The organism is Pseudomonas fulva NBRC 16637 = DSM 17717 (assembly GCF_000730565.1).
Taxonomy (GTDB): domain Bacteria; phylum Pseudomonadota; class Gammaproteobacteria; order Pseudomonadales; family Pseudomonadaceae; genus Aquipseudomonas; species Aquipseudomonas fulva.
The window spans coordinates 1-55,008 of the sequence record NZ_BBIQ01000020.1 but is presented as its reverse complement, the minus strand read 5'-3'; the positions used below and the strand labels follow the sequence as shown (position 1 = coordinate 55,008).

The 55,008-nt window shown below is 63.1% G+C and carries 55 protein-coding genes and 1 pseudogene (1 of these 56 only partly in view); 27 read left to right on the top strand and 29 right to left on the bottom strand.

What is annotated here, in order from left to right:
• The 3 genes from PFU01S_RS17995 to PFU01S_RS17985 form a co-directional block, all read right to left on the bottom strand.
• On the bottom strand, window positions 1-370 hold the beginning of the coding sequence (locus PFU01S_RS17995; protein WP_027914393.1) for a nucleobase:cation symporter-2 family protein. 1,148 nt of this gene lie to the left of the window's left edge; only the first 370 of its 1,518 coding nucleotides appear in the window; its start codon is at window positions 368-370; the stop codon falls past the left edge of the window.
• Between the two features lie 262 nt (window positions 371-632).
• Window positions 633-998 (bottom strand): PilZ domain-containing protein, encoded by a 366-nt coding sequence (locus PFU01S_RS17990; RefSeq protein ID WP_027914394.1) that lies wholly within the window; start codon window positions 996-998, stop codon window positions 633-635.
• Between the two features lie 62 nt (window positions 999-1,060).
• Entirely contained in the window at window positions 1,061-1,795 is a 735-nt protein-coding gene (locus PFU01S_RS17985; RefSeq protein ID WP_050438001.1) for a lytic polysaccharide monooxygenase auxiliary activity family 9 protein, read from the bottom strand.
• Window positions 1,796-2,008: 213 nt separating this feature from the next.
• On the opposite strand from PFU01S_RS17985, the gene PFU01S_RS17980 reads away from it, so the two are divergent.
• From PFU01S_RS17980 to yjiA, 3 genes are all read left to right on the top strand, one after another.
• Complete coding sequence (locus PFU01S_RS17980) at window positions 2,009-4,075, top strand: carbon starvation CstA family protein (protein WP_023534399.1); 2,067 nt, start codon at window positions 2,009-2,011, stop codon at window positions 4,073-4,075.
• A gap of 13 nt (window positions 4,076-4,088) precedes the next feature.
• Window positions 4,089-4,286 carry a YbdD/YjiX family protein gene (locus PFU01S_RS17975; RefSeq protein ID WP_023534469.1) on the top strand — a complete coding sequence of 66 codons (198 nt, stop codon included), beginning with the start codon at window positions 4,089-4,091 and terminating at the stop codon, window positions 4,284-4,286.
• A 144-nt stretch (window positions 4,287-4,430) separates the two neighbouring features.
• Window positions 4,431-5,408 carry a GTPase gene (gene yjiA, locus PFU01S_RS17970; protein WP_028687618.1) on the top strand — a complete coding sequence of 326 codons (978 nt, stop codon included), beginning with the start codon at window positions 4,431-4,433 and terminating at the stop codon, window positions 5,406-5,408.
• Here the strand turns inward: yjiA and PFU01S_RS17965 are convergent.
• Window positions 5,368-6,852, bottom strand: coding sequence for a methylenetetrahydrofolate reductase C-terminal domain-containing protein (locus PFU01S_RS17965; RefSeq protein WP_028687619.1), 1,485 nt, complete (start codon window positions 6,850-6,852; stop codon window positions 5,368-5,370). The two genes, yjiA and PFU01S_RS17965, sit on opposite strands and share 41 nt — an antisense overlap.
• Window positions 6,853-7,080: 228 nt before the next feature.
• Between PFU01S_RS17965 and PFU01S_RS17960 the strand changes: the two genes are divergently transcribed.
• A complete protein-coding gene (locus tag PFU01S_RS17960) occupies window positions 7,081-7,953 on the top strand; it encodes a 5-methyltetrahydropteroyltriglutamate--homocysteine methyltransferase (RefSeq protein WP_042139756.1) in 873 nt (290 codons plus the stop codon).
• A gap of 68 nt (window positions 7,954-8,021) precedes the next feature.
• On the opposite strand, the gene PFU01S_RS17955 is transcribed toward PFU01S_RS17960, so the two are convergent.
• Entirely contained in the window at window positions 8,022-9,200 is a 1,179-nt protein-coding gene (locus PFU01S_RS17955) for an acetyl-CoA C-acetyltransferase (RefSeq protein WP_028687620.1), read from the bottom strand.
• 287 nt (window positions 9,201-9,487) lie between these two features.
• Between PFU01S_RS17955 and fabV the strand changes: the two genes are divergently transcribed.
• Window positions 9,488-10,699, top strand: a complete 1,212-nt coding sequence (gene fabV, locus PFU01S_RS17950) for an enoyl-ACP reductase FabV (protein ID WP_027914399.1) — start codon at window positions 9,488-9,490, stop codon at window positions 10,697-10,699.
• 102 nt (window positions 10,700-10,801) lie between these two features.
• Here the strand turns inward: fabV and PFU01S_RS17945 are convergent, their stop codons facing one another.
• The 6 genes from PFU01S_RS17945 to PFU01S_RS17920 all read right to left on the bottom strand — a co-directional run bounded on the left by PFU01S_RS17945 (window position 10,802) and on the right by PFU01S_RS17920 (window position 14,050).
• Complete coding sequence (locus PFU01S_RS17945) at window positions 10,802-11,143, bottom strand: HopJ type III effector protein (RefSeq protein WP_028687621.1); 342 nt, start codon at window positions 11,141-11,143, stop codon at window positions 10,802-10,804.
• Window positions 11,136-11,432 carry a DUF1244 domain-containing protein gene (locus PFU01S_RS17940; RefSeq protein WP_027914401.1) on the bottom strand — a complete coding sequence of 99 codons (297 nt, stop codon included), beginning with the start codon at window positions 11,430-11,432 and terminating at the stop codon, window positions 11,136-11,138. The genes PFU01S_RS17945 and PFU01S_RS17940 overlap by 8 nt, the downstream gene beginning before the upstream one ends.
• 9 nt (window positions 11,433-11,441) lie before the next feature.
• Window positions 11,442-12,179 carry a dihydromonapterin reductase gene (folM, locus tag PFU01S_RS17935; RefSeq protein WP_027914402.1) on the bottom strand — a complete coding sequence of 246 codons (738 nt, stop codon included), beginning with the start codon at window positions 12,177-12,179 and terminating at the stop codon, window positions 11,442-11,444.
• 33 nt (window positions 12,180-12,212) lie between these two features.
• On the bottom strand, window positions 12,213-12,773 hold the full coding sequence (locus tag PFU01S_RS17930; RefSeq protein ID WP_028687622.1) for an antibiotic biosynthesis monooxygenase: 561 nt from the start codon (window positions 12,771-12,773) through the stop codon (window positions 12,213-12,215).
• A 172-nt stretch (window positions 12,774-12,945) separates the two neighbouring features.
• Window positions 12,946-13,563, bottom strand: coding sequence for a hypothetical protein (locus tag PFU01S_RS17925; RefSeq protein ID WP_023534363.1), 618 nt, complete (start codon window positions 13,561-13,563; stop codon window positions 12,946-12,948).
• 58 nt (window positions 13,564-13,621) lie between these two features.
• Complete coding sequence (locus tag PFU01S_RS17920; RefSeq protein WP_028687623.1) at window positions 13,622-14,050, bottom strand: PAS domain S-box protein; 429 nt, start codon at window positions 14,048-14,050, stop codon at window positions 13,622-13,624.
• A 111-nt stretch (window positions 14,051-14,161) separates the two neighbouring features.
• Between PFU01S_RS17920 and PFU01S_RS17915 the strand changes: the two genes are divergently transcribed.
• Window positions 14,162-14,617 (top strand): flavodoxin, encoded by a 456-nt coding sequence (locus PFU01S_RS17915; protein WP_028687624.1) that lies wholly within the window; start codon window positions 14,162-14,164, stop codon window positions 14,615-14,617.
• Between the two features lie 224 nt (window positions 14,618-14,841).
• A complete protein-coding gene (locus tag PFU01S_RS17910; RefSeq protein WP_028687625.1) occupies window positions 14,842-15,744 on the top strand; it encodes an alpha/beta fold hydrolase in 903 nt (300 codons plus the stop codon).
• Between the two features lie 250 nt (window positions 15,745-15,994).
• Here the strand turns inward: PFU01S_RS17910 and PFU01S_RS17905 are convergent, their stop codons facing one another.
• A complete protein-coding gene (locus tag PFU01S_RS17905) occupies window positions 15,995-16,777 on the bottom strand; it encodes an IclR family transcriptional regulator (protein WP_027914407.1) in 783 nt (260 codons plus the stop codon).
• A gap of 169 nt (window positions 16,778-16,946) precedes the next feature.
• Between PFU01S_RS17905 and hmgA the strand changes: the two genes are divergently transcribed.
• Genes hmgA through maiA form a run of 3 tightly spaced genes read left to right on the top strand, consistent with a single transcriptional unit; the run spans window position 16,947 to window position 20,185 of the window.
• Window positions 16,947-18,248 (top strand): homogentisate 1,2-dioxygenase, encoded by a 1,302-nt coding sequence (gene hmgA / locus PFU01S_RS17900; protein WP_027914408.1) that lies wholly within the window; start codon window positions 16,947-16,949, stop codon window positions 18,246-18,248.
• Window positions 18,249-18,251: 3 nt separating this feature from the next.
• Window positions 18,252-19,544, top strand: a complete 1,293-nt coding sequence (gene fahA, locus PFU01S_RS17895) for a fumarylacetoacetase (RefSeq protein WP_028687626.1) — start codon at window positions 18,252-18,254, stop codon at window positions 19,542-19,544.
• Between the two features lie 11 nt (window positions 19,545-19,555).
• Entirely contained in the window at window positions 19,556-20,185 is a 630-nt protein-coding gene (gene maiA, locus PFU01S_RS17890; RefSeq protein ID WP_028687627.1) for a maleylacetoacetate isomerase, read from the top strand.
• 18 nt (window positions 20,186-20,203) lie between these two features.
• Here maiA and PFU01S_RS17885 read toward each other — a convergent pair whose 3' ends face one another.
• Window positions 20,204-21,010, bottom strand: coding sequence for a SirB1 family protein (locus PFU01S_RS17885; RefSeq protein ID WP_028687628.1), 807 nt, complete (start codon window positions 21,008-21,010; stop codon window positions 20,204-20,206).
• A gap of 123 nt (window positions 21,011-21,133) precedes the next feature.
• Between PFU01S_RS17885 and PFU01S_RS17880 the strand changes: the two genes are divergently transcribed.
• A complete protein-coding gene (locus tag PFU01S_RS17880) occupies window positions 21,134-22,153 on the top strand; it encodes a Glu/Leu/Phe/Val dehydrogenase family protein (protein WP_028687629.1) in 1,020 nt (339 codons plus the stop codon).
• Between the two features lie 37 nt (window positions 22,154-22,190).
• Here PFU01S_RS17880 and PFU01S_RS17875 read toward each other — a convergent pair whose 3' ends face one another.
• Window positions 22,191-22,454 (bottom strand): YebG family protein, encoded by a 264-nt coding sequence (locus PFU01S_RS17875; protein WP_027914414.1) that lies wholly within the window; start codon window positions 22,452-22,454, stop codon window positions 22,191-22,193.
• A 218-nt stretch (window positions 22,455-22,672) separates the two neighbouring features.
• On the opposite strand from PFU01S_RS17875, the gene PFU01S_RS17870 reads away from it, so the two are divergent.
• Complete coding sequence (locus tag PFU01S_RS17870; protein WP_027914415.1) at window positions 22,673-23,143, top strand: phosphate-starvation-inducible protein PsiE; 471 nt, start codon at window positions 22,673-22,675, stop codon at window positions 23,141-23,143.
• 3 nt (window positions 23,144-23,146) lie between these two features.
• Here PFU01S_RS17870 and PFU01S_RS17865 read toward each other — a convergent pair whose 3' ends face one another.
• Window positions 23,147-23,437: a DUF3509 domain-containing protein gene (locus tag PFU01S_RS17865; protein ID WP_027914416.1), complete on the bottom strand. Its 291-nt coding sequence runs from the start codon at window positions 23,435-23,437 to the stop codon at window positions 23,147-23,149.
• A gap of 158 nt (window positions 23,438-23,595) precedes the next feature.
• Window positions 23,596-23,943, bottom strand: coding sequence for an HPF/RaiA family ribosome-associated protein (locus tag PFU01S_RS17860; protein ID WP_027914417.1), 348 nt, complete (start codon window positions 23,941-23,943; stop codon window positions 23,596-23,598).
• Between the two features lie 239 nt (window positions 23,944-24,182).
• Here PFU01S_RS17860 and PFU01S_RS17855 point away from each other — a divergent pair, with 239 nt between their 5' ends.
• From PFU01S_RS17855 to PFU01S_RS17830, 6 genes are all read left to right on the top strand, one after another.
• Window positions 24,183-24,488, top strand: coding sequence for a DUF3649 domain-containing protein (locus PFU01S_RS17855; RefSeq protein WP_028687630.1), 306 nt, complete (start codon window positions 24,183-24,185; stop codon window positions 24,486-24,488).
• Window positions 24,485-26,062, top strand: coding sequence for a PepSY-associated TM helix domain-containing protein (locus PFU01S_RS17850; RefSeq protein ID WP_027914419.1), 1,578 nt, complete (start codon window positions 24,485-24,487; stop codon window positions 26,060-26,062). Before PFU01S_RS17855 ends, PFU01S_RS17850 begins: the two co-directional genes overlap by 4 nt.
• Complete coding sequence (locus PFU01S_RS17845) at window positions 26,062-26,388, top strand: DUF3325 domain-containing protein (protein WP_027914420.1); 327 nt, start codon at window positions 26,062-26,064, stop codon at window positions 26,386-26,388. Before PFU01S_RS17850 ends, PFU01S_RS17845 begins: the two co-directional genes overlap by 1 nt.
• Before the next feature lie 4 nt (window positions 26,389-26,392).
• Complete coding sequence (locus PFU01S_RS17840) at window positions 26,393-26,962, top strand: RNA polymerase sigma factor (protein WP_028687631.1); 570 nt, start codon at window positions 26,393-26,395, stop codon at window positions 26,960-26,962.
• Window positions 26,959-27,945, top strand: a complete 987-nt coding sequence (locus tag PFU01S_RS17835) for a FecR family protein (RefSeq protein WP_028687632.1) — start codon at window positions 26,959-26,961, stop codon at window positions 27,943-27,945. Before PFU01S_RS17840 ends, PFU01S_RS17835 begins: the two co-directional genes overlap by 4 nt.
• 137 nt (window positions 27,946-28,082) lie before the next feature.
• Window positions 28,083-30,473, top strand: a complete 2,391-nt coding sequence (locus PFU01S_RS17830; protein ID WP_028687633.1) for a TonB-dependent siderophore receptor — start codon at window positions 28,083-28,085, stop codon at window positions 30,471-30,473.
• Here PFU01S_RS17830 and PFU01S_RS17825 read toward each other — a convergent pair.
• Window positions 30,470-31,357: a helix-turn-helix domain-containing protein gene (locus PFU01S_RS17825; RefSeq protein ID WP_028687634.1), complete on the bottom strand. Its 888-nt coding sequence runs from the start codon at window positions 31,355-31,357 to the stop codon at window positions 30,470-30,472. The genes PFU01S_RS17830 and PFU01S_RS17825 overlap by 4 nt on opposite strands.
• Window positions 31,358-31,538: 181 nt before the next feature.
• On the opposite strand from PFU01S_RS17825, the gene PFU01S_RS17820 reads away from it, so the two are divergent.
• Window positions 31,539-32,441 (top strand): DMT family transporter, encoded by a 903-nt coding sequence (locus PFU01S_RS17820; protein WP_027914425.1) that lies wholly within the window; start codon window positions 31,539-31,541, stop codon window positions 32,439-32,441.
• 59 nt (window positions 32,442-32,500) lie between these two features.
• Here the strand turns inward: PFU01S_RS17820 and PFU01S_RS17815 are convergent, their stop codons facing one another.
• Window positions 32,501-33,475, bottom strand: coding sequence for a 2-hydroxyacid dehydrogenase (locus PFU01S_RS17815; protein WP_028687635.1), 975 nt, complete (start codon window positions 33,473-33,475; stop codon window positions 32,501-32,503).
• A gap of 71 nt (window positions 33,476-33,546) precedes the next feature.
• Complete coding sequence (locus PFU01S_RS17810; protein WP_027914427.1) at window positions 33,547-34,476, bottom strand: LysR family transcriptional regulator; 930 nt, start codon at window positions 34,474-34,476, stop codon at window positions 33,547-33,549.
• 191 nt (window positions 34,477-34,667) lie between these two features.
• Here PFU01S_RS17810 and PFU01S_RS17805 point away from each other — a divergent pair, with 191 nt between their 5' ends.
• Genes PFU01S_RS17805 through PFU01S_RS17790 form a run of 4 tightly spaced genes read left to right on the top strand, consistent with a single transcriptional unit; the run spans window position 34,668 to window position 39,426 of the window.
• Entirely contained in the window at window positions 34,668-36,197 is a 1,530-nt protein-coding gene (locus PFU01S_RS17805; RefSeq protein WP_027914428.1) for an efflux transporter outer membrane subunit, read from the top strand.
• Entirely contained in the window at window positions 36,194-38,371 is a 2,178-nt protein-coding gene (locus PFU01S_RS17800; RefSeq protein WP_027914429.1) for an FUSC family protein, read from the top strand. Before PFU01S_RS17805 ends, PFU01S_RS17800 begins: the two co-directional genes overlap by 4 nt.
• The gene (locus PFU01S_RS17795; protein ID WP_027914430.1) at window positions 38,361-38,561 is read left to right on the top strand and encodes a DUF1656 domain-containing protein; all 201 of its coding nucleotides are present in this window, start codon (window positions 38,361-38,363) and stop codon (window positions 38,559-38,561) included. The genes PFU01S_RS17800 and PFU01S_RS17795 overlap by 11 nt, the downstream gene beginning before the upstream one ends.
• Before the next feature lie 10 nt (window positions 38,562-38,571).
• Window positions 38,572-39,426: an efflux RND transporter periplasmic adaptor subunit gene (locus tag PFU01S_RS17790; protein ID WP_027914431.1), complete on the top strand. Its 855-nt coding sequence runs from the start codon at window positions 38,572-38,574 to the stop codon at window positions 39,424-39,426.
• Window positions 39,427-39,511: 85 nt separating this feature from the next.
• Here PFU01S_RS17790 and PFU01S_RS17785 read toward each other — a convergent pair whose 3' ends face one another.
• Window positions 39,512-39,970 (bottom strand): universal stress protein, encoded by a 459-nt coding sequence (locus PFU01S_RS17785; RefSeq protein WP_028687636.1) that lies wholly within the window; start codon window positions 39,968-39,970, stop codon window positions 39,512-39,514.
• Between the two features lie 179 nt (window positions 39,971-40,149).
• Here PFU01S_RS17785 and PFU01S_RS17780 point away from each other — a divergent pair, with 179 nt between their 5' ends.
• From PFU01S_RS17780 to PFU01S_RS17765, 4 genes are all read left to right on the top strand, one after another.
• Window positions 40,150-41,055, top strand: coding sequence for a LysR family transcriptional regulator (locus tag PFU01S_RS17780; RefSeq protein WP_023534365.1), 906 nt, complete (start codon window positions 40,150-40,152; stop codon window positions 41,053-41,055).
• A gap of 115 nt (window positions 41,056-41,170) precedes the next feature.
• Complete coding sequence (locus tag PFU01S_RS17775; RefSeq protein ID WP_028687637.1) at window positions 41,171-42,712, top strand: MFS transporter; 1,542 nt, start codon at window positions 41,171-41,173, stop codon at window positions 42,710-42,712.
• 27 nt (window positions 42,713-42,739) lie between these two features.
• Window positions 42,740-43,813: an HlyD family secretion protein gene (locus tag PFU01S_RS17770; protein ID WP_028687638.1), complete on the top strand. Its 1,074-nt coding sequence runs from the start codon at window positions 42,740-42,742 to the stop codon at window positions 43,811-43,813.
• Window positions 43,810-45,318, top strand: coding sequence for an efflux transporter outer membrane subunit (locus PFU01S_RS17765; protein ID WP_081783964.1), 1,509 nt, complete (start codon window positions 43,810-43,812; stop codon window positions 45,316-45,318). Before PFU01S_RS17770 ends, PFU01S_RS17765 begins: the two co-directional genes overlap by 4 nt.
• Before the next feature lie 21 nt (window positions 45,319-45,339).
• Here the strand turns inward: PFU01S_RS17765 and PFU01S_RS17760 are convergent, their stop codons facing one another.
• The 9 genes and pseudogenes from PFU01S_RS17760 to PFU01S_RS17720 form a co-directional block, all read right to left on the bottom strand.
• Entirely contained in the window at window positions 45,340-46,152 is an 813-nt protein-coding gene (locus PFU01S_RS17760) for an SDR family oxidoreductase (protein ID WP_028687640.1), read from the bottom strand.
• Window positions 46,153-46,237: 85 nt separating this feature from the next.
• Window positions 46,238-46,702, bottom strand: coding sequence for a hypothetical protein (locus PFU01S_RS17755; protein ID WP_027914437.1), 465 nt, complete (start codon window positions 46,700-46,702; stop codon window positions 46,238-46,240).
• 112 nt (window positions 46,703-46,814) lie between these two features.
• Window positions 46,815-48,324: pseudogene (locus PFU01S_RS17750) on the bottom strand (mannose-1-phosphate guanylyltransferase/mannose-6-phosphate isomerase).
• A 34-nt stretch (window positions 48,325-48,358) separates the two neighbouring features.
• Complete coding sequence (locus tag PFU01S_RS17745) at window positions 48,359-49,006, bottom strand: alginate O-acetyltransferase AlgF (protein WP_028687642.1); 648 nt, start codon at window positions 49,004-49,006, stop codon at window positions 48,359-48,361.
• An 18-nt stretch (window positions 49,007-49,024) separates the two neighbouring features.
• On the bottom strand, window positions 49,025-50,182 hold the full coding sequence (locus tag PFU01S_RS17740; protein WP_027914440.1) for an alginate O-acetyltransferase: 1,158 nt from the start codon (window positions 50,180-50,182) through the stop codon (window positions 49,025-49,027).
• A gap of 10 nt (window positions 50,183-50,192) precedes the next feature.
• Window positions 50,193-51,662: an MBOAT family O-acyltransferase gene (locus PFU01S_RS17735; protein ID WP_028687643.1), complete on the bottom strand. Its 1,470-nt coding sequence runs from the start codon at window positions 51,660-51,662 to the stop codon at window positions 50,193-50,195.
• A gap of 132 nt (window positions 51,663-51,794) precedes the next feature.
• Window positions 51,795-52,898, bottom strand: a complete 1,104-nt coding sequence (locus tag PFU01S_RS17730; protein ID WP_028687644.1) for a mannuronate-specific alginate lyase — start codon at window positions 52,896-52,898, stop codon at window positions 51,795-51,797.
• A gap of 7 nt (window positions 52,899-52,905) precedes the next feature.
• On the bottom strand, window positions 52,906-54,348 hold the full coding sequence (locus tag PFU01S_RS17725) for an alginate O-acetyltransferase (RefSeq protein ID WP_028687645.1): 1,443 nt from the start codon (window positions 54,346-54,348) through the stop codon (window positions 52,906-52,908).
• A gap of 13 nt (window positions 54,349-54,361) precedes the next feature.
• On the bottom strand, window positions 54,362-55,008 hold a 647-nt coding region (locus PFU01S_RS17720; protein ID WP_042139751.1), incomplete at its 5' end, for a right-handed parallel beta-helix repeat-containing protein.

The following is a 55,008-nucleotide window of genomic DNA, read 5'->3' as shown; positions in this document are numbered from 1 at the left end:
TCAGCGAGGCGGCCATTACCGCGCCGAGCACTCCCGGCAGCCCGCCCCCACTTTCACTGCTGAGAATCGCGCCCATGGTGGCGACGCCGGCAAACGACACCCCCTGTACCAAAGGGAGCTGGCAGCCGAAAAATGGCAGACCCAGGGTCTGAAGCAAGGTCGCCAAGCCACCTGCAAACAGCGAAGCGGCGATAAGCATGCCGATTTCTGCGCCATTGAGGCCTGCGGCCTGCCCCAGAATCAAGGGTACGGCGACGATTCCCCCATACATGGTCAACACATGCTGCAGGCCATAGGCCAGGTTGGCACCCAGGCCGAGGTTTTCGTCCTCTGGTCGCTGGGCGGGAGACGTGCTTGTGGACGTAGTCATGGCGCAGGCTCTCTGTTTATTGTTGTGGAGCTACTGTAGTCAGTTATTGCCTACAGGTACTACACAAATTGTATACAATATTTTGATCCAAGCGCCGCAGGGTAAAGCCTCAGGGCGTATGCATCCTTGTTGCAGGAGGCATACCAACCCGAAGCGCTTATGAGAAAAGGGTGTATACAACGATGCCTGCACTAGGCAGGAAGCTGTCTAGATGGACAGGAAAGCACTAACGGTCAAGAAGATAGCCAGCTAATAGATCCTGTTATTCGATCAGTTCGCGCAGCTCACGCATCATTTCGGTGCTGTCGGCAATGTTCAGTTCCACAAGACGGTGCAGGTGGCTCATGGAGTCGATGTCGATGTACAGGCACACGAAGCCCAGCCGCGTGGGTTCTTCATGGCGCAGTTCGACCTGCATTTTCACCCAGGTATCGGCGTCGAGCTGAATAACGGCCTCGTAGTTCTGGGTAGGGTCCGGGGTCCAGTCGGTCGGGCGCTCGACCAACAGGCCTTTGAGGGAGAGATCGATGAGTCTGGCAGGCCAGCGCTGTTCGCCTTGGCGAAGTTCGGCAGGTGCGTCGAAATCGATGCGTTGGAAGCGGCGGCGTTCGGAAGGTGGCGGGGTCATGGCGAGTCCTCATCTGATGTTCAGACTATAGACCAGCCAAGATCCCCGCATTCGTCCCTACGTTACTTGACGATATTCACGTCGCTGCAGTTGTAGAAACCCTCACCTGCAGCGTCATCCCGTTGCCAGCGGGTGTAGACCACGCGTCGGCCAGTGTGCTCCTTGAGATCGACGTCGAACTCGTAGTAGCCATTGACAGGCTGGACATCTCCGATTTCCTGTACCAGCTCCAAGTCATCCCATTTCAAAGGCTGCTGGGTGGGGTTGTAGTCCGGCTTGGACACATAGATTTCCCAGTAGCTGGGGTTGTGCGGCGCCATGATTTTGTAGCGCATGTGGGCTTTGTTGTCGTCATCTTTTTTCCAGTCCTGGACGTGCCAATCGGCAGGGACGTCCAGGCCGCTCTTGTCATTGACCTGCGTGGACTTCGCTTTCGTCTCCGCCAGGCTGTTGCCTGCCGAGCACAGCTGACCATCTGGAATGGCTTTCTTGACAGCCTCCTTATTGCGGAAATCAACGACGTTCTTCGACACCTCATGCCATTGATTGAACTGGTAAACAGCCTGTTGCGCATTGTTGCCGAACTTTTCATACACATGCTGGTAAGCAGCCTTGCACCCAGGGCTCTTGATGTTGGAACCGTCGACTGGCCAGTTGTAGTCACCTTGTTGATAACAGTAGTACTGCCTGGAAATAGGCACCTCCACGGCGCCATGCATCGGCTCTACAGGTGCGGCATTGACGTGCATACTGCCTGCCGCAAGGCTGGCTGCGATGATGAGATGAAGTGAGTTCATGGCGACTTCCTTGCTCTGAGTTGGAAGTTCAAAGGTCGGCCAATCGGCCCTGGCGGGACAACTGGCAGAACTACCAGGTATTCGGCAGTGCAGTACCGCTCTACCACGTGGCGTTGCGCTGTAGATCGGCATGCAATTGGAGATGGTAAAGGCGACCAGCAGGCCCTAGACTCAGTGTGCTGACCATTCCAACCTCTCAGCTGGAAGCCAACTATGAACAATAACAACAGCCTGCTACGCCACCTCCCGTGGCTGGTGCTGGCAGTCCTGGGAGCCTGCGCGCTGGGTGTCGTCGCCCTGCGCCGTGGCGAAGCGATCAATGCCTTGTGGATCGTGGTCGCGGCAGTGGCCATTTACCTGGTCGCCTACCGCTATTACAGCCTGTTCATCGCCACCAAGGTGATGCAACTCGATCCACGCCGCGCCACCCCTGCGGTGCTCAACAATGACGGTCTGGACTATGTTCCAACCAACAAGCACATCCTCTTCGGCCACCACTTCGCGGCCATCGCCGGCGCAGGTCCCTTGGTCGGGCCAGTACTGGCGGCGCAGATGGGCTACCTGCCCGGCACCCTGTGGCTGATTGCCGGTGTGGTACTGGCAGGTGCCGTCCAGGACTTCATGGTCCTGTTCCTGTCCACCCGCCGCAACGGCCGTTCACTGGGCGACATGGTGCGTGAAGAGATGGGCCGCATACCGGGCACCATCGCCCTGTTCGGCTGTTTCCTGATCATGATCATCATCCTCGCGGTGCTGGCGCTGATCGTGGTCAAGGCCTTGGCCGAGAGCCCCTGGGGCATGTTCACGGTGATGGCGACCATCCCGATCGCCATGTTCATGGGCGTCTACATGCGCTATATCCGCCCCGGCCGCATCGGTGAGATTTCCATCATCGGCGTAGTGCTGCTGCTTGCTTCCATCTGGCTGGGCGGCCAGATTGCTGCGGATCCGGTCTGGGGCCCAGCTTTCACCTTTACCGGTGTACAGATCACCTGGATGCTGGTGGGCTACGGCTTCGTCGCCGCCGTGCTGCCGGTCTGGCTGGTGTTGGCCCCGCGTGACTACCTGTCGACCTTCCTCAAGATCGGCACCATCGTGGGCCTTGCCATCGGCATCCTGATCATCGCCCCTGAGCTCAAGATGCCAGCGTTGACCCAGTTCACCGATGGCACCGGCCCGGTCTGGAAGGGCACGCTGTTCCCGTTCCTGTTCATCACCATCGCTTGTGGCGCGGTATCGGGGTTCCATGCCCTGATCTCGTCGGGCACCACGCCCAAGCTGCTGGATAACGAAACCAACGCCCGCTACATCGGCTACGGTGGCATGCTGATGGAATCGTTCGTGGCGATCATGGCCATGGTCGCGGCTTCGGTGATCGAGCCGGGCGTGTATTTCGCCATGAACAGCCCGGCTGCCGTGGTAGGTGCAGACACGGTTTCGGTGGCGCAGACGGTCAGCAGCTGGGGCTTCTTGATTACGCCTGAGCAGCTTGAGGCGGTTGCCCGTGACATTGGCGAGCACACCATTCTGGCCCGCGCCGGCGGTGCGCCGACATTGGCCGTGGGTATCGCGCAGATTCTTCACCAAGTGTTGCCAGGCGAGAACACCATGGCGTTCTGGTACCACTTCGCCATTTTGTTCGAGGCCTTGTTCATCCTCACCGCCGTGGACGCCGGTACTCGTGCCGGGCGCTTCATGTTGCAGGATTTGCTGGGCAGTTTCGTGCCGGCGCTCAAGCGCACCGAGTCGTGGGGCGCGAACCTGCTGGCTACTGCCGGTTGCGTGGCCATGTGGGGCTACTTGCTCTATCAAGGCGTGATCGACCCACTCGGGGGTATTAACACCCTGTGGCCGCTGTTCGGCATTTCCAACCAGATGCTGGCCGGTATCGCATTGATGCTGGGCACCGTGGTGCTGATCAAGATGAAGCGCCAGCGCTACATCTGGGTCACCCTGCTGCCAGCCACCTGGTTGCTGATCTGCACCACGGCGGCCGGCCTGATCAAGCTGTTCGATCCCAACCCAGCCGTGGGTTTCCTGGCCTTGGCCAAGAAATACAGCACCGCGCTGGACGCTGGGCAGGTACTGGCACCGGCCAAGGACATCGGGCAGATGCAGCACGTGATCTACAACGCTTATACCAACGCCGGGCTGACCATCCTGTTCCTGCTGGTGGTGTTCAGCATTCTGTTCTTCGCGATCAAGGTGGGTTACGCCGCCTGGGGTCGCAAAGAGCGGACCGACAAGGAAACCCCGTTCCAGGCACTGCCTGACGCTTGAGAGGACTGCTGCGATGTTCAATGACCTGGGTCGGCTGGGCAAATACCTGGGGCAGGCTGCACGCCTTATGGTGGGCATGCCTGATTACGACAATTACGTCGAACACATGAACAAGACGCATCCGGACAAACCGGTCATGACGTACGAAGCGTTCTTCCGAGAGCGCCAGGAAGCGCGTTATGGTGGCAAGTCCGGGCCCAAATGCTGTTAAGCCACAAGCGTTGAGCTGTACCGGCCTCACCGTCGGCAGCCTGCGTTCATCGACCAGCCTGCTCCCCTTGGGGGCAGCCACTGGCGGTCAACGCAGGCCTGTCGCGGTGGGGCCTGTGTTTTTTCCGAACAGGAGATGTTCTGCGTGCAGACCCCGATTCCCGTAACCGTACTGACCGGCTTTCTCGGTGCCGGCAAGACCACGCTGCTCAAGCACATGCTCAAGGCCGAGCATGGCCTGAGGCTGGCCGTGATCGAAAACGAGTTCAGCGAAGCAGGCATCGACAGCCAGTTGCTCGGCGACGAGCCGGTGCAGGTCATGACCCTGGCCAACGGCTGTGTGTGCTGCAGCATTCATGGCGACCTTACCCGTGCTCTGTTCCTGCTGCTGGAGCGGCTCGACGCTGGCGAAATCGCCTTTGATCGGCTGGTGATCGAGTGCACAGGGTTGGCCGACCCTGCGCCAGTGGCACAAACGTTCTTCATCGACGAAGAGCTGCGCGAGCGGTACATCCTGGACGGCATCATCACCCTGGTCGACGCCGCCCATGCCGACGTCCATCTGACCCAGACCATCGCCCAGGCCCAGGTGGGCTTTGCCGATCGCCTGTTGCTGAGCAAGACCGACCTGGTGGAGCCGGCCACCGTGCAAGCCCTGCGCGAGCGCCTGGCCCGCATCAATGGGCGGGCAGCCCTGCATGTGGTCGAACAAGGCTGCATCGACCTGGGTGCACTGCTCGATGTACGCGGCTTCAACCTCAACCCAGACCTGGGCGTCAACTTCAAACCCACCCTGCGTCCAGTGCTCAAACCCGCCACCCCGGACCGTATCGCCACCTTGGTGTTGCGCACCGACAAGGCGCTGGATATCGACCGCCTCAGCGACTTCATGAATGGCCTGTTGGAAACCCATGGCACGCAGTTGTTGCGTTACAAGGGCGTGCTCAATATCGCGGGCGAGGGCCGCAAGCTGGTGTTTCAGGGCGTGCTCAAGCTCTACGGGTTCGATTGGGATGCTGAATGGGCAGAGGCCGAACCGCGCGAGAGCGTCATGGTGTTCATTGCCGACGACCTTCCCGAAGCTACGATTCGGGCCGGCTTCGAGGCGCTGACGGCCGAGTGACGGGCTGAGCCTGGGCGCCGAACCAACCCGGCCAGGAGCTTCGATGGCGGGTGTGCTGCTCCACGCAAGGGATCAGGCGCTGGGCCAGCACGTCGGTTTGCCGCACCGCCTTGGCCGTGCGGTACTTGGCACTGTGGATGCACTCACGATCGCCAAACTCGCACCGGTTCAACGTGGTACCGCCGCAGGGCCCGTTCGCCAGGCCCTTGGGGCAGGTCTCGGGGCAGGTGTACAAGGTGTCTTCAAGGCGGCAACGACCGCAGGTGTCGCAGCCAAGCAGGGGCCGCTTTACGGCCCGCTCCAGGCTGTGCAGCACCTGGACGCCCAGGCCTGTCGTCCACATCGGCTGGCGAACCGCCCACCCGAACAGCTGACTCACCGGATTGCTACGGCTGAACAGCAGGCCATGCATGCCATGCATGGCGTGGTAGCGGGCTTTCTGCGCAAACGTGGCCACGACACGTGACTCTCCCTCGCGCCACGCCGCCTGCGGTGGATGAAACGTCACCGCCGGTAGGCCAGGCATTTGCCAGCTGGCCTGCCAGGCAGGCGCCCATTGCTCCAGCGTGGTCACGCGCGCCTGCCAGTGCTCAAGGCGTGCCTCCAAGGCAAGCAGCTGGCTGGGCTCATGAATGCCCGACAGGTGCACGCCGGCGTAGCCCATCAGCTTCACCCCAATGACCTGCAGGGCCAGGCGGTCGATGCTGCGCGCCTGGGCAAAGGCCTTGGATTGCGCCGTCTCGGCTGCCAGCATTTGCCGCATCGACGGGGTGACGGTCACGCCTGCGACATGATCGAGCATGCCCGCGCGGCCTTGGGTAAGGCTCATGAGACAGGCCAGCAGGGGTTTAGGCGCGCGTTGGCGGCGCATCCAGTGCATGGCCTCCTGATGCTTGGCGGCATCGAAACCTAGCTGCAGGATGAAAAAGTCGGCACCGGCTGCCAATTTCTTTTCAGCCTTCAGGTACTGAGCGGCACCTTCCTCCTCTCGGTACTTGAACGGGTTGAGTGCTGCGCCCAGCCACCAGTGTGGATAGGCCTGGCGGGCGATCTGCAACGCTGCGACCGATTCCAGGTACCGCACCGGGCGCTCGCCTGGCGTATGGCCTGGCAGGCGATCCCCTGTCAGCATCAGCAGCTGGTGCTGGCCTGCAGCGTCCATGCGCCGCATCTGGGCGAGCAAATGGTGGCGCTCCCGGTCCTTGCCGGAGAAGTGAGGCAGGGCGGGCACCGGGTGCTCGAAACAGGCCAAGGCGTCCAGGGGAGACATGTCCAGCGGGCTGCTCACTCGGTCACCGATGGCAAGTGTCATCGGCCAGCCACACACTTGCCCACGGGCCATTATTGCGTCCATCGCCGCAAAACGCTCTGCTGACGGTTTGGGAACGAACTCCATGACGCAAGCGAATTGCTGCTCTTGCAGGGCGGTTTTGAGCTCGCTCATGACGGACACCGGGTGTGGGCAGGCTGGCATTGTGCGCCAGCCCTGCGAGCGGGTCATGCCCGGGTGCGCAGGGCACTGATCTGATCAAGACATGGCAATGAGCTGCGGGCGCGCCCAATGTGAGTGAACATGAGAAAAACTTGGGTTGATCTCAAATTTATTGAGTTTGTCTCAAACGCCAATCGATCTGAAAATGCCGCCATCATTTCTGCACACTGGGGAACACACATGGCACTGGCGCACAACCTGGGCTTTCCACGCACGGGCAACGACCACGCGCTGCGCGCACGTCATTGGCAAATGCAGAAAGACGCCGGGATCGAGCTGTTGCCTGTGGGCGATGTGGACTGGCAGGGTGGGGCCGTGCGCGACCCTCGCACGCCAGTGACGCAGCCTTTCACCCAGCTTGCCGATCAGCTGCTGAAGGAAGTGGCCCAGGCCAGTGCGCTTGGCCACACCGTCAAACCTGTTCTTGTCGGCCCTTTGACCTATTTGTGGCAAAGCGCGGCGCAAGACGGGCACAGCCTGGTGCTGGAATGTGTAGACGAACTGCTTCCGCACTATGACGACGTTCTCAATCGTCTGGCCGAACTAGGCGTGCAGTGGGTGCAGATCGATGAACCGATCCTTGCCCAGGCGCTGCCGCAGGACTGGAAAAACGCCTACGAGCGGGTTTACAACATTCTGCAGCGTGCCCCGTTGAAGAAGCTGATCGCGACATGGGCCGGTGGCTTGCAGGGCAACCTTGGCCTGGCCGCGAACTTGCCGGTGGACGGCTTGCACATCGACCTGGTGAGTGACCCTGAACAGCTGACGACCACCCTGGACCGTCTGCCTGCCTACAAGGTGCTGTCGCTGGGCCTGGTCGATGCAGAAAACGATGCCCAGCATGCCCTGGACAGCAAGTGGCACTGGCTGTGTGAAGCCAATGAGCGTCTGGGGGAGCGACTGTGGATCGGTACGGCCTGTTCACTGCTGCACAGCCCGCTGGGCGTCGCCGTGCAGGCCTGTGAGGATGTCGCCCGGCTGGCCAAGGCGCTCAATGACCCGATCAAGGCGACGCCACCCACGTTCGATGCCCTGCAGGTGGCCAGCGCCTGATCGTGCATGGCAGGTGCCGCTGCGCACTGGCGTGCTTAGCGGCCCCCGGGTGCCCGTGGCTCGGTTGTTCAGCGCTCGATCGCCAGGGCCACGCCTTGTCCACCACCGATACACAGCGTGGCCAGGCCTTTCTTGGCATCGCGCTTGATCATCTCGTGCAGCAAGGTGACCAGCACGCGGCATCCGGATGCACCGATGGGATGACCCAGCGCAATCGCCCCACCGTTCACGTTGACCCGCGAAGCATCCCACGCAAGCGCCTTGCCAACCGCCAGCGCCTGGGCCGCAAACGCCTCGTTGGATTCGATCAGATCCAGGTCGGCCAAGTGCCAGCCTGCCTTGCCCAGGCAGCGTTCAGTCGCAGAGACAGGGGCGATCCCCATTACGGCAGGGTCGACTCCAGCGCTGGCATAGGCCGTGATCCTGGCCAGCACGGGCAAGCCCAATGCCTGGGCCTTTTCAGCGTTCATCAGCAGCACTGCCGCAGCCCCATCGTTGAGGCTGGAGGCATTCCCTGCCGTCACGCTGCCATCCTTCTTGAAGGCAGGACGCAGTTTGGCGAGGGATTCGACCGTGGTGTCCGAGCGTGGCTGTTCGTCTTGAGCGAAAACCTTGGGCTCGCCTTTTTTCTGGGGCAGCAAGATCGGGGTGATTTCAGCCTCGAAGCGGCCAGCGGCGATGGCTGCCACCGCCTTGCGCTGCGACTCGGCCGCAAAAGCGTCCTGCTGTTCGCGGCTCAGCCCGTACTCTTGCACCAGGTTTTCGGCAGTGATGCCCATGTGGTAATCGTTGAACGCGTCCCACAGGCCGTCGCTGATCATGCTGTCGATCAACTGACCATGGCCCATGCGCTGGCCGGTGCGGGCAGAAGGCATGACATAAGGGGCGAGGCTCATGTTTTCCTGGCCGCCGGCGATCACCACCTCGGCATCGCCGCAGCGAATGGCCTGGGCGCCCAGGTGCAGTGCCTTGAGCCCCGAGCCGCAGACCTTGTTCAGGGTCAAGGCAGGCACGCTGAACGGCAGGCCTGCCTTGATGGCTGCCTGACGAGCAGGGTTCTGCCCGGCGCCGGCCGTCAGCACCTGGCCCATGATCACCTCGTCGACCTGCGCCGGATCCAGCCCGGTTTGCTCCAACAGACGCTTGATCACGGCTGCCCCCAGGTCGACGGCCGGGACGCCAGCCAGGGCGCCCTGGAAGCTGCCGATGGCGGTGCGGGTCGCGGCGACGATCACCACTTCGTTCATGTTGTTGTTCTCCGTCTGAAGGTGAGGGCACCCAGCATCGGCCCATTTTGCTCATTTGTTAAGTTTGTTTTTGTTGCCTATTGATAGGAAAACCGAATCAATGCCTAGGCGCAGGAAGAGGGCGTCCGGACAGGGCGCTCCGTCGCCAGTCGGCCACCGATTTTGCATCGCTGCGCTCAACCCTTAAGATGTGTCGCCTGACCTGCGGGGTGAGTCTTACCCCTCAGTCCACTTTTGAAAACGCCCTGCGTGGCGTTATCGTGCATAAACCAGACGAGGTACAGACATTGGCCATCATTCATCCTAAGGTCCGCGGTTTCATCTGCACCACGACTCATCCCAAGGGCTGCGAGCTCAACGTCCGTGACCAGATCGAAGCCACCCGCAAACGGGGCGTACGCGAGGATGGTCCGAAGAAGGTGTTGGTCATCGGTGCATCCAGTGGCTACGGCCTGGCGGCGCGCATCACTGCCGCCTTCGGTTTCAAGGCCGACACCCTGGGCGTGTTCTTCGAAAAGCCAGGCACCGAAACCAAAGCCGGCACCGCCGGCTGGTACAACGCGGCGGCGTTCGACAAGTTCGCCAAGGCCGAGGGCCTGTACAGCAAGTCGATCAACGGTGACGCCTTCTCCGACGAAGCGCGGGCCAAGGTCATCGAGCTGATCAAGAACGACATGGGCGGCAAGGTCGACCTGGTCATCTATTCGCTCGCCTCACCGGTGCGCAAGCTGCCACAGACAGGCGAACTGGTGCGCTCGGCGCTCAAGCCGATTGGCCAGCCGTACAAGTCGACGGCCATCGACACCAACAAGGACGCCATCATCGAGGCCAGCATCGAGCCGGCCACCGAGCAGGAAATCGCCGACACCGTGACCGTCATGGGTGGCCAGGACTGGCAGCTGTGGATCGATGCCCTGGCCGGTGCCGATGTGCTGGCCGAAGGCGCCCGCACCGTCGCCTTCAGCTACATCGGCACCGAAATCACCTGGCCCATCTACTGGCACGGCGCCCTGGGCAAGGCCAAGCAGGACTTGGACGACACTGCTCTGCGCCTGGACCAGAAGCTGGCGGCTGACGTAAAGGGCGGCGCCAATGTGGCTGTGCTCAAGTCGGTCGTGACCCAGGCCAGCTCGGCCATCCCGGTGATGCCGCTGTACCTGTCGATGGTGTTCAAGATCATGCAGGAGAAGGGCGTCCACGAAGGTACCCAGGATCAGCTCGATCGCATGTTCCGTGACCGTATGTATCGCACCGACGGCGCGCCAGCGCAGGTCGACGAGAAAGGCCGTCTGCGCCTGGACGACTGGGAACTGCGCGATGACGTGCAGGACGCCTGCAAGGCCATGTGGCCACAGGTGACTACCGAGAACCTGTTCGAGCTGACCGACTATGCCGGTTACAAGAAGCAGTTCCTGAACCTGTTCGGCTTCGAGCGCACTGACGTGGACTACGACGCAGATGTGGCGACCGACGTGCAGTTCGATTGCGTCCAGCTGTAATCGAGCGCTCAGAGTTCAGATTACCGGGGCTGCCAGGCAGCCCCGGTAATCATGCTGCGATGCCGACCTCCAGGGCGCAGTCCACTCGATGGCAGCCCCTCATCAAGCCTTGCGCGACAGCGGCAGTGTCTCGAACTTGACGCCTGCCAGGCCATACGCGATCAGCGCACGGATATTCCCATGGTCATGGCCCTCGGGTGTGGCCTGCACAGCTCGATAATGCTCGCCAAAAGCCAGCAGCGCTTCACGATCACTCAATCCCTCGAGCAACGCCAGGCCCAAGGTCTTGCATGAACCTTCGTTCTGCCCGGCTGCGTTTTCGACGTCACCGTTGCTGAAGGCCCGGGGCTGATAGGCATAGTGTTCGGCAATGAATGCCAGGGTGTCAGCGAAAACATGTTCACCACTGTCCAGGCTGGCGCGCAGGGTAGTCAGATCAGTCACGGGGTTTTCCTTGTTCGAATGCGGCCTGCTGCTGGGGGCTGGCCTCTTTCTGGTACTGGGCCTTCCACTCGCCGTAAGGCATGCCGTAGACGGCTTCGCGCGCCTCGTCCAGGCTCAGGTCCAGCTGGCGCTCGTCGGCTGCCGCCTTGTACCACTTGGACAGGCAGTTGCGGCAGAACCCGGACAGGTTCATCAGGTCGATGTTCTGCACGTCGGTGCGTGAACGCAGGTGTTCCACGAGCCGGCGGAAAGCGGCGGCTTCCAGTTCGAGCTGTTGCTGTGGGGTCATTGGCTTCTCTCAAATGATGCGGTTTTTCAGGTGGCGGCCACCATTGATGACCACTTGGCTGCCGGTGCTGTACTGACTGGCAAGCAGGTACTTGACCGTCTCGATCAGCGGCCCGGCGCCCGGTTCGAATTCCAGTAGTGCCTTCTTCAGTGTCTGTTGGCGATAGGCTTCGTCGCCGCCCTCCTTGAGGATCAGCAGCCCAGGCAGAATACCGTTGACGTGCACCGTGGGCGCGTACTTTTCGGCGAACGACAACACCATGTTCTGCAGCGCGGCCTTGGTGGCGGCATAGCCGATGTGGCTTTTGCTGCCGCGCGAGGATGTCTCGTCGCAGACGTGGATGATGTCAGCCTTGTCGACCTTGGCCAACAGCTCGCCCAAGGCCAGGTTGAGATGATAGGGCGCTTCGACATGAAGGCGGAACATAGTCTCGAGGTTGGCCAGGCCATCGTCGAGCCACAGCGAAGCGTTGTGGATGACGGCGCGCAGGCCATCGTAATGGCTGTAGAGGTAGTCGACCAATGCCTGGCGATCGGCCACCTGGCACAAGTCTGCCGTGAACGGGATGATGTTGGGGTGTGGCGATTGCGGCTGGACGCTGCGGCTGGCACTGACCACCGTATGGCCGGCCTGGGCCAGTTCCATGGCCAGGGCCAGCCCGACGCGTTGGCTGGCTCCGGTTATCAGGATAGGGCTGTTCATGTTCGGGGCGGTCAACTGTATCTGTCGAGGGTTGCCGCCCAGCATACCCCAACTGCCCAGCGCGTGTGAGGCCTGCGCCTACCGGCTACGCCAGGCGTGTTCACGTGTTGACGAACCCTGCAGCCAGCCCGCCAGCAGGTGCGTTGAAAGGGGGATGAACAGGTACACCATCAGGGGGGTGAGCGCCAGGGTGCTCACAAGCACGCGTGGCAACAGGTCCATGCCTGCCAACCAGTGACCGAACAGCATATTGAAAGCCAGTGACACCGGAAAGAACGCCAGCCAGATCGCCGTGGCCTGCTTCCAACGGGGTGGTTTACGCACCAAGGCAGTGCCGAACCAGTCGTTTATGCCACTGACCCGTGCCTCTCTGGGGCGCTCGAACAGCCCGTTGCCCCGCTTGAGCCAGGCGCGCCGGGAAGCCGAATGTTCCCAGGCATGCAGGGTCGGCTCGTCACTGAAGCGGAAGATGATCTGAAACTCATCGCCGTCGCGCGGCGGTGCGAGAATCCCTGAGCCCAGGTAGCCGGGGAAGTCGGTGGCCAGCTGTTCGCCCTCATGGAGCCAGGCCAGCAAGTCTTCGTAGCGGCCGTCGGCGGCGCGCCGCGACACCATCAAGGTGACGGGGGATCTAGACATCGTGTATCTCCTGACGACGAGGCTGGCGGGTAGCTGGCCCCTTGGCTGTGTCGGCCGGGGTGGTGGTCGACTCAGTTAGGCATGCAAGAAGTGGGCGCGGATTATGGCGTATCGCCCAGGCAGGCGTAAGTCATAGGGTGGGTAAACACGGCGCGTTCGCCGGGTGTGGGCTTCAGCCGGGCATTTGCGTATGCAACTCAGGGTGAGCCAGCCGGTGCTTGTGGAGAATGAAATCGCGCAGGCGTTCGATGTCTTCCTGGGCAGTGCCACTCAGGTCATAAGCGGCCTTCGATCCGTCGATACGCCGGCCGAGCTTGCCGTGAAGCTCGATTGGGCAGACCCCGTCCGGGGCGAATCGGAGCGTGAAGACATCAGGGGCGTCAGGTAGGTCGCGCACTTGCACAAGCACACCTTTGACAGAAATGTCACACACCCAGAGCCCGCTGTCGTCACCATGGGCGTCGAGCAGCGCACAGGGCGGATCAAGGGTCAGTCGCCAGGGTCGCAGCCTGGGGCCTATCTCGAAAATGTCGGGCGCGCCCAGTTGCAATTGCAGCGTATGGAACTCGTCTTCGATCAGCTGCAGCGGAATGCTGATTTGCTGGTTGTCGACATGGGCCTGCAAGGTGACTTGCTCATGCGCGACCAGGCGCGTCAACAGGCCCTGGATGCGGCTGTCCCCATTGACCAGGAGGCTCGTCATGGCTTCGGCCATGTCGAACTGCGGGGAGTGCTGGACATCCTGGATATAGTCCAGCTCATCCTGGGTCAAAAGCGTGTCGGGGGGCATCTTGAAACTCGATGTGGATGGTTCTACAACCCAGTTGACTCCAAAAAACAACCGGGGTTCAGATCTGGTCACCGGCTTTCTGACGAACGCGCAGCTCGGCCAATTCGCGTTCCATTTCCACTTGCCGGGTAACGTCCTTCTGAATGCCGATGAAGTACAGGCGCTGGTCAGCCGCATGCCTTAGCGGGGTAATCGAAAGCTCGTTCCAGAATGTGGTGCCATCCTTGCGGTAGTTACGCAGCACTTCACGGCAGGCCCGGCCCTCTGCCAACGCCTTGCGGATGCGCGCGCGGCCCAGTTGGTCGCGGTCGTCTCCCTGCAGGAATCGGCAGTCCTGGTACAGGATTTCATCTCGGCTGTAGCCGGTTAGGCGCTCGAAAGCCGCGTTCACGTAGATGAGGATGGTGTCGTCGCCTTCCTGTTCGGCGACCACGATACCGTCGTCCGAGGCATCGACCATCGATTGCAGCAACTGCGCAGTGATCATGTGTAGGTCATGCAGTGAAGGGATGAGGGCCACGGGCATTACCACGGCCTTGTGCCAGCGCTGGGTGCTAGTATCCTACGATTTCACTCAGTATCGGAAACCTTTTCCCTGATGAAAGTCGTCATTATTTCCGGATCGGTGTACGGCACCGCCGAAGAAGTCGCCCGTCACGCCGAATCGCTGCTCAAGGCTGCTGGCCTGGAGGCCTGGCACGCCAACCGAGCCTCTTTGCCCGACCTGCAGGCGTTCGGCCCGCAGGCAGTGCTGGCGGTGACCTCCACCACCGGCATGGGCGAGCTGCCCGACAACCTCATGCCCCTCTATAGCGCCATTCGCGACACCCTACCGGCCGCCTGGCGTGGCCTGCCGGGTGCAGTCATCGCCTTGGGCGATTCCAGTTATGGCGATACGTATTGCGGCGGCGGCGAACAGATGCGCGAACTGTTTGCCGAACTTGGCGTGCACGAGGTGGTGCCCATGCTGCGGCTCGATGCCAGCGAGAGCGTGACACCGGAAACCGATGCCGAGCCGTGGCTGGCTGAACTGGCCCAGGCACTGAATGCCTGACGTTTTGCAGGACGGGAACGCAGCCGGCAACCAGGCAGGCTGCGCCTACCGCTGGTGCAGGTGACTCGCTCAGTCATCAAGCTGGCTGGCAACGCAAGTTCAAGCGCCTCGGCCGCTGGCTAGACTGTGTCTCGACATAGAGAGCACATGCAAGTGCCGAGGTGACATGCAATGACAGCAGCCTTGCCCTATCGCGTCCATATTCCTTAACCCGGTGCCTTCCGATGCCCATGGCCGAAATTCCATTGTGCGTCTGGCGTACCCGGGGACAGAGTTTCACATTCCGGGGCCAGAGCATCCGCTACTGGACCGCAGGGCAAGGAACGCCCCTGCTTTTGCTACATGGTTTTCCTACAGGGAGCTGGGACTGGCATTACCTGTGGGGGCCTCTGGCCCAGCGCTATCGGGTGGTGGCCTGCGACATGCTAGGGTTCGGCGATTCGGCCAAACCGGTTGATCACGTCTATAGCCTGATGGAGCAGGCCGACTTGCAGCAGGCCTTGCTGGCTCACCTGCAGATCGAGCAGCCGGTGGATGTGCTGGCTCATGACTACGGCGGTAACGTGGCTCAGGAACTGCTGGCTCGGCATCATGAACAGCGTGCCAGTATCGCCAGCTGCGTCTTTCTCAACAGCGGCCTGTTTCCTGAAGGCTGTCGCATGCTGCTGCTGCAGAAGCTGCTGCTAAGCCACCTGGGGTGGTTGGTGGCGCGTTCGTTCAGCCGTGATGACTTGGTGCGTCACCTGACCCGTGTCTACGGGCCGTGTACCCACCCGAGCGAAAGCGTGCTCGACGACTTCTGGAGCATGCTGGCTGCCAATCGCGGCACGCGCGTGCTGCACAGGCTTGCCGGTTACGTGCCTGAACGCATGCGCCACCGTGATCGCTGGACACAGGCGCTGCAAGGGACGGTGCCGTTGCGTCTGATCGCTGGCGCAGTCGATCCCCTTTATGGCGCGCACATGGTCGAACACTACCGTCGGCACGTACCGACCGCCGATGCCGTGCTGTTGCAGGGTATTGGTCATCATCCGCATACCGAAGCGCCGCAACAGGTGTTGCGTCATTACCTGGCGTTCAGGGAGCCCGCCCAGGCGTTCGGCTCGCTCAAGGTGGCCCAGTCCTGACCCGTTGAAGCGGCAACCAGGCCCTTGAGCACTAAATCGCAGGCAAAAAAAACCGCTGCCTTTCGCAGCGGTCAATCGAGACGTCAGATCAAGGAGCTTCAAAATCTACGTCGATACACCTGGCTGACACCGCGAGCGGGGGGAGAGCCCTCGGTGGCAGCCAGTGATCCGATAATAAGCAATTGAATCCGCTGGAAAAACCGCATACGGCGACATTCACCGTTACATACCAGGCAACAGTCTGCAGTACTCAAGGCGCTGGGCAGTGCCCCATGCGCCAGCTTGTCTCGCGCGTGGCAGCCAGTAGCCGCTGCGCCGCAGGGCCTTGTTCATCGGCCTGGAACATCGACGTGGGCCCCACCACCGTCATCACCGCAGCGATCTGCCCCATGGCGTTGAAGATCGGTGCTGACAGCGCATCCACACCCGGCATCAGCAGCCCGTGGATGTGGTGCAGGCCGCGTTCACGTATACCTGCCAGTACCTGCTGATAATCATCAGGCCGCTGCTTGAGCTGGGTCAGCTCGCGCGCCATCAGGTCCACGGTTTCCCGCTCAGGCAAATGGGCCGCGAACACCAGCCCGGTGGACGAGGTCAGCAGCGGCAATACCGAGCCGATCTGCGTCACCACGGTGACGGCGCGCACGGCCGGTTCGATGCTTACCACGGTCGCCCCCTGGTTGCCCCACACCGCAATGAAGCAACTCTCGTTCAATTCATCACGCAGCTGGGAGAGCGGCAACGCGGCGACTTTCAGTACATCGATGCTGCCCAGCGCGGCCATGCCCACGCGCAATGCTTCGCGCCCCAGACCGTAATGATTGGTGGCCGCATTCTGTTCGGCGAACCCGCTGGCAATCAAGGCTTGCAGGTAACGATGCACCTTGCTCGCCGGCATCTGGACATGCTCTGCGAGCCTGGACAGTGACGTAGAAGGCGAGAGTTCGGCCAATGCCTTGAGGATGTCGGTGCCCACCTCGGCTGAGCGGACCTTCTGCTTGCCGTTGTCGGTAGGGGAGCTGGCTTTGGCCATCGGTAGGATCATCCGCGAGTCATCGAGTCGCGCCTTTATAGCTTGACGCCTGGCGCAGAGCAAATTACGTTATTCGTAATCTGATTACGATAAAAACAATGCAGATGCGCCGCCGTTCCCTCGGGCAGCAGCAACTGCTCCCACAGGCCGCCCCGGCCCGGAGGCATCGATGAATCGCGACCCTGCACCTGACCTTCACTACCTCAGCGGTTTCGGCAACGAATTCACCAGCGAAGCGTTGCCAGGCGCATTGCCGGTCGGGCAGAACTCGCCTCAGAAAACTCCCTATGGGCTCTATGCCGAGCTGCTCTCCGGCACAGCGTTCACCATGGCCCGTCATGAGCTGCGCCGCACCTGGATGTACCGCATCCGGCCGTCGGCCGCTCACCCGCGTTTCGAGCGCCTTGCGCGCCAGCCTCTGAGCGAGGCGTTGGGTACGATCACGCCCAACCGCCTGCGCTGGAACCCGCAGCCCATCCCGCAAACGCCGACCGACTTCATCGAGGGTTGGGTGCCCATGGCGGCCAATGGCCCTGCTCATGCGCCTGGCGGTGTGAGCATCTACATCTACTGCACCAACCGCTCCATGGAGCGCGTGTTCTTCAACGCCGACGGCGAGCTGTTGCTGGTGCCTGAGCAAGGTCGCCTGCGCATCGCCACCGAGCTGGGTGTCATGCAGGTCGGCCCGCTTGAAATTGCAGTGATTCCCCGCGGCATGAAATTTCGCGTCGAGCTGGTCGATGCCCAGGCGCGTGGCTACCTTGCCGAAAACCACGGCGCGCCCCTGCGCCTGCCGGACCTGGGGCCCATCGGCAGCAATGGCCTGGCCAACCCTCGCGATTTCGAAACGCCGGTGGCCGCTTATGAACAAACCACCGGGCCAGTGCAGCTGGTACAGAAATTCCTGGGGGAGCACTGGGCATGTGAACTCCAGCATTCGCCGCTGGACGTGGTGGCCTGGCACGGCAGCAACGTGCCTTACAAATACGACCTGCGCCGCTTCAATACTTTGGGCACCGTCAGCTTCGACCACCCGGACCCCTCGATCTTCACCGTGCTCACCTCACCGACCAGTGTGCACGGCCTTGCCAACATGGACTTCGTGATCTTCCCGCCGCGCTGGATGGTGGCCGAGAACACCTTCCGTCCACCGTGGTTCCACCGCAATCTGATGAACGAGTTCATGGGGCTGATCGACGGTGCCTACGATGCCAAGGCCGAAGGCTTCGTGCCCGGTGGCGCCTCCCTGCACAGCGTCATGAGCGCCCATGGCCCGGATGCCGAGACGTGCGACAGGGCCATCGCCGCCGAGCTTGCCCCGCACAAGATCGAGAACACCATGGCGTTCATGTTCGAGACCAGCCAGGTGCTGCGCCCGAGCCAGTACGCCATGGCCTGCCCGCAGTTGCAGACCGACTACGACAGCTGCTGGGCCACCTTGCCCAGCACCTTCAACCCGAACCGGAGATAACCCATGAACCAACACGCTATCGCCCGCAGTTGGGTGAGCCATGCCAATGGGCACAGTGACTTCCCGCTGCAGAACCTGCCCTTGGGTATCTTCAGTCGTGGCAGCGAGGCCAGACGCTGTGGCGTGGCCATCGGCGATGCCATCCTCGACCTTGAGGCGGTGCTGGGCTTGGGTTTGTTCGAAGGTCAGGCCAAGGCGGCGGTACTCGCTACGCAGGGCGGCACCTTGAATGGGTTCTTCGCACTGGGGCGCGGAGCGCGCGTGGCGCTGCGTGAACGGCTGCTCGAGTTGCTCGGTGAGCAGTCCGAGCACCAGGCAATGCTGGAAGGGGCGCTTTACCCCGCCAGCACTTGCCAGATGCACGTGCCGGCCCAGATCGGCGATTACACCGACTTCTACGTGGGCATCGAGCACGCCCGCAACATCGGCAAGTTATTCCGCCCCGACAACCCCTTGCTTCCCAACTACAAGTACGTGCCCATCGGCTATCACGGCCGTGCATCGACCATTCGCCCCTCCGGGACGGATGTTCGCCGGCCCAAGGGCCAGACATTGCCCGCCGGGCAGAGCGAACCGAGCTTCGGCCCGTGTGCGCGGCTGGACTACGAGCTGGAGCTGGGCATCTGGATCGGGCAGGGCAATGACATGGGCCAGGCCATCCCCATCGGCGATGCCGCCGAGCACATCGCGGGCCTGTGCCTGCTCAACGACTGGTCGGCGCGAGACATCCAGGCGTGGGAATACCAGCCACTGGGGCCGTTCCTGTCCAAAAGCTTCGTGACCACGATTTCGCCCTGGGTCGTCACGGCCGAGGCGCTGGCGCCCCTGCGCTGCGCTCAGCCGGCCAGGCCGCAAGGGGATCCCCAGCCGCTGTCCTACCTGCTCGACAAGCGTGATCAGGCAGCCGGTGCATTCGACATCGAACTGGAGGTGCTGCTGCTCACCGAACGCATGCGGGAGGAGGGGGCTACGCCGCACCGCCTGGCCCTGAGCAACACCCGCAGCATGTACTGGACGGTGGCCCAGCTGGTGGCGCACCACAGTGTCAACGGTTGCCAGTTGCAACCCGGCGACCTGTTCGGTTCCGGCACCCTGTCAGGTGCCACCCCAGGGTCCTATGGCAGCTTGCTGGAAATCACCGAGGGCGGTAAGCACCCGGTGGAGTTGCCCAATGGCGAAGTGCGCAAGTTTCTGGAGGACGGCGACGAAGTCATCCTGCGGGCACGGGGTGTGTGCGACGGTGAGGTGAGCATCGGGTTCGGCGAGTGCCGTGGCCGGGTCATCGCGGCCAACTGAGGAGCGCAGGCATGGAGCTGTATACCTATTACCGTTCCACCTCGTCCTACCGGGTGCGGATTGCCTTGGCCCTCAAAGGGCTGACCTTCCGTGCACTGCCCGTCAATCTGCTGCAAGGCGAGCATCGGCAAGCCGGTTACCTGGGTATCAATCCCCAGGGCCGGGTACCCACCCTGCGTACAGACGGTGGCGAGCTGCTGGTGCAATCCCCAGCGATCATCGAGTACCTGGAAGAGGCCTACCCGCAGCCCGCCCTGCTACCGGAAGGTGCAGCGCAGCGCGCCAAGGCCCGCGGGGTGGCGGCGATCATCGGCTGCGACATCCACCCCCTGCACAACGTCAGCGTGCTCAACCGCCTGCGTGAAGCGGGCCAGGATGAAGTGCAGATCAACCAATGGATCGGTCATTGGATAAGACAGGGGCTGGGGGCTGTCGAGCAGGTGATCGGCGAGGGTGGGTATTGCCTGGGCGATACCCCTGGCCTGGCGGATGTCTACCTGATACCGCAGCTTTATGCCGCCGAGCGATTCGGGATCGACCTAGGGCGTTACCCGCGCATCCGCAGAGTGGCGGCGTTGGCGGAGCAGCATCCGGCGTTCATGCAGGCTCATCCTTCGCGTCAGTCCGATACACCGCGGTGAGCCGCGTTCGATTGGTGATCAATGAAGGGAGCGGCTTGTCGAGGGCAATTGCTCCAGACGCTCGTTCAATACGAGTCGCTGCACAGGGTCTTCCGTGAGCAGCAACGCATGTTCCAGGTCGAAGCGTTCGGCGTGCGGGCAATCGAGTTGCCTGTACAGGCTTGCCCGGGCCAGGTAGTCGCCAACCTGGGCGGGCCCCAGTTGCATGACGCGCTCGGCATCGATCAGCGCCGCGAGTGGGGCATCATTACTGGTGTGCAGGTGGCGCAAGTTGCGTGACAGCCGTTGCAGCATCTGCATCGCGCTGGCCGGGCGCAGGTGCTCGGCGCTCAACGCGGTGCCAGGGCCGTACTGGCGGATCAGCAGCTCCCGGCAATCATTGGGGTAAAGACGCCGACCGCCGCAGGGGTCGAGCAAATGGTCGGCACCCGGCACGCGCAATAGGAAGTGCCCCGGGAAGCTGACACCTTCGAGTGGAATGGACAAACGTTGCGCAAACTCCAGTGCCAGGATGGCCAAGGCCAACGGTTGGCCGCGTCGCCTTGTCAGCACATGGTTCATCAAGGCAGCGTGCGGACGCAGCGGCAGGTATTCATCCTGTTGGAAACCTAACGCGTTGAGCTGGCGCAAAAGCGGCTGGGCAAGTTCAGTGGCCGCCACCATGGGCAGATGAATGCTGATGGTGTGCTGCATGTTCTGGCAGACGGCCTGGCAGGCATCAGGGTCGACGCTTGGGTCATGTTCGGCGGCGATCCACAGCGCAGCTTGCAGCAGGGCGGCAGGCTTGTTTTCAAGGCAGGCCAGGCAGGCTTGACGTGGCTTCATGGGCTTCTCCACTCACCCTTGAGTAATAGCCGGCCAGAGCGGTTTCGTCCAGTTGTCCGGTAGCCCGGCCTGCCCGGTTCAGGTGCCTATACTGGATGCTGCACCTCATGGGGGAGCCAGGCCATGTTCGCACTGATGCAAAGCACCCGTACTCAGTCACTGCATGTGTTCAACGATCCGCAGACAGGCCTTGAAGCCGTCGTGGTCATTCACAGCGAGCGGTTCGGGCCGGCCATGGGCGGTTGTCGCTACCTGGCCTACACCGATCATGAGAGTGCCATCACCGATGCAGTCACCCTGGCCCAGGGCATGAGCTACAAAGCGGCAATGGCGGGCCTGCCGTTCGGGGGCGGCATGGCGGTCATTTTGCGCAGTCCGCATGTGAACGACCGCGCCGCCCTGTTCGAGGCACTCGGCCGCTGCATCGATAGCTTGCAAGGGCGACTGCTCATTGCCCTGGACAGCGGCACCTCGACGCTGGACATGGATTGCCTGGCGCAGGGCACCCCCCATGTTGTCAGCACGACGGCGCTGGGTGACCCTGCCCCACATGCGGCGATGGGGGTATTCGCGGGCCTGCGCGCCACCGCCCATGCACGGCTGGGCAGCCACAACCTGGAAGGGCTGCGTGTTGCCGTTCAGGGACTGGGGAGCGTGGGGTATGCGCTGGCCGAACATCTGCATGCATCCGGTGCAGACCTGCTGGTCAGCGACCTGGAGCCAGGCCGGGTGCGACTTGCAGTGGAGCAGTTCGACGCACAACCGATTGCCCACGATGCGCTACCCAGTACACCTTGCGACATCTTCGCCCCGTGCGGCGTAGGCCCGGGATTGAATGGGCAAAGTATGATGCAGTTGAGGTGCGCGGCGGTGGCAGGCGCTGCGAATAATCAGCTGGCATCGCTGCATGTTGCCGATCAGTTGGAGGGGCGAGGAATTCTCTATGCGCCTGATTACGTGATCAACGCAGGCGCCCTGATCTACTCGGCGTTGGCTCACAAGGGCGAAAGAGCGGAGGCGATCACCGCCCATATTGCCCGTATACCTGCCCGACTCACCGAAGTGTTCGGCCATGCCCAGGCTGAAAAGCGTTCACCTGCACGTGTGGCGCAGGCGCTGGCGGAACGTTTGCTGTACGCGTGATTTCCGCGCCCTTAGGCAATCAAGGCACCAGCGATCGCTATTGAGCAGCATCGCTTTCGAGCAGTTCACCCAGCGCGTCAGGCTGGCTCTTGAACGCCCTAGCAAACACGTCGCGGTTCTTCGCCATGTAGATACCAGCTTCTTCTACCTGCTGCTCGCTCAATGATGGCACGGCCTTGTGCAGCACTTCTGCCAGGCGCTCAGCCAGTTCAAGCATCTTGTCGTGACGGTCTGCTTCGGCTTTATCCATGAACAAGCGCTCCGGGTCGCGGCTGCTGCGATACACCACTTCGACGGCCATTCATCACCTCTATGCCTTTTTGCTGTTAACGATTTACTGTATCTATATACAGTAATGGCATTCTCCGAATCGCGCAACCCTGAATTTCCCGGGTGCTGCGCGTGTCCTGCGTCACTCGACCACCTTCCAAGCCCCTGTGCCTGGCCCTTTAACTGCATGGCACAAGCGTCATACGGGTAGCGCATCATTTTTTGGATAGCTTTGGGGAGTCGTTGATCGTGAACATCAAATGGGCAGAAAAACTGCGCAAAGGCTTGCATGGTTCAGCCGATTCGCTGGGCAACCTGTGCGTCGAAGGCTTTCACTACCTGGCCTTGTTCGGCATCGGTGCGATAACCGCCTATGCCGCTGTGGTGACCTTCCTGGACATGCTCGGCAAGGGTGGGATCAGTGTGGATGACATCCTGCTGCTGTTCATCTACCTGGAGTTGGGCGCCATGGTAGGCATCTATTTCAAGACCAACCACATGCCCATCCGCTTTCTACTGTACGTGGCCATCACGGCGCTCACCCGCCTGTTGATTGGCGACGTGTCGCACCACAAGGCGCCGGATGTAGGCTTGCTGTACGTGTGCGGGGGCATTCTGCTGCTGGCATTGGCCATTCTGGTGGTGCGCTACGCGTCGTATCGCTATCCGTCGACCAAGGCCCTGGATGCCAGCGGCAAGGATGTGGAAGAGGGCAAGTAACCCTCAGTTGGCCACGACGTTGCGTGCTTGGCCGCCACCGGGGCGCGTGAGGGCGGCGAGCACTTGCATGGGGTTCTGGCTGCGGTCTATCGCCAGACCCAGGCGGATGCTGTCGATGACCCGTTGCAAACGAGCAGGGTCGTTGCGTTGCGCCTGGCTGATCAAGCGTTTGGCGGCAATGCCCGCCTCGTCAGACAAGGTGAGCATGATGCTCCCGTCTAGCGCCTCGATGCTCAGGTTGACCCGGTACTGGGGGCTGAACGCTGCACTGATCTGATCGAATGGGTTGGTCATGATGGCGCTTCTGCAACGTGATGATGCAGAAATTGACTGGCGGGGGCGGGAGCAGGTTCCAACCGTTTATCGGTCGTGACAGGCGCAGTAGTGCAAGGCTGAGCCCCTGCGGCTGGATAAGGCAAGGGCCGCTGCGCGGCCCTATTCTGGTCAGGTGATCAAGCCTCCGGATCACTCAGCTCCAGCACGCCACGCTTGCTGCGCAACTTGCCGTACAGATGCTCCAGCGCGTGGGTCAGCTTAATAGCCGCGCCTTCCACCGCCTGGTCAAGCGAATTGGCCGTATGGGTCACCGAGATCGGCTGATGGCCTTTGGGGCGAGCCTCCATCTGGCAGCGCTTGTCCTGTGGTCCGGGTTTGCCGCCGTTTTCATCGCGCAGGTGCACCTCGATACGGGTGAGGTCTTCCTCGTAGCGCTCCAGCGTGTCTTGCACCGTGTTGCGGACCCACTCGTCGAGCCGGGCATTGCCATCGATGTGGTTGCTGCTGTTGACCTGGATTTGCATGATTCAATCCTTATTCAGCTTGCTCGCGTGGAGACGCCAGGCCCTTGAGACCCTTGGAATTTCTGCGCCTCTTGACTCTAAGGTCAGGCAAGCGAACAGCGAATTCAACCCCCTCGAAAAAATAAATGTCTTGTAGCAAAGCCGATTGCTCACTTTTGCCCGGCATGCTGTCGGCCATGCTTTGCATATGAGAATCCATATCATTATTATTGCTGGCCTGACCCTTTCCGGACTTCGTCATGACCCATAAACCCGCCAGCCTCACGCCCAGCTATCGCCTGGCCGTGGCTTCACGCAGCCTGGCGGCGTTGCTCGGCGGTTACCTGTTGGCGTCTACGGCCAGTTTCTGCGTGGCAGTGTCGCTGCCCGTGGCGCCGGTCGACGCCACGCTGATCGGCCTGATGCTGTCGTTCGTGTTCTACGTGCTGGCATTCATCGGTTGCTTTGCCTGCCGTGATGCCTGGCGAGCGTGGCTGGGCGTGTTGATACCGAGCCTGGTGCTCGGGCTGCTTGGCGCACTGGTCCATTGGATGAAATTGCCATGAAAGAAGGCTTCCGCCAGGCGATGGCCTGGCTGCATACCTGGACGGGCCTGCTGTTCGGCTGGCTGCTCTTTGCCATCTTCCTCACCGGCACCCTGTCGTACTTCAAGGAAGAAATCACCCACTGGATGCAGCCTGAGATAAGCCATCACGCCGCCAGCCCGCAGGCCGCACTGGAGGCGGCGCAGCGCTACCTGCAACGTCAGGCGCCCGCTTCGCAAAGCTGGTTCATTCGTTTGCCCAATGAGCGCGAAGCAGGTGTGAAGGTCGGGTATCGGGATGCGAACGGCGGGCCGCGCGGTTTCGTCACTCAGACCCTCGATGCGAAGACCGGCGAGCCCGTCACGGCGCGCGACAGTCGTGGCGGTGAGTTCTTCTACCGGTTCCACTTCCAGCTGCAGATGCCTTATCCGTATGGCCGCTGGCTGTCGACATTCTGCGCCCTGATCATGCTGCTGGGGCTGGTCACCGGCATCATCACCCACAAGAAGCTCTTCAAGGAATTCTTCACCTTTCGTCCTGGCAAAGGCCAGCGTTCCTGGCTGGACGGTCACAACGCCATTGGCGTGCTGGTGCTGCCGTTTCACCTGATGATCAGCTACAGCAGCCTGGTGCTGTTCATGTACCTGGTCATGCCCGCAGGGCTGATGGCGCATTACGGCGATGACACCTCGAAGTATTTCAATGATCTGTTTGGGGGAGGGGAGGCGCCCAAGGCAGCCCAGGTCGCCGCGCCGCTTGCACCACTGCCGGGTCTGTATGCCCAGGTCCAGGCGCTGCAACCAGGGGCGCGGGTGGGCAACATTCGGGTCGAGAACCCGGGCGACAGCAACGCCCGGGTCACCTTCACTCAATCTGCCGCCGACCACGTTGCCTATCGTCGCAGTGCCAACTGGACCTTCGACGGCGCCACAGGCGCGCTGCTCGAACAAGGCAAGCCCGAAAGTGGCGCCATGCTGACGGCATTCAGTTTCGCCGGGTTGCACATGGGCAATTTTGCTGGCCCTTGGCTGCGATGGCTGTATTTCTGCTTCGGGCTGGCGGGCACCGCTGTAATCGGGACCGGCCTGGTGATGTGGTTGGACAAGCGCCAGCTCAAGCATGCCAAAGCCCCACGCGTTCCACGTGAGCTGCGTCTGGTGGAAGTGCTCAATATCGTCAGCATGAGTGGGCTGCTGTTGGCAGTGGCCAGCTTTTTCTGGGCTAACCGGCTGCTGCCGGTGGCGCTTGAAGCCCGTGCCGACTGGGAGGTCAACGCGTTTTTCATCACGTGGGGCCTGGCGCTGGCGCATGCCATTGCGCGTAGCGGTCGCCGGGCCTGGGGTGAGCAATTGGCACTCGGGGCGCTGGCCTTCATGCTGTTGCCCCTGCTCAACGCGCTGACCACGGCGCACGGGCTCGACCACGCCATCATCGATGGCGACTGGAGTATGGCGGGGTTCGACCTCACCGCACTGGGCTGCGGCGTATTCCTGGCCTGGCTGGCAAGCAAGAAGCTGCGCCCTGCGGTGGCCTCGGCCAAGCTTTCCCGTTCACGCGCCAGCCAGGTTGGCCATGAAACGGCGCAGGCCCGATGATGTTCGGTATCGCCTTGATCGCCTTTGCGGGTTTCGCCGCCTTGTGCCTGGCCATGCCCAAGCACTTCGAAACGCTGTTGGGGCGCACGCCTGGTCCAGGACAACCGCAGCTATTACGCGTGACCGGCTGGCTCATGCTGCTGGTCTCGTTGGCCCTTGCTGTGCAGTCGCGGGGCTGGGCTCACGGCTTGGTGGAGTGGACGGCCGTGGTGATGGCAGGTGTGACCTTGTGGGTGTTCGCGTTGCCGTATCTGCCGCGCTTGCTGGTCGGCATGGCCGCCGTCAGCGCATTGCTGGGGCCGTTGCTGGTCCTGTCAGCCGGGTGATGCCATGAGCCCCACGACGCAGAACGATGGCTCGGACGGTGAATCGAGCGCTCGTGCCCGCTTTATCCAGGTCTTCATGGCCCAGCGCGCGCGCATGGAGGCGCTGGTCAGTCGCCGGGTAGGCTGCCGGGCCACCGCGTCCGACCTGGTCCAGGAACTGTTCTTGCGCTTCTGGGGGCGTGCGCAGGTCAAGGTCGAAGCCCTGGACACCTACTTGATGCGCTGCGCCGGCAACCTGGCCATCGATCACTTGCGCAGCGAGAGCAGCCGACAGCGTGCTGTCGCTGATGCTTCACAGGACAGCGCGCACCTTGTGAGCCAGACGCTGGAGCAGACCCTGGAGGTGGATGACGATCTGCAACGTATCGAAAACGCCTTGCGTGCGTTACCCGAGCGTACCCGGCAGATCTTTCTGCTCAACCGTGTCCACGGTTGCACGTACAGCGAAATAGCACTCGCCATGCAACTGTCCCAAAGCGCCGTGGAAAAACATATGATGCGTGCCCTGCAAGCCTGCAAGGCCAGTGTCGCCCTGGCCGCGCCCATTCCACGACGACCACGGGGCACGCCGTGACGACCACGTTAGCTGCTGTCACCCAGGCACAATCCGATGCCGCCCTGCAGTGGCTTGTACGCATCAACGGGCAGCCCGAGCAGGCCCGCTGCGCGGCGTTCAGGCGTTGGCTGCTGGCCGATCCCCGGCACCCGGTTGCGTACGAGCAGGCGCAGGCGCTGTGGAACCACAGTGCTTCCGCTGCCGCGACCCTGGCCGATGAAGACCGGCTGGCCCTGCAACACTACCTCGACCGGATGACGCCGCCTGCTACGAGGCGCCCCAGGCGTTGGCGTGCAGGGGCGCTGGCCATGGCCGCTTGCCTGATCATGGCCATTGGCATGCTCGTTGGATGGCAGCCCGGGCACTGGCTGCTGGATCTGCGCGCCGACTACAGTACGTCGGCCGAACGGCGCGAAGTGACCTTGCCGGACCACTCGGCGGTCACGCTGGACGCCCACAGTGCGATTGCCGTGCATTTCGACAAAGGCCAGCGACGCGTGCGGTTGCTGCACGGCGCCGCGTTCTTCAAGGTCACCCACACTGGCGAGCCCTTTGTGGTGCAGGCCGCGGATGGGCAGGTGCGAGTGCTGGGAACCGAGTTCGAAGTACGCGAGCAGGGCGCCGCCACCCAGGTCACCGTACGCGCCGGTCGCGTAGCGGTCCGCCCATCCAAGGGAGCCGTGGCCCGTGAGCTGATTGCCAACCAGCAGGTGAGCTACAGCGCGGGGCAGGTCAGCCACACGTTGTCGGTCGACAGCGAGCAGCGTCTGGCATGGCGCGAAGGTTGGCTGACCTACTCCCAGGCGCCGCTGGCGCAAGTGGTCGAGGAGCTGGGTCGCTATTACCCCGGTCACATCGTGCTGCTCAACGAAGCATTGGGGCACCGTGAAGTCAGTGGTAGTTTCCCCATTGCCGAACCGCTGCAGGCGCTGGACTCACTGGGTGCAGTGTTGGGCTTTTCGCGTCAGACGGTGCTTGGGCGGTTCACGGTTATCCGTTGAATGCTGGTCGTTATGCACCTGATGCCATGCTCTCAAAAAAACTTCATCCCGCAGGTGAGGTATCACCACCCCTCAACCGTGTAGTGCGTGGAAGTGCGATTCATTCGCACTCAACACCCTCTCTCAGGTCAGCGTTCATGAAGTCTACCTTGCGTTGCGTTCCCCTCTGGCTCGGTCTTGCAGTACTCCCGCCGTTCGTCTACACCCCAGCGGTGAGTGCGGCGCAACGCGCGCAAGCTTACACCTTCGACCAACCCGCCCAGCCACTGCTCCAGGCCCTGGACGCCTTCAGCCGCGTCACCGGGCAGAGCGTGGTCCATACCCTGACGCTGCCTGCCGTGCAGGCGCCTGCGCTGCGCGGGGCCTTGAGCGCCGAGCGAGCGTTGCAACGCTTGTTGGGTAATGCCGGGCTGATCTGGCGACGGGTCGATGCCCATACCTTCACCCTGGAGGCGCTGGACACCGCAGGTGCCTTGAACCTGCAGGCCACCACCGTGACTTCGCAGCTCGACAGCTCAAGCTATCAGCCGCCGGCCACCACCTCGATCATGCGTGGCCAGGGCCCCACTCAGGACATCCCCCAGGCGATCAACGTGGTGCCTGCCCAAGTGCTGCGCGACCAGGCGCCGCGCAACCTTGACGATGCCCTGGCCAATGTCAGCGGCATTACCCAAGGCAACAATTTCGGCGGTACCTCCGACACCGTCATGAAGCGCGGCTTTGGCGACAACCGCGACGGCTCGATCATGCGCGATGGCATGCCGTTGGTGCAGGGCCGCAGCCTCAGTGCCAGCACTGAGCGGGTCGAGGTGCTCAAGGGGCCGGCTTCGCTGCTGTACGGCATCCAGGATCCAGGCGGCGTGATCAACGTGGTCAGCAAGCGGCCGCAGTTGCAGGCCTACAACGCCCTGACTGCACGCGGCTCGACCTATGGCGATGGCAAGAACGGCAGCGGTGGCGGGTTCGATAGCACCGGCGCGCTGGGGGACAGCAACATGGCCTACCGCCTGATTGCCGACCATACGGACGAAGACTACTGGCGCAACTATGGCGTGCGCCGCGAGACGCTGCTGGCCCCCTCGCTGGCCTGGCTGGGCGAGGATACCCAAGTGGTGGTGGCCTACGAGCACCGTGAGTTTCTCTACCCGTTCGACCGCGGCACGGCCTTCGGTAACGACGGTCATCCGCTTGACATCCCAGCCACTCGGCGCCTGGATGAGCCGTTCAACGATATGCAGGGCCGCTCCGACCTCTACAGCCTGCAACTGGACCATCAGCTTGCCGACGACTGGAAACTGCACCTGGGCTACAGCTTCAACCGGGAAACCTATGACGCCAGCCAGGTACGCGTGACCGGGGTCAACCCGCGCACCGGCACACTGTCGCGCAGCATCGATGGCACGCGCGGTGCCATGAGCCGGGACCAGTTCGTCACGGCGAGCCTGGCTGGCACGGTCCAGTTGGCAGGCCTGCAGCATGACCTGCTGGTGGGCCTGGACCATGAAGACCGCAAGGTGTACCGCGCCGACCTGATCCGCCAGACGCCGCGCACCTCCTTCAGCTACCTGAACCCCGTGTACGGGCGTGAAGTGGAAGGCAGCACGGTACGCGCCTCCGACAGTGACCAGACCGACAAGCTGCGCACCGACGCCCTGTTCATGCAGGATGCGCTGCACCTGGACGATCACTGGATCCTGGTGGCCGGTGGGCGCTTCCAGCAATATGACCAGTACGCCGGTCGCGGGCGCCCGTTCAATGCCAACACCGACATCAGTGGGCAAACCTGGGTCCCCCATGCGGGGGTGGTGTACAAGGTCGATGAGCAACTCTCGTTCTACGGCAGCTACAGCGAGTCGTTCAAGCCCAACTCGACCATCGCGCCACTGGCCGGCAACGTGGTGCTCGACGGCGCCATCGCCCCGGAAGAGGGTAAGTCGTGGGAGCTTGGGGCCAAGCTCGACGTGCCGGGGCGTATCACGGGTACCCTGGCCTTGTTCGACATCACCAAGCGCAACGTTCTGGTGTCCAACTTCGATTCGAGTACCCGCGAGACGGTTTACAGCAATGCCGGTGAAGTGAACTCCCGGGGCGTCGAGCTGGACCTGACCGGCCAGTTGAGCGAGCGCTGGAGCCTGATCGGCAGCTACGCCTTCACCGATGCCAAGGTCACCCAGGACCCGGCCCTCAAGGGCAACCGCCTGCAGAACGTGGCGCGGCACGGCGCTTCGTTGTCCGCCGTCTACGATTTCGGCAGCCTGTTCGGTGGCGACAGCCTGCGCGCCGGTGCCGGGGCTCGTTATGTGGGCGAGCGTACCGGCAATGCGACCAACACCTTCGACCTGCCGTCCTACACAGTGTCCGACGCCTTCGCCAGCTACGAGACCCAACTGGACGAGCACACCGTTCGTCTGCAACTGAACGTCAAGAACCTGTTCGACAAGGTGTACTACAGCTCGTCGGTGAACCAGTACTTCGTGGCGGTGGGCGATGCGCGGCAGGTGAGCGTATCGGGCACCTTCGAATTCTAGCGACCGGCCCTTCGGCCCAGGGCTTGGCGATACTCCCCAGGCGTGGCCGCCAGCACCTGGCGGAAGCGATTGCTGAAATGGCTGGCACTGGCGAACCCGCAGGCCAGGGCCACCTCGCCCAAGGGCGCATGGCCCAGCCGCAGCAGCAGGCACGCCCGGTGCAGGCGCCGGGCCAGCAGGTATTGATGGGGTGGCAAGCCGAAGCTCACGCGAAACATGCGTGCGAAATGGTACTCGGACAGGTTGCACCGCACGGCCAGCTCGCCAAGGGTAAGGGCATGCTCCAGGTGTGCCTCGATGTAGTCGATCAACTGGCGGCGCTGGCTGGGTGCCAGCCCGCCCTTCAGGCGCAGACCTTGGCGCAGGCCCACCTGGCTGAGCACGGCGTGGTCGACGATCTCGTGCGCCAGGCTGCTGGCCAGCAAACGCTCGGCCGGCTCGTTCCAGTCAAGGCCTGACAACTGGCGAAAGCGCAGGGCCTGCCCGGGGTCGTCCAGGAAGGTCGCCTCCTGCAGTTGCAGCGCCCGCGGTTCCCGGTCGAGCAGGCGTACGCACCCCAGCGCAAACTGCGTTGGGCTCACATACAAGTGGGCCATGCGGATGGCCCCGTTAATCACCCAGTTCGACTCGTGCTCGGCCGGCAATACGCACAGCTTGTCCGGAGCACCTTTGTCGGCCGGGCGTTGGCGTCGAAAGGTGCCGGTACCGTCGGCCAGGTAGCAGGAGAGGGTGTGGTGGCTGGGTGCCTGGTAGTCGCGGGCATCGTCGCGGTTGCGCCACAGCGCAGCCGCCAGCCCATCGCCCAGGTGCGCGCTGAGCTCCAGCCGGGCGTTGGGTGATGCATGCATGACATTGAACACTTGCAGCTGGGTGAATGGCGTCATCGGGGCCTACCTCTGCTGCACATGCTACTGCGGCCAAGGACTGGTGACAGCGCCCTGATGCGCAAAAGCGCAAGTTTATGCAAGCAGGGCAGGGACACCGAGCGAAATACTGGCGATGCCCGGTACCCAGGCATGCCTGCCTTGGCCGGGACACCCGTGGACGGCCCAAAGGAAACACACCATGAACCTGTCGCTCTACCTGCTCACCGTGCTGATCTGGGGTACGACCTGGATTGCCCTGAAATTCCAGCTGGGTGGGGTCGCCATCCCGGTATCCATCGTCTATCGCTTTGCCTTGGCAGCGCTGATCCTGTTTGCCGTGCTGTTGCTCACCCGGCGCCTGCAGCCCATGGGGCGGCGCGGCCACCAGATTTGCCTGGCCCAGGGGTTGTGCCTGTTCTGCATCAACTTCATCTGCTTTCTCAGCGCCAGCCAATGGATCGCCAGCGGCCTCATTGCCGTGGTGTTCTCAACCGCCACCTTGTGGAACGCGATCAATGCCCGGCTGTTTTTTGGCCGGCAGGTAGCCCCGCATGTACTTGGCGGTGGGGCCCTGGGTTTGCTGGGCCTGGGCCTGCTCTTCTGGCCGGAGCTGTCGCACCATGCGGCCAGCCGCCAGACCCTCTATGGCCTTGGCCTGGCACTGCTCGGCACCTTGTGTTTTTCGGCAGGCAACATGCTCTCGAGCGTGCAGCAGGCGGCCGGGCTCAAGCCCATGACCACCAACGCCTGGGGCATGGCGTATGGGGCAGGCATGCTGGCGATCGCCTGCCTGTTGGGTGGGATTCCCTTCGAGATGGAGTGGAGCACACGCTACGTGGGCTCACTGCTCTACCTGGCGGTGCCGGGCTCGGTGATCGCGTTCACGGCGTATCTGACCTTGGTCGGTCGCATGGGGCCGGAACGCGCGGCCTACTGCACGGTGCTTTTCCCGCTGGTGGCCCTGAACGTGTCGGCGGCCGTCGAAGGCTATCAATGGACGCCCACCGCCTTGCTTGGCCTGGTGGCGGTGATGGCGGGCAATGTGCTGGTGTTTCGCAAACCCAAGGCTGCGCGTAGTTCCGAGGTGCCACGGCCTGCCTAGGCCTGGTCATGAAGCCGGGCCGCACTGGTGGCGGCCCGTGCGCTCAGCAACGCCCGTGCTCAGCCTTTCCACACCTGAGGGTTGACCAGGTCCCTCGGCCGCTCGCCCAGCAGCGCCGCGCGCAAGTTGTCGATGGCGCGGTTGGCCATCGCCTCGCGCGTCTCGGCGGTCGCCGAACCAATGTGGGGCAGGGTCAGGGCATTGGGCAGGCTGAACAGCGGGGAGTCGGTCAGGGGTTCCTTTTCATACACGTCCAAGCCGGCACCTCGGATCGTGCCGTCCTGCAGGGCCTGGAGCAATGCTGCTTCGTCCACCACTGGCCCGCGGGCGATGTTGATCAGAAACGCCGAGGGCTTCATTAGCTTCAGCTCGCGGGCGCCGATCAACTGGCGCGTGGCATCGGACAGCGGCACCACGATGCAGACGAAGTCGGCTTCGCCCAGCAGTTGCTCGAGGCTGCGCATCTGCGCACCCAGTTCCTGCTCCAGAGCCGTCTTGCGGCTGTTGCCGCTGTAGATGACCGACATGTTGAAGCCCAGACGACCCCGCCGCGCAATGGCGGCGCCGATGTTGCCCATGCCGACGATGCCCAGGGTCTTGCCATGTACGTCACTGCCGAACAGCGCAGGCCCTACGCTGGCCTGCCAATGGCCGGCCTTGGTCCAGGCGTCGAGCTCTGCGGTCCGCCTGGCGCAGCCCATGATCAAGGAAAAGCCCAGGTCGGCCGTACTTTCAGTGAGCACGTCCGGTGTATTGGTGAGGGCGATGCCCCGTTCGTTGAAGTAGTCCAGGTCGTAGTTGTCGTAGCCCACTGACACGCTGGACACCACTTCGAGCTTGCCAGCCCCTTCGAGCTGGGCACGCCCCAGCTTGCGGCCCACCCCAATCAGGCCGTGGGCATGCGGCAGGGCTTCGTTGAACTGCGCGTTGACGTCACCGCGTTTGGGATCGGGCATGATCACGGTGAAATCGTGCTGCAAGCGCTCGGCCATGGCCGGGGTGATCCGGCTGAAGGCAAGGACGGTCTTTTTCATCGTTCACCTGAAGGCAAAACCCTGAAGCTACAGGTTGTGCGCAGCAGGCTGCAACCCTTGCCGGTGGTGGCTCAATGCGCTTTCAGGTCGGCTTCATGGGCCGCGAGGATTTCCGGCAGCGAGTTGCGCAGGTACTCCACCCAGGTCTTGATCTTGGCGTCCAGGTACTGGCGCGACGGGTAAATGGCATACAGGTTGAGTTCCTGCAGCCGGTATTGCGGCAGGATTCGCACCAGGGTGCCGTTGCGCAAGCCTTCGATGGCCGAATAGATCGGCAATACCCCCACCCCCATGCCACTGCGAATGGCCGTGCGCATCGCATCGGCCGTGTTGACCATGAAGGGTGAGCTGGTGATGTTGACCATTTCCTGGCCTTCGGGACCATCGAACAGCCATTTTTCAAGCGGTATCACCGGGCTGACCATGCGCAGGCAGGCATGCTTGAGCAGATCGGCCGGCTTCTGCGGCACGCCATGACGGGCAATGTAGGCCGGCGACGCGCAGACGATGCTGTAGGTGATGCCCAGCCGTTGTGACACGAAGCCTGAGTCCGGCAGCTCGGTGGCCAGCACGATGGACACGTCGTAACCTTCGTCGAGCAGGTCGGGCACGCGGTTGGCCATGGTCAGGTCGAAGGTCACGTCCGGGTGCGATTCGCGGTAGCGGGCGATCGCATCGACCACGAAATGCTGGCCCACCCCGGTCATCGAGTGCACCTTCAACTGCCCGGCCGGGCGGGCATGGGCGTCGCTGGCCTCGGCCTCGGCTTCTTCGACGTAGGTCAGAATCTGTTCGCAGCGCATCAGGTAGCGCTTGCCGGCTTCGGTCAGCGCGATGCGGCGGGTGGTGCGGTTGAGCAGGCGTGTTTGCAGATGCGCTTCCAGGTTGGAGACGGCCCGCGACACGTTGGCGGTGGTGGTATCCAGCTGGCCCGCTGCGGCCGTGAAGCTGCCGAGCTGGGCCACGCAACTGAAGGCACGCATGTTTTGCAGGGTGTCCATGGGTCACTCTCGATCTAGAGGACAAAATTGTGTCACGAAGTCGCGCAACCAGGATGAAAAGTTGCGTTCGACCAAAGGCTGATTATCGCTGTTTCAGTAACAAAGATTCGCAGGAATCAGCGCTTATCGCCAGTGTGGCCGCCCCCTAGAATTGCCCAGCCCCTCCACCTCTTCCTCGGGATATCGCAGCTGTGCCGCGTTGCATCATCGGAACGCTCCAAGCGTTCAGTGCCTGTGCCCTTGCCCTCACCTTGAGCGGCTGTATCGGAACCTGGGGCATTGCCCCGCAGACCCAAACGCTGCAAGCCAACACCCTGAGCCCCAGTGCAGCCATCGAGCAGGCCGCCGCCGACGCCCACTGGCCCGACCAGCAATGGTGGCGCGCCTACCGCGACCCCCAACTCGATCACTGGATAGCACTGGCGCTGGCCGCCAACCCCAGCCTGGCCATCGCCGCAGCACGGGTGCGTCAAGCGCGGGCCCTGGCTGGCCTTGCCGAGTCGGCCGAACACCTGCAAGGTACCGGTCGGGCGACGCTCAACCGGCACAATTGGCCTGACGATCCCTTCTATGGCCCGGGTGATTTGTCCGGTGCCACCACCTGGGATAACAACGCAAGCCTTGGCCTGAGCTACGCCCTTGATCTGTGGGGGCGCGAGCGCAATGCCAGCGAGCAGGCCGTGGACCAGGCCCATCGACAGGCCGCAGAGGCCAGGCAGGCCCAGTTGGAGCTGCAGCACACGGTGGTGAGCGTGTACATCGAGCTGAGCCTGCACTACGCCCGGCGCGACATCATCAAGGCTCAACTGGCGCAGCAAGAGCAGATTCTGGACCTGGCCCAGCGTCGACTGGACGCTGGCATCGGTACTCATCTGGAGGTCAGCCAGGCTCAGGCGCCGCTGCCGGAAACCCATCGCCAGCTCGACAGCTTGGACGAGGATATCGCCCTGGCCACTCATCAGCTGGCGGCCCTGGCGGGTAAGGGGCCAGGGGAGGGCGCGCAGCTGCAGCGCCCCAGCCTGACCCTTGCCGCACCCTTGACGCTGCCTTCCAGGCTACCCGCCGAACTGGTCGGCCAGCGCCCCGATGTGGTCGCCAGCCGCTGGCAGGTCGCGGCCCAAGCGCGGGGGATCGACATGGCCCATGCCGGCTTCTTCCCCAACGTGGACTTGGTCGGCAGCCTGGGTTTCGTGGCCACCGGCGGCGGCCCGCTGGCATTTCTCACCGGGCGCAAGTTCAACTACACCGTCGGCCCGGCCGTCACCCTGCCGATCTTCGATGGCGGGCGTCTGCGCGCGCAACTGGGGGCCGCCGCCGCCGACTATGATGTGGCCGTGGCGCGCTACAACCAGACGGTGATCGGCGCGCTCAAGGACATCTCCGATCAGCTGGTGCGTCGTGAGTCGATGCAGGCGCAGGCGCACTTTGCGGCCGAGTCGGTCGCCGCGGCGCAGAAAACCTACGACATCGCCATGGTCGCCTACCAGCGGGGCTTAACTGACTACCTGAACGTGCTCAACGCGCAGACGCTGCTGTTTCGTCAGCAGCAGGTTCAGCAGCAGGTGCAGGCCGCGCGCCTGATCGCTCACGCCGCGCTGGTGACTGCGCTGGGCGGCGGTCTGCAAGCCGGCTCGGATGTGCCGGACGAAGAACGCCAGGCGCCGCCAGCCACGCCAGCACCTCTCGCCCTACTCAACGCCAAGCCGAGTGAGCGCCCATGAATACCTGGGGTTTACCCCTGCGCTGGTTGCAGAGCCTGCAATGGCGGCGCGGTTTCCAGGCCTGGGTGCGGACCGATGGGGTCACCTGGGTGTACATCTTCAAGGTGCTGGCTGCAGCCTTCATCACCTTGTGGCTGGCCATGCGCCTGGAGTTGCCGCAGCCGCGCACCGCCATGATCACCGTGTTCATCGTCATGCAGCCGCAAAGCGGGCATGTGTTCGCCAAGAGCTTCTACCGGGTGCTGGGCACCTTGGCGGGTTCTGTGATGATGGTCGCATTGATGGCCGTGTTCCCGCAGAACACCGAACTGTTTCTGCCCAGCCTGGCCGTCTGGGTGGGCCTGTGCTCGGCAGGCGCCATGCGCTACCGCACTTTTCAGGCGTATGGCTTCGTGCTTGCCGGCTACACGGCGGCGATGATCGGCCTGCCGGTGTTGCAGCACCCGGACCAGGCGTTCATGGCAGCGGTGTGGCGAGTGCTGGAGATTGCCTTGGGCATCCTGGTGTCCACGTTCGTCAGCGCCGCCATCTTGCCGCAATCGGCCAGTGCTGCCATGCGCAACGCCCTGTACCAGCGTTTCGGTGCGTTCGCGGCCGTGGTGGTCGAAGCCTTGCGTGGCGACAGCCAGCGTGAGCGTTTTGAAAGCAGCAACGTGCGCTTCGTGGCCGAGGCGGTGGGGTTGGAAAGCCTGCGCAACGTCACTGCCTTCGAGGACCCGCACATGCGGCGGCGCAGTGGCCGGTTGGTACGCATGAACAGCGAATTCATGGCCATCACCACACGCTTCAACGCCCTGCACCGCCTGATCGAGCGGCTTCGCGCACGTGGGCCCGTGCAGATCGTCAGCGCCATCGAGCCTGGCCTGCACACCCTCGTCGACCTGCTCGAACCCTATGTGGGACGCGCGTTGACCGATGCCGACGCCTTGCGCCTGACCCTTGAGCTTGGTGCCTACCGCGAAGGGTTGCAGGCCCAGGTCCGCAGCTTGCGCGCCGAATACCTGGCCACCGCGCCCTGCGAAGCCGACCTGCTGGATTTTCACACGGCGTTCGAGTTGCTCTACCGCTTCGTGGACGAGATGTACAGCTACGCCGAAACCCACGCCTCCCTGGCGGTGCACAACCACGCGCGAGAGCAGTGGGACGAACCCTACGTGGCGCAGACCAGCACCCTGGTATGCCTGGCAGCCGGGCTGCGCTCGGCAGCGGTGCTGTTGCTGCTGGGCAGTTACTGGCTGATCAGCGACTGGCCAAGCGGCGCCATGATGACCTTGATCGCCACGGTTACCGCTGGGCTGTCGGCGGCTTCGCCCAACCCCAAGCGGCTGTCGTTCCAGATGGCGTGCGGCACGGCGATAGGCGCGGTGATCGGGTTTTTCGAAACCTTCTTCGTGTTTCCCTGGATCGACGGCTTCCCTTTGCTGTGCATGGTCCTGGCCCCGGTGTTCGTGCTGGGTGCGTTTCTCTCGTCGCGCCCGGCTTACTCGGGCTACGGTATTGGCCTGCTGGTGTTCTTCGCCATCGGCTCGGTGCCCAACAACCTGACGGTGTATGACCCGTACAGCTTCATCAACGACTACATCGCCATGGTCGTTGGCATGTTCGTGTGCGCGGCTGCCGGCGCGATCATCCTGCCGCCCAATAGCCGCTGGTTGTGGAGCCGGCTGGAGCAGGCCCTGCGTGAACAAGTGCTGTTTGCTATCAGCGGGCGTCTGCGCGGCATCGGCACGGCCTTCGAAAGCCGCACGCGCGACTTGCTGCACCAGGCCTATGGCCTGGCGGCCGGCAAGCCGCAGGTGCAAAGCCAGTTGATGGGCTGGATGTTCAGCGTGCTTGAAATCGGCCATGCGGTCATCGAGCTGCGCAAGGAGCAGGCACGGGCACCCGTGCACCCGGCCTATGCCGAGTCCCAGCCGTGGCGCCAGGCTATCCGGGTCATGGGCCGCGCCCTGGCGCGGTTGTTCTTGCAGCCCAGCGCCGGGAATCATGAGCGTGCCCTTGTGGCGGTGGACCATGCCATTTCCCGGGTGCAGGCCACCGACGAGCCGTTTGCGCGGCACTTCGACACGTCGGTGTTACGCCGTGTCCAGAGCTACCTGCACTTTATCCGCTCATCCCTGCTCGACCCCCACTCACCGCTTGCGCCACCCAAAGGCTTGCCCCATGCCTCGTGAAATCGCCTTCCACGGCGTGTACATGCCCACCCTGACCGTGATGTTCCTGTTTGCGCTAGGCCTGGCCTGGGGGCTTGACCGGTTCATTGCCAGCGTTGATGGCTACCGCTTCTTCTGGCACCCGGCGCTGCTGCGCCTGAGCCTGTTCGTCTGCCTGTTCGGCGCCCTGGCGCTGTCGCTCTACTGGTGAGAATCCTTCGATGAAAAAGTTCTTCAGCCTTGTCGCTACGTTGCTGGTCCTGGCGGCCGCCGTGGTGATCGGTCGTCAGCTGTGGCTGCATTACATGACCACCCCCTGGACACGCGATGGCCGGGTGCGTGCCGACATCATCAACGTGGCGGCCGATGTGCCTGGCTACGTGGTCGATGTGCCAGTCAAGGACAACCAGCGGGTCAGCAAGGGCGACCTGTTGATCCAGATCGACCCGGAACACTACCGGTTGGCGGTCGAACAGGCCAAGGCCTTGGTGGCCGCCCGCAAGGCCACCTGGGAGATGCGCCGGGTCAATGCCAGACGCCGAGCCGACCTGGACAACCTGGTGATCTCCAAGGAAAACCGCGACGATGCCAGCAACATTGCCAGCGCTGCGCTGGCCGAGTACCAGCAGGCCCAGGCGGCGCTGGCGGCTGCCGAGTTGAACCTCAAGCGTACCCGGATCGTGGCCACGGTCGATGGCTATGTGACCAACCTGAACGTTCATAAGGGCGATTACGCACGTACCGGCGAGGCGGTGATGGCGGTGGTCGATGAGGCGTCATTCTGGGTGTACGGGTTTTTCGAAGAAACCAAGCTGCCCCATGTGAAGGTAGGCGACCCTGCCGAGCTGCAGATGATGAGCGGGGAACGCTTGCAGGGCCATGTGGAGAGCATCGCCCGGGGCATCTACGACCGCGACAACCCGCAGAGTCGCGAGCTGATTGCCGATGTGAACCCGACCTTCAACTGGGTGCGCCTGGCCCAGCGGGTGCCGGTGCGCATCCATATCGACCAGATGCCCGAAGGTTACTTCCTGGCAGCGGGGACTACCTGTACGGTGGTGGTCGATCCGCAGTGAAGCACTCGGCAACCTGCCGCTGCAGCGCGTTGTGCCTGGGCGGCACGTTTCTGCAAGTCCCGCAATCACCTGAAGGTCCGGCTCCTCAAGCGGGACATTCAGCCGGCCCGACCAAAACCGGCACCTGCACCTGATCGATCACCTTGGCACTGATCGAAGGGTCCAGCAGTCGCCCCAATCGCGACAGATGACGGTGCCCCATGATGATCAGTTCGCAGTTCAGGGCCTGGGCCTTGGCCACGATGACCTCTACAGGCCGACCGGCCACCATGCTGCCCTGGCAGGCGAAACCCGCCTGCTGCAAGTCACGGACCGCCTCGCCCAGGGCATGGTCGGCCTGTTGCTGTTCCTCGCACGCGGCAGGGTACTGCGCTTGTTCGTCGGCCGTGTAGGGCGCCGGTTGTTCGTGCACGGCAAAGGAAGTATCGATGGCCAGCAGTACATGCAAGGTATGGTCTTCAGGACGACACCAGCGGCGGGTCAGGGCGAGCAGCGCTTGGGTAGCAGGGGAGGCGTCGATGGCGATGAGCACGGGGCTTGGCATACGGAATCCTTGATCGTGGGGGTGGCTGGGCTGCCGGCCAGGGCCGAGCCTGCTGCTGCCATTGTCGACCTCACCCAGGCTGCGAATAAAGGCCCTGCCACGCACGAGCACATTGCGTCGGGCGCAATCGAGCAACCTGCTAACATCGCCCTTTCCCAACGTCGTCTCGGAAAACGACCATGCAACTGCCTGACATGAACCTGCTGGTCGCCCTCGATGTGCTGCTCGATGAGGGCAGCGTGGTGGGCGCGGCACAACGTATGAACCTCAGCCCAGCCGCCATGAGCCGCACGCTGGGGCGCATACGCGAGGCCATGGGAGACCCCATCCTGGTGCGCGCTGGCCGCGGGCTGGTGCCCACGCCGCGCGCCCTGGCCCTGCGCGAGCAGGTGCATGGCCTGGTGGAGCAGGCCGGGCAGGTGTTTCGCAGCCGTGAAGGCGTCGACCTGTCCAAACTGCACCGTGCCTTCAACGTGCGTACCAACGACCTGTTCATTGCCCTCTACGGGGCCAAGCTGCTGCGCATGATGCTGGCCGACGCGCCCAATACCGTGCTGCGTTTCGTGCCCGAAGGCAGCAGTGACGACGATGCCATGCTGCGCAACGGCCACATCGACCTGATCGTCAGCTCCTCCGTGGAGCTGGGGCCGGAGATCAAGGTGCAGAGTTTGTTCAGCACCTACTTCGTCGGCCTGGCGCGCATGGAGCATCCGGTCTTCGACCAGGACATCACCCCACAACGCTTCGCCGCGTTCCCGCAGATCAGCGTGTCGCGCCGGGGCCGTGCCAACGGTCCGATCGATGTGGCCCTGGCCAACCATCGGGTCGAGCGCCGGGTGGCGCTGATTACCACCAGCTTCCACTCGGCGATGTTCTCGTTACCTGACTCGGACCTGATCCTGCCGATCCCGGCCAACATCCTGAACAGCGTCCAGCGTCTGAAGCTTCCCCTGCGCTCCTTCGAAATTCCCGTACCCCTTGAAAAAGTGAACGTGATGCAGGCCTGGCACCCACGTTTTGACAACGACCCGGCCCACCAGTGGCTGCGTCAGACGATCAAGGCCTGTACCCGAAGCGACCCTTGAACATGGGATCATTGCGTTTGACGCAATATAAAACTGCCAATAATTCAGTTTTCGTCAGCATTCACCCTGCCTAAAATCGCTCCAGTCGTAAAATTGTTGCTGGAGATGTCTCTAAATGAATGCCGTTTCTGCCTCAGCGAGTGGGCTGGCTGCCACGCCTGCACCGGCCGCCCCCGCACAGGGCGCGTTCGGCCTGCAGGTGGTGGTCGGGCTGTTCGGCGTGTTGCTGGCGGTGCTCTGTGCGGGCCTTAACGAGTCCGTGACCAAGATTTCCCTGGCCGATATCCGCGGGGCCATGGGCATCGGTGCCGATGAAGGGGCCTGGCTGCTGGCGGTGTACAGCGCAGCCTCCGTCTCGGCAATGGCCTTTTCGCCCTGGTTGGCGACCACCTTTTCCTTGCGGCGCTTCACCTTGGCAGCCATTGGTACCTTCGCGGTGCTGGGTCTGCTGCAACCCTTCGCCCCCAACGTGCACAGCCTGATGCTGCTGCGGGTGCTGCAAGGGCTCGCCTCGGGTGCACTGCCGCCGATGCTGATGAGCGTGGCGCTGCGTTTCCTGCCTCCTGGCATCAAGGTCTACGGCCTGGCGTGCTACGCCTTGACGGCCACCTTCGGCCCCAACCTGGGTACACCGCTGGCTGGCCTGTGGACCGAATACGTCGGCTGGCGCTGGGCGTTCTGGCAGATCATCCTGCCGTCGCTGGTGGCCGGTGGCTGCGTGGCGTGGGGGTTGCCGCAGGACCCATTGCGCCTGGAGCGTTTCAGGCAGTTCGACTGGCGTGGTGTGCTGCTTGGGTTGCCGGCGATCTGCGGTATCGTGTTGGGGCTGTCCCTGGGCGATCGCTGGGGCTGGTTCGATTCGCCGTTGATCTGCTGGCTGCTGGGCGGTGGGCTGCTGCTGTTGGTGCTGTTCATGTTCAACGAGTGGTCCGAGCCCCTGCCGTTTTTCCAGCTGCGCTTGCTGGGCCGGCGCAATCTGGCCTTTGCCCTGCTAACCGTCGCAGGCGTACTCATCGTGCTGTCGGGTGTGGGTAGCCTGCCGTCTGCCTACCTGGCCCAGCTCCAGGGCTACCGGCCCGCCCAGACCAGCCCGCTGATGCTGCTGGTGGCCATGCCACAATTGATCGCCCTGCCGCTGACCGCCGCGCTTTGCAACATCCGCGCAGTCGACTGCCGCTGGGTGCTGGGTATCGGCCTGGCAATGCTGGCCGCGTCCTGCATCGGCAGCAGCCTGCTCACCAGCCAGTGGATCCGCACCGACTTCTACCCGTTCTACCTGTTGCAGGTGTTCGGCCAGCCGATGGCGGTCCTGCCGTTGCTGATGCTCTCGACCACGGGCATGAGCCCCCAGGAAGGCCCCTTCGCCTCGGCCTGGTTCAATACCGTCAAGGGCTTGTCCGCCGTCGTGGCGGGCGGGCTGCTGGATGCCCTGGGCACGCTGCGTCGGCATTTTCATTCCAATCACCTGGTCGACAGCCTGGGCAATGCCCCGTTGCTGGACGACCACGCTGCCAGCCTTGCCAAGCGTATTCATGACCAGGCGCTGGTACTGACCTCGGCCGACCTCTACCTGGTCCTGGCCGTCATTGCCGTGGCCCTGATCTGCCTGATCCCTGTCATGCCCACCCGGGTCTATCCGCCGCGCGCGGTGGCCTGACCCCCGTCTGAATTCGAGAAACGCCAAATGACCATCCACCGTAAAACCCTGTTCATCGGCGCTGTGCTGGCCGTGGCCGTGCTGGCCGCCCTCGTCGGCCCCTGGCTGGTGGGCAGCGATCACCGGCAGAGCACCAACGATGCCTACGTGACCGCCGACTACACCGTGGTCGCGCCCAAAGTCGCTGGCTTCATCACGCAGGTGCTGGTCGCGGACAACCAGCAGGTCAAGGCCGGCCAACTGCTGGCCACCATCGATGCCCGTGATTACCAGGCTGCCCTGGACGCTGCCCAGGCGCAGCTGCTGGTGGCCAAGGCCCAGAGCACCGATGCCCGCGCCACCCTCGACCGCCAGGACGCGCTGATTGCCCAGGCCCAGGCAGCGGTAAAAGCCGCCGAAGCCGAGGCGGCGTTCGCCGATCATGAGGTGCGCCGCTACGGGCGCCTGGCCGAGCAGGGCGCCGGTACCGTGCAAAACGCTCAGCAAGCGCGCAGCGCCGTGGACCAGGCCCGTGCCCGCCTGGCCAATGCCCGCGCAGCTTCGGTGGCTGCACGCAAGCAGGTGGACATCCTCGCCGCCCAGGTCGCCAGCGCCGATGGCCAGCTCAAGCGCGCCGAAGCCGGGGTGGAAAAGGCCCGGCTGGACCTCTCCTATACCCGCATCACGGCGCCGGTGGACGGCATGGTCGGTGAGCGTGCGTTGCGCATCGGGGCCTACGTCAACCCAGGGGCGCGACTGTTGTCGGTGGTGCCCCTGCAACAGGCCTATGTGGTGGGCAACTTCCAGGAAACCCAATTGACCCACGTGCAGCCTGGTCAGCCGGTCAGCATCAGCGTCGATACCTTTGCCGATGAACAACTCCATGGACACGTCGAAAGCATCGCTCCGGCCACAGGGGTGACGTTCTCCGCTGTGAAGCCGGACAACGCCACCGGCAATTTCACCAAGGTGGTCCAGCGTATTCCGGTGAAGATCGTCTTCGATGACGGGCAGCCGTTGTTGACCCGCCTGCGTGTCGGCATGTCGGTCGAAGCGACCATCGACACGACCCGCGATACCCAAGGCGATAAGCTGGCAGGCAGCGGGGTGACAGCCCGATGAACATCGCTCACGCGCAGAGCCCTGCACCCGCCCGCCCACAAGTAGTCAGTTCATCGCGGCCCGTCACGCGTTTCAGGACAAAGACCCCTGCAGCCGTACTGCTCGCTGCACTGCTCACGGGCTGTACCCTTGGCCCGGACTTCCAGCGCCCTGACGCCCAGGCGCCCCAGCAGTGGGACCCGTTGCAGGGTGAACACGCGCCCAGCCAACCTGTGGCCGAGCCCATCCAGTTGCGCTGGTGGGACAGCTTTCACGATCCACGGCTCAGTGCACTGATCGAGCAGGTCGCCACGCGCAACCTCGATCTGCAGATCGCCAGTGCCCGCTTGCTGCAAAGCCGTGCGCTGCGCAGTACTGTGGCCGCCGACCAGCAGCCGTCGGTGGACGCCAATGCAGGCTACAGCCGTGCCCGCAACAGCGCCGAGGGGCTGAGCGACCCCTCGGGCAACGCGGGTAAATCGGCCTTCAACCTGTGGCAGGGTGACTTGGTGGCAGGTTGGGAGCTGGACGTCTGGGGGCGTGTGCGGCGTCAGGTCGAAGCGGCCGACGCCAGTGTCGAGGTCGCCGAGAACGACCGAAACGGCGTCCTGCTGGCCCTGCTCGCCGAAACAGCCGGTGATTACATCCAGCTGCGTGCGGTGCAGCATACGTTGCAGGTGACCGAGGACAACCTCAAGGTCGCGCGGCACAGCCTTGAATTGTCCGAAGACCGTCAGGCCGAAGGCGTGGCCACTCGGCTCGACGTGGCCCAGGCCAACGCCCAGGTCGCCTTGATCGAATCTCGCCTGCCCACTTTGCAGGCACGCCGTGACGATTTGATCAATGCCTTGAGCCTGCTGGCGGCCGAGCCCCCACGCAGTCTGCAGGACAGCCTGCTGCAAGCTGGTGAGCTACCCGACCCGCAGCAGACGTTCGCCATCGGCGTGCCTTCGGAACTGGCCGAGCGGCGTCCGGACATCCGCCAGGCCCAGGCGCGCCTGCATGCTGCCACGGCCAGCATCGGCGTGGCCAAGGCAGATTTTTATCCGCGTATCCGGCTGTCTGGCAACGTGGGCTTCCAGGCCATGCAACTGGCTGACTTCGGTGCCTGGGACTCTCGCCGCTTCGCCTTCGGACCGCAGCTGTCGCTGCCGATTTTCGAAGGCGGTCGCCTCAAGGGCACCTTGGCACTGCGCCAGGCGCAGCAGCAGGAAGCGGCCCTGAACTACCGCAAGGTGGTGCTGGGGGCCTGGCATGAAATCGATGATGTGCTGCGCCTTTACAACGCCAGCCAGCTGCGTCGCGATCGCCTCGCCGAAGCCGTGCGCCAGAACCGCATCGCCCTGGAAACGGCCCAGCGTCAATACGTGGAAGGTGCGGTGGATTTTCTCAATGTACTGACCGTGCAGTCGGCCTTGCTGGCCAGCGAAGAGCAGTGGATCGACAGCGCTGCCGCAGTATCCCAGGCGCTCGTGGGGCTGTACAAAGCGCTCGGCGGAGGGTGGCAGGCGTTCGACAAGGTCTGAGTGCGCGGCGCCGTCACCGCCCTACAGCGTTCGTGACAAGCCAAACCGTTTGCGCAGCACCTTGTCCAGTAAACGCTGCGGCACCAGGCAGGCCATCAGTGGCAAGGCAGTGCTGCCGTTGCCCAGCCGCACCCGTGCTGGCACTGGCGAACGCTGGGTCGCTTTCAGCACGCCCTGGGCAAAGACCGCTGCCGGTGTTGGCCGGTCGAGCGAGGCGCGGGCCCGGGCTTGAATGTGTTCACGCAATGGCCACCACGGCGATTCAGGCGCAAGCACCTGCTGCGCCTGCTGCTGGGCGTGACTGGCGAACTGCGAGGCAATCGCTCCAGGCTGCACCTCCATCACGCGTATGCCCAACGGCGCAAGCTCCAGGCGCAAGGCGTCGCTCAAGGCCTTCACGGCGGCCTTGGAGGCGCAGTAGGCGCCGGCGAACGGCGTGACCAGCACCCCGGAGACACTGCCGATGTTCACCACCAGGCCTTTGGCGCGACGCAACTGGGGGAACAGTGCACGTGTCACGCCGACCAGCGCGAACACGTTTGTCTGGAACTGGCGCTGCAGGGCGTCGACCCCGCCATCGAGCAGCGGCCCCATGGCGCCGTAGCCGGCGTTGTTGATCAGGATGTCCAGTGCATCGAGCTCCTGCGCGAGCAGGGCCAGGGCGTGTGGGTCGTTGACATCCAGTTGTCGGGCAACGAAGCCCGCAGCGGCCAGGCGCGCTACATCTTCAGCCTGGCGGGCGGTGGCCCAGACCTGATGACCGGCATCGCGAAACGCATCGGCCAGGGCGCGGCCAATGCCGCTGGAGCAACCGGTGATCAGGACAGTCGACATGCAGAAGGCCTTTGGGTCTGGGTAGAGGGGCAGTGGGTGTGCGCCGAGTCGCCGATGCGTCGCCAGCGGTTGGGCATCGAAGGATTCAGTTGGCAAAGCTGCCTTGCAGGTGCTCGGCCCTGAACGCCAACGTCTGTGCACGGTAGCCCGAGCGTAGCGCAGGCAACGGCAGGCAATCGGACCACTGCGCGCCGGGTTGCAATTCCCCAGGCCCACGGTAGCGCGGTGCATTGTAGGTGTTTTCTGCCAGGTTGACGGTGTCGCCAGGCGCATAGGCCGCCACACGCCAGCGCAGTTCGGTGAGCGGAACCTTGTTGTCGTTCTTCAGGGTGACCTGCAAGGGGCGGTCGGCGGGGCATTGGGTGGGGGCATAGGCAAGGCGCATGTCCAGGCGGGCCAGTTGCGAGGTTTCGCGAGTGTCCTGCCAGATGACGAACAAGGCCACCAGGCCCAGACCACCCACCGCAGCCAGCGAAATCGGCAAGGCCTTGGCGGGGTAGCGCAGCAACAGCACCAGCCAGGTGAGGATAAGGAGAGCGCCGATGATCATGAGGCTTGCAGACCTTGGTTGCGCGAGGGTTGAAGCATCGTAGCGTGAAATGGGGGAAGGCTCAAAAGGGGAAGGCTTGGCCGGCTGTGGATCGAGCAAGGCGAGGTGGGGCTCAAGTGCCGGAGCGCGAATCAGCCCCGGGGCTTGAGCCCCCCATCACCGCGCAATCACTGCGAAGCAGCCTTGACCGCGCCACCACACTGCGCCGACTCGGACGTACGCCCGTACACATCCTCGAACCGCTCGATGTCATCCTCGCCAAGGTAGCTGCCCGACTGCACCTCGATGATCTCAAGGGGGATCTTGCCGGGGTTGCGCAAGCGATGCACCGACGCGATCGGAATGTAGGTCGACTGGTTTTCGGTCAGCAGGAATACATTCTGATCGCACGTCACTTCAGCCGTACCCGACACGACGATCCAGTGCTCGGCGCGGTGATGGTGCATCTGCAACGACAGGCTGGCCCCCGGCTTGACCGTGATGTGCTTGACCTGGAAACGCCCGCCCATGTCCACCGAATCGTACGAGCCCCACGGACGGTAGACTTCCGGATGGCTCTGGGTTTCGCTGCGACCCTGGGCGTCTAGGGTCTTGACCATCTGCTTGACGCCCTGGACCTTGTCCTTGTGGGCAATCATCATGGCGTCCTTGGTTTCGACCACCACGATGTTGTCCAGCCCGATCACCGACACCAGCTTGCCGTTGCCGTGAATCATGCAGTTGTGGCTGTCCTGCACCACCACGTCACCCTTGGTGACATTGCCGTGGTCATCCTTGTCGTGCACATCCCACAGTGACGACCAGCAACCCACATCGCTCCAGCCGGCCGACATGGGCACCACGCAGGCTCGCTGGGTCTTCTCCATCACGGCATAGTCGATGGAGTTGTCCGGGCAGCAGGCGAAGCTCGCTTCATCAATGTTCAGCGTGGTGCCATCCACCTGGCTGCGCTCCAGGGCCAGCAAACAGGTGTCGTAAATGTCGGGGTCGTGCTTTTTCAGCTCTTCGAGAAAGCGGCTGGCACGGAACAGGAACATGCCGCTGTTCCAGAAATACCCCCCGGCCTGAACGAACTCGATCGCCCGCTGCTCGTCAGGCTTTTCGACGAACTGCGCCACTCGCGCCACGCCTTCGGGCAGCAAGGCATCCTGGCTCGAGCGAATGTAGCCGTAGCCGGTTTCAGGCTTGGTCGCCGGCACCCCAAACAGCACCATCTCGCCGCGCTCGGCGGCCACGGTGGCCAGCGCCAACGCCCGCTGCAGCGCCTTCTGGTCATCGATGACATGGTCAGCAGGCAGCACCAGCATCAACGCGTCACGCCCTTCGTTGACCAGTTTCATGGCGCTCATGGCCACTGCCGGCGCGGTGTTGCGCCCGAAAGGTTCGAGCAGGATGCCCTGGGTTTGCAGGTCGAGCGCGGCCAGTTGCTCCTGCACGATGAAGGTGTGCTCCTTGTTACAGACCACAATGGGTGCGTCCATGCCTTCGAACACCAGACGTTCGAGTGTCTGCTGGAACAGCGTGTGCTCGCCGGTCAGGGCCAGGAACTGCTTGGGGAACTGCTTGCGCGACAAAGGCCACAAACGCGAACCGCTACCGCCAGAAAGAATTACCGGGATCATCGTGTTTCTCCAATCGTCATTGAGGGCAGGGCATTCAGTTGCTGCTCACAGGGCGGGTGACCCATACCGGGGACAGCGTGCTGCCGGAGCCGGTGACATACAGCACGGCCGCTTCGCCGCGCTCCAGGGCCACGGGTTTCACGTCACCGACTTTCCGGTCGCCCTGGAACAGCGCCAGGTCCACCTTCACAGGGTTGATTTCACGCTCGCCGCGGCCATTGGCGGCGACCGGCTTGACCACTTCGGTCTTGCCATCGGCGGTTTTCAGCGCCAGCGTCTGGTTGCTCAGGTTCTGTACCCGTACCAGCGCTTTCTGCTTGTTCTTGAACGGCGGCTCTTCGATCAGTAGAGGCGTACCGGCAGGGCTGTTGACCAGGGTGTAGTACTGGTCCGAGGCCAGCTTGACCGGTACGCGCTGGCTGCCGACCTGAGCGGTGTAGTCACCGCCTGGCAGGAAACTGAAGTCACTGCTGGCCTGGGGGCCGACCGGCTTGATCTGCGTGTTGCCGACGGAGGCGCTAGCCGGTGCGCTGCTTGCGTTGTACAAGCGCACGAAGGTCGAGCCCTTCGGCGCGCTCGGGCCGTAAAGCGCCGCGTCGGCGCCGGCATAAGCCTGTACTGATGCCAGGGACAGGCCGGCTGCGAGGGTCAGGGCTTTGGCGATGGAAGATGGAGTCGTCATGGGCATTGCCTCTTTCGGTCAGTGGGTGGTTCGGGTGGCCGTCAAGGCCAGGTTTTTTTCGGCGTCGCGCGAGTGCTTGAGCTGAGCGACCCAGTGCGGATCGATGCCGTCGAGTTCAGGTTTCATGGGCAGGTAGCGCTCCGGGAATTCCCACACCACCACTTGTGGCGCGGCATGTTGGAAGGCATCGCTTTGCAGGTACTTGAGCATGGGTAGGAAGGGCCCGTGGCCGTCCTCGGCATAGTTGGCCACGTCGCTGTGCAGCGCCTGCTGCAGGGCGCCCACGAAGTTCCAGCGGGGGTTGGCGCTGTAGCTGGTGCCCACCAGCGCCACGGGGATCTGCTGGTCGGCGAACAACGCATCCCCTGCGTCGGCTTGAGCTGCAACAGGGCGGGTGGTGCGTTGCTGGAGGGTGTCCGGCGGCGGCAGCAGGTGGGAGAACAAAGGATCCAACGGCAGGAAGTTGGTCAGGTCGCCCTTGTACGGCGCACTGCCCTGGGCCTGGGTGACGAAGGCTTGTGGGCTCGCTTCGAGCAGACGCTGGCGGCTGACGGCCGCAGCCAGCGCTTGTGCCGCCACTTCGGCACCCAGGGGCGTCCAATGGGTATCGGTGCGCAGAAACACCTGGCCGCGGGCCTTGGCCTGTTCCAGCGGGGCCATCAGGTCAGGGGCGAACACATTGGCCTGGCGTGCCTTGGCATGAAACTGGTTGTACAGCTCCCCATGCAGGCTCGCCGGTCGTGTCTGGCCAAGGTGTTCGTCGTACACCCGCGCCTTGGCCGGCACGATCGCCAGCACCAGCTGGCTGCCGTGCCGTTGCAGGGTGTCGCGCACGCCGCGGATCAGCGCCAGGTTCTCCTGCACCAATGCCTCGGCACCGGCGGTGGGCTTGAACTCTTCGTCACTGAACAGCCACTGGTCGCGCCCCAGCACCACGCCTGGCCGCCCTTCGTGGAACAGCTTGAAATCCAGGGCGGCCCACACGTTGGTGCCCAGGCGCTTGATCGGAAACGCGGCGTCGTAGTGTTGTTCGGTGGCCTTGGCCAGCTTGCCGTCGAGCAGGCTCATCTGTTCGGTGCGTTCAAAGCCGTGCAGGCTTGAGGTCGACCACAGGCCCATGCCCGTCAACAGGCCGAGGAAAGACAAGCAGTAGGTCATGCGAAGTGTCCGGGTCATCACATCGGCCTCAGAACTGGAAATAGAGAAACGGCGAATAGCTCTGCGCCGACAGCTTCAGGATCGACGCGACAAACAGCAGCAGCACCAGGGTTCGGGTCATCACGCGCGTCCAGCCAAGGCCGAGCGAGCCATCACGGTTGATCTGCACTGGCGTGGCGGTGGGTAATGCGGTGGGCGTGGTCCGGGCGTTACGGTAAACATCGCGCAGGCCGAAGAAGGCCAAGGCCAGGTAGGCGATCACCAGAGTCGCCACTTGCAGGCCGGTCAGCTGAGCGCGGTTGAGTTCGGAAAGCTGCCAGTGGCCGAAGCTGAACATGGCGCCGTACATGCGCGCTGCGACGTGCAGGTTCTCGGCCCGGAACACCACCCAGCCCACCACCACCAGCAGGAAGGTGAAGGCCCACTTGACCGGGTTGAAGCGCTGCGGGTGGGTGTCGATGCCCAATGCCCGTTCGATCGCCAGCCACACGCCATGCCAGGCGCCCCAGAGGATGTAGGTGACGTTGGCGCCATGCCAAAGCCCGCCCAGCAGCATGGTCAGGAACAGGTTGCGGTAGGTGTTGAGCGTGCCTTTGCGGTTACCGCCCAGGGTGATGTACAGGTAGTCGCGCAGCCAGGTGGACAGGCTGATGTGCCAGCGCCGCCAGAACTCGGTGATGGACTGGCTGATGTAGGGCTGGCGGAAGTTTTCCATGAAGCGAAAGCCCATCATCAGGCCCAGGCCGATGGCCATGTCGCTGTAGCCGCTGAAGTCGAAATACAACTGCGCGGTGTAGGCCAGCGCGCCCAGCCAGGCATCGCCGGTGGTGGGCTGCTGCAAGGCGAAGCAATGGTCTGCCACCACCGCCAGGGTATCGGCGATGAATACCTTCTTGACGAACCCTTGCATGAAGCGCGTGCAGCCTTCGGAAAATTTGTCCAGCGTATGCGTGCGGTGGTTGAACTGCTCGACCAGGTCCTTGAAGCGCAACACCGGCCCGGCGATCAGGTGCGGGAAGATCGCCACGAAGGCGGCGAAGTCGATCAGGTTGTCGGTGGCCGGGGTATCCCCGCGGTACACGTCGATGAGGTAGCTGATGGACTCGAAGATGTAGAACGAAATGCCGATTGGCAGCAGCACATGGGTGAGGATGAACGGTTCAAGGCCGAACGAGGTGATGATCGCATTGAGGCTTTCGACGCCGAAGTTGGCGTACTTGAAATAGCCCAGAATGGCCAGGTCCACGCCAACGCCCAGCAGCAGCCAGCGTTGCGCGGGCTTGCTGCGCACACCGGCGGCACCGACGTTCAGCCCGATCCAGTAGTTCCACAGGGTGACGCCGGCGAACAAGGCGAGGAAGTCCACGCGCCACCAGGCATAGAAGAGGTAGCTGGCGATCAGCAACAACGCGTTGCGATAGCGCTGCCCGCTCAGGTAGTACAAACCGAGGAAGATCGGCAGGAACAGGAACAGGAACACGTTGGACGAAAAGACCATCCCGGTTCTCCTAAAGACTCACAGCATCCAGGGCAAAGCGCCCCCCAAACCCCCCACAGATAATCGGGAGGCCACCTAGCTTTGTGCAGGCGGTGTGTCGTCACGACACGCCGCCCCTTGCACGGTCTTGCGTTAGTGCTTGCGCATTGCGCTTGGGTCATACACGCGCGTCATGTCGCCCCCCATGCGGAAGCTGTTGAACGGCTGCATGCCCTGCTTGCGCGCCAGGGTGTCGCCCACGCAGTGGTACAGGGCGCACCAGGGCTCCAGCCAGGCGTACTTGGTGTCGACCTTCAGGTCCTTCATGTCCTGTTTCTCGCCTGCGCGCTCGGCGAAATGACGCGGGTCGCGGGCGCCGGCCAGTACCCCTTCGCCCAGGCGCTGCAAGGCAAAATTGTTCTCGGCGCGTAGGTCCACGCCGTTGGCCTGGGCAAAGCTTGCGATCAATGCCAAGGGCGGCAGGGCATAGTTGTGATAGGCCAGCGCACGTTGCTTGCGTTTGATCTCGTTGGGCAGAAAGCCCTGGTCGTCGACTTGATTGACGCCGACCTTGTATTGCTTCACTGCCCAGTCGAACAGGTCACGGCGGTCGGTGGCCACGGCCGTGGCCATGACCGACCAGGCCGCCCAGTAGCTGTGATTGTTGATCTTCTGCAGCGGCAGGTCGCTCCAGTCGCTAACCGTCTGCTGGGCCAGGCGAGCGAACCATTTCTCGATCAGCTCGGCTTCGGCCTGATGCGCCGCCAATGGCCTGGCGTTGGAGAACTTCAGGCGCAGCCATGACCCGCTCAGGCTGCCCAAAGCCCATTTGCGCATCGATTTGCCGGTGTGGTTGTAGTTCGTGGACATCAGTGCGTCGGCCCGTGCCCAGGTGCCCAGCCACGTCAATGCGCAGTCCAGCTGCGCCGGTCGACCGTCGCGCATGTACTGGGTGACCAGTTTGCTTACCCCCTTTTCCAAGGCAGTGATGTCCTGGGTGGAGGTCCGAAAGGCGTGCTCGGAAGCCACATTGAGCGTGGCCCGCGCCTTGTCCGAGCCTTCGTACTTGCTGCGAAACTGCAGGGCACCGGTATACGGGGTGGGCGGGGCTTCGCAGCGAAAATCGCCGGTACCCGTCTTGAGTTTCTCGATGCCTTCGTAGTAACCCTGAGGTGGCACCAGCGAGGCCTGCGCGGCGCTTGCGAACAGAGCGAGGGCGAGCAGGGCCGGGCGCAGAATCAGTTTGTAATGGGTCATGTTCGCCTCACTGGCCGGCCTGCGCGGTCTGCGCAGGTCCGGCGAAGTCGTTACGTTTGCACAGCTTGGCTTCGAGCTTCTGCGTGCCTTTTTCCGGCCCCTGCACCTCGAAGGCCAGCAGCTTCTGATCGGCCCAGTCCTGGTCCTCGCGCATCTGGAACACGAACCGGCCATCGGTATCGGAGGTTTCGGGTTTTTCCAGCTTGATGTCCTCGTGCCGGCCGTTGAGGTACCAGAGGGTCGCCTGCAGCACCTTCACTGAGGGGTCGTCGAACTTCACGTCCATTTGCAGGTGGCGGTTGACCAGCGGCTTGATCACCCCACCCTTGCCATTGACCATCAGGGTGTTCTTGCCCGGCTTGAGCGTAGTCTTGGCGCTCATCAGCGCCGGGCGGTCGTCGCAGCCGTCGTCGAGCAGGCCGAGGATCTGTCGCCAGATGGTTTCCTGCTCCAGGCTGTAGAGGGGCGAAAATTCCCAGACCAGGATCTTGGGTGGATGCTTGCGGAACTCCTCGCTGCCCAGGTACTGAATCATCGAGCCCTCCAGACCGCCGCCGGGGAAGGCGACGTTGAGCACATCGGCGCCGATGTACTGCTCCAGAAACCCGGCGAAGTTGTAGTTCTTGCCGCTGTGGCTCGTGCCCACCAATGTGATCTGGGCATTGCCCTGGTCGCCGAACAGGTCGTCGTCATCGCCGCTGGCCCCTTTGGGTTCGGTGCTGAACTGGTCCATGTACTGCACCGCGTAGCTAGTGCCGCACAGCTGCCCGGCAACGTTGTGCAAGGTTCCGGTCTTGCCCATGCGCCCGGACTTGACGGTTTCGAATGCCTTGCGCGGGATGCCCTGGAATGCAGGCATCGTGTGCACGGTGTCGGCCACGATACGGGCAGCGCGCTCGGCGCCGTAGGGCGTCCAGTGCTGGTCGCCACGGAAGTAGAAATCCTTGCCCTGGTCGGCGGCAGGCAGCTGCTCGTTGGTCAGCGGCGACAGGTCGGGCACGTTGTAGCCCATGGCGGCGAAGCGCTTGAGCATGGCCTGGTAGTTGCCCAGTGCCTTCTGGTAGTCGAACGCGGCTTTTTCTGCCGGCTCAAGCATGTTTCGGTTCACCAAGCCCCGGGTCGGCTGATAAACCACTACCAGTTCCACACCGCGTTTCTTGAAGGCGTCGTGCACCTGCTGCAGGCGTTTGTACCCGGCAGGGGAGGTGTCGAATTCGGTGCGCAGGTCTTCACGGGTTCGGAACAACCAGTCGCCCTGGCCCTGCACCAGGGTGGTGAAGTTCTGCTGGTAGCGGGTGGTGTAGCGGCTGGCATCGTGTGCCTGCGGGCACAACTGGCAGCACGGCACCGCCGTGAAGGTAGGGGCCTGCACGGTGTCGGCGCGTGAGCCCTGACTGATGGCCAGGAGGGCGCAGGTGACGCCCAGCACGGTAATCGCTTGTGGAGTCATGGTCCGGGCTTCCTTATTGGATCAATTCGGTCTGGCGCTCGACCGGGTCGATCAGCACGGCTTTGCGCTGGCGTACCAGCAGGTTAAGGATTTCATCCTGGCGCTGGCCCAGCACACCGTTGAAGGTGATCCCGCTGGCTTTGCGCGGCGCCAGCATGGCCACGTCGTACAGCTCGACCGACAACGGCGAGTCGATCGACAGCGGGCCAGAGCCGTTGGCCGCCAGTTGCCCACCCACCAGGATCAACGACACCTTGGTGTCGAACGGGTCGAGGGCAATGTCGCGGTCGGTGTCGGACAGGTCCTTGATGTGGCCGTAAACGCCCACCAGACCGTTGGCCATGGCGATATTGTCGTACAGCCGGATGTTCACGCTGTTGCGCACGCGAATGCCATGGCGTCGGTTGTTGACCAGCGTGTTGCCCCACAGCAAGTTATCGCCGCTTTCGTACAGGGTGATGCCGTCGGTGTGGTTGCGGTAGATCTGGTTGTAGGCCACCAGGTTGTTGACGCTGTTGCGATCGATCACGACGCCTGACAGCTTGTTGTCGAAGCTCTTGTTATTGAAGATCCAGCTGTCGTTCACCTCCCGCGAAACGATGATGCCGTGCTTCTTGCGCGTGCCATGCACGCTGTTGCCGGCGATGATCAGCCCGTGGG

Excerpts from the sequence above, each read along its gene's own strand:
- PFU01S_RS17990 (WP_027914394.1), bottom strand. The coding sequence starts at position 998 with ATGACCCCGCCACCTTCCGAACGCCGCCGCTTCCAACGCATCGATTTC.
- PFU01S_RS17985 (WP_050438001.1), bottom strand. The coding sequence starts at position 1,795 with ATGAACTCACTTCATCTCATCATCGCAGCCAGCCTTGCGGCAGGCAGT.
- PFU01S_RS17980 (WP_023534399.1), top strand. The coding sequence starts at position 2,009 with ATGAACAATAACAACAGCCTGCTACGCCACCTCCCGTGGCTGGTGCTG.
- PFU01S_RS17975 (WP_023534469.1), top strand. The coding sequence starts at position 4,089 with ATGTTCAATGACCTGGGTCGGCTGGGCAAATACCTGGGGCAGGCTGCA.
- PFU01S_RS17965 (WP_028687619.1), bottom strand. The coding sequence starts at position 6,852 with ATGAGCGAGCTCAAAACCGCCCTGCAAGAGCAGCAATTCGCTTGCGTC.
- PFU01S_RS17960 (WP_042139756.1), top strand. The coding sequence starts at position 7,081 with ATGGCACTGGCGCACAACCTGGGCTTTCCACGCACGGGCAACGACCAC.
- PFU01S_RS17955 (WP_028687620.1), bottom strand. The coding sequence starts at position 9,200 with ATGAACGAAGTGGTGATCGTCGCCGCGACCCGCACCGCCATCGGCAGC.
- PFU01S_RS17940 (WP_027914401.1), bottom strand. The coding sequence starts at position 11,432 with ATGACCCCACAGCAACAGCTCGAACTGGAAGCCGCCGCTTTCCGCCGG.
- folM (WP_027914402.1), bottom strand. The coding sequence starts at position 12,179 with ATGCTGGGCGGCAACCCTCGACAGATACAGTTGACCGCCCCGAACATG.
- PFU01S_RS17930 (WP_028687622.1), bottom strand. The coding sequence starts at position 12,773 with ATGTCTAGATCCCCCGTCACCTTGATGGTGTCGCGGCGCGCCGCCGAC.
- PFU01S_RS17925 (WP_023534363.1), bottom strand. The coding sequence starts at position 13,563 with ATGCCCCCCGACACGCTTTTGACCCAGGATGAGCTGGACTATATCCAG.
- PFU01S_RS17920 (WP_028687623.1), bottom strand. The coding sequence starts at position 14,050 with ATGATCACTGCGCAGTTGCTGCAATCGATGGTCGATGCCTCGGACGAC.
- PFU01S_RS17915 (WP_028687624.1), top strand. The coding sequence starts at position 14,162 with ATGAAAGTCGTCATTATTTCCGGATCGGTGTACGGCACCGCCGAAGAA.
- PFU01S_RS17910 (WP_028687625.1), top strand. The coding sequence starts at position 14,842 with ATGCCCATGGCCGAAATTCCATTGTGCGTCTGGCGTACCCGGGGACAG.
- PFU01S_RS17905 (WP_027914407.1), bottom strand. The coding sequence starts at position 16,777 with ATGGCCAAAGCCAGCTCCCCTACCGACAACGGCAAGCAGAAGGTCCGC.
- hmgA (WP_027914408.1), top strand. The coding sequence starts at position 16,947 with ATGAATCGCGACCCTGCACCTGACCTTCACTACCTCAGCGGTTTCGGC.
- fahA (WP_028687626.1), top strand. The coding sequence starts at position 18,252 with ATGAACCAACACGCTATCGCCCGCAGTTGGGTGAGCCATGCCAATGGG.
- maiA (WP_028687627.1), top strand. The coding sequence starts at position 19,556 with ATGGAGCTGTATACCTATTACCGTTCCACCTCGTCCTACCGGGTGCGG.
- PFU01S_RS17885 (WP_028687628.1), bottom strand. The coding sequence starts at position 21,010 with ATGAAGCCACGTCAAGCCTGCCTGGCCTGCCTTGAAAACAAGCCTGCC.
- PFU01S_RS17880 (WP_028687629.1), top strand. The coding sequence starts at position 21,134 with ATGTTCGCACTGATGCAAAGCACCCGTACTCAGTCACTGCATGTGTTC.
- PFU01S_RS17875 (WP_027914414.1), bottom strand. The coding sequence starts at position 22,454 with ATGGCCGTCGAAGTGGTGTATCGCAGCAGCCGCGACCCGGAGCGCTTG.
- PFU01S_RS17865 (WP_027914416.1), bottom strand. The coding sequence starts at position 23,437 with ATGACCAACCCATTCGATCAGATCAGTGCAGCGTTCAGCCCCCAGTAC.
- PFU01S_RS17860 (WP_027914417.1), bottom strand. The coding sequence starts at position 23,943 with ATGCAAATCCAGGTCAACAGCAGCAACCACATCGATGGCAATGCCCGG.
- PFU01S_RS17855 (WP_028687630.1), top strand. The coding sequence starts at position 24,183 with ATGACCCATAAACCCGCCAGCCTCACGCCCAGCTATCGCCTGGCCGTG.
- PFU01S_RS17850 (WP_027914419.1), top strand. The coding sequence starts at position 24,485 with ATGAAAGAAGGCTTCCGCCAGGCGATGGCCTGGCTGCATACCTGGACG.
- PFU01S_RS17845 (WP_027914420.1), top strand. The coding sequence starts at position 26,062 with ATGTTCGGTATCGCCTTGATCGCCTTTGCGGGTTTCGCCGCCTTGTGC.
- PFU01S_RS17840 (WP_028687631.1), top strand. The coding sequence starts at position 26,393 with ATGAGCCCCACGACGCAGAACGATGGCTCGGACGGTGAATCGAGCGCT.
- PFU01S_RS17830 (WP_028687633.1), top strand. The coding sequence starts at position 28,083 with ATGAAGTCTACCTTGCGTTGCGTTCCCCTCTGGCTCGGTCTTGCAGTA.
- PFU01S_RS17825 (WP_028687634.1), bottom strand. The coding sequence starts at position 31,357 with ATGACGCCATTCACCCAGCTGCAAGTGTTCAATGTCATGCATGCATCA.
- PFU01S_RS17820 (WP_027914425.1), top strand. The coding sequence starts at position 31,539 with ATGAACCTGTCGCTCTACCTGCTCACCGTGCTGATCTGGGGTACGACC.
- PFU01S_RS17815 (WP_028687635.1), bottom strand. The coding sequence starts at position 33,475 with ATGAAAAAGACCGTCCTTGCCTTCAGCCGGATCACCCCGGCCATGGCC.
- PFU01S_RS17810 (WP_027914427.1), bottom strand. The coding sequence starts at position 34,476 with ATGGACACCCTGCAAAACATGCGTGCCTTCAGTTGCGTGGCCCAGCTC.
- PFU01S_RS17800 (WP_027914429.1), top strand. The coding sequence starts at position 36,194 with ATGAATACCTGGGGTTTACCCCTGCGCTGGTTGCAGAGCCTGCAATGG.
- PFU01S_RS17795 (WP_027914430.1), top strand. The coding sequence starts at position 38,361 with ATGCCTCGTGAAATCGCCTTCCACGGCGTGTACATGCCCACCCTGACC.
- PFU01S_RS17790 (WP_027914431.1), top strand. The coding sequence starts at position 38,572 with ATGAAAAAGTTCTTCAGCCTTGTCGCTACGTTGCTGGTCCTGGCGGCC.
- PFU01S_RS17785 (WP_028687636.1), bottom strand. The coding sequence starts at position 39,970 with ATGCCAAGCCCCGTGCTCATCGCCATCGACGCCTCCCCTGCTACCCAA.
- PFU01S_RS17780 (WP_023534365.1), top strand. The coding sequence starts at position 40,150 with ATGCAACTGCCTGACATGAACCTGCTGGTCGCCCTCGATGTGCTGCTC.
- PFU01S_RS17775 (WP_028687637.1), top strand. The coding sequence starts at position 41,171 with ATGAATGCCGTTTCTGCCTCAGCGAGTGGGCTGGCTGCCACGCCTGCA.
- PFU01S_RS17770 (WP_028687638.1), top strand. The coding sequence starts at position 42,740 with ATGACCATCCACCGTAAAACCCTGTTCATCGGCGCTGTGCTGGCCGTG.
- PFU01S_RS17765 (WP_081783964.1), top strand. The coding sequence starts at position 43,810 with ATGAACATCGCTCACGCGCAGAGCCCTGCACCCGCCCGCCCACAAGTA.
- PFU01S_RS17760 (WP_028687640.1), bottom strand. The coding sequence starts at position 46,152 with ATGTCGACTGTCCTGATCACCGGTTGCTCCAGCGGCATTGGCCGCGCC.
- PFU01S_RS17755 (WP_027914437.1), bottom strand. The coding sequence starts at position 46,702 with ATGATCATCGGCGCTCTCCTTATCCTCACCTGGCTGGTGCTGTTGCTG.
- PFU01S_RS17745 (WP_028687642.1), bottom strand. The coding sequence starts at position 49,006 with ATGACGACTCCATCTTCCATCGCCAAAGCCCTGACCCTCGCAGCCGGC.
- PFU01S_RS17740 (WP_027914440.1), bottom strand. The coding sequence starts at position 50,182 with ATGACCCGGACACTTCGCATGACCTACTGCTTGTCTTTCCTCGGCCTG.
- PFU01S_RS17735 (WP_028687643.1), bottom strand. The coding sequence starts at position 51,662 with ATGGTCTTTTCGTCCAACGTGTTCCTGTTCCTGTTCCTGCCGATCTTC.
- PFU01S_RS17730 (WP_028687644.1), bottom strand. The coding sequence starts at position 52,898 with ATGACCCATTACAAACTGATTCTGCGCCCGGCCCTGCTCGCCCTCGCT.
- PFU01S_RS17725 (WP_028687645.1), bottom strand. The coding sequence starts at position 54,348 with ATGACTCCACAAGCGATTACCGTGCTGGGCGTCACCTGCGCCCTCCTG.